At 46.3% G+C, this 57,671-nt stretch carries 56 protein-coding genes, 5 tRNA genes, 1 riboswitch and 1 other annotated feature (2 of these 63 cut by a window edge); of the genes, 22 read left to right on the top strand and 39 right to left on the bottom strand.

The annotated features are described in order from the left end of the window. The 13 genes from lon to radA all read left to right on the top strand — a co-directional run. Positions 1-180, top strand: partial view of an endopeptidase La gene (gene lon, locus C1A02_RS08910; RefSeq protein ID WP_101697851.1) — the final stretch only. The gene continues 2,265 nt to the left of window position 1, outside the view; 180 of the gene's 2,445 nt are visible here — the last part of the coding sequence; its start codon lies beyond the left edge, outside the window; it ends in the stop codon at positions 178-180. Between the two features lie 10 nt (positions 181-190). Continuing rightward, the gene (gene yihA / locus C1A02_RS08905) at positions 191-781 is read left to right on the top strand and encodes a ribosome biogenesis GTP-binding protein YihA/YsxC (RefSeq protein ID WP_101697850.1); all 591 of its coding nucleotides are present in this window, start codon (positions 191-193) and stop codon (positions 779-781) included. A 29-nt stretch (positions 782-810) separates the two neighbouring features. After that, positions 811-2,109, top strand: coding sequence for a diaminopimelate decarboxylase (gene lysA / locus C1A02_RS08900; RefSeq protein WP_101697849.1), 1,299 nt, complete (start codon positions 811-813; stop codon positions 2,107-2,109). Positions 2,110-2,262: 153 nt separating this feature from the next. Continuing rightward, the gene (locus C1A02_RS08895; protein ID WP_101697848.1) at positions 2,263-2,565 is read left to right on the top strand and encodes a YerC/YecD family TrpR-related protein; all 303 of its coding nucleotides are present in this window, start codon (positions 2,263-2,265) and stop codon (positions 2,563-2,565) included. Next, a complete protein-coding gene (locus C1A02_RS08890) occupies positions 2,562-3,311 on the top strand; it encodes a class I SAM-dependent methyltransferase (RefSeq protein WP_101697847.1) in 750 nt (249 codons plus the stop codon). Before C1A02_RS08895 ends, C1A02_RS08890 begins: the two co-directional genes overlap by 4 nt. Before the next feature lie 18 nt (positions 3,312-3,329). Further along, positions 3,330-4,220 carry an Hsp33 family molecular chaperone HslO gene (gene hslO, locus C1A02_RS08885; RefSeq protein ID WP_101697846.1) on the top strand — a complete coding sequence of 297 codons (891 nt, stop codon included), beginning with the start codon at positions 3,330-3,332 and terminating at the stop codon, positions 4,218-4,220. 114 nt (positions 4,221-4,334) lie between these two features. Further along, positions 4,335-4,411, top strand: a tRNA-Val gene (locus C1A02_RS08880). 4 nt (positions 4,412-4,415) lie between these two features. Next, positions 4,416-4,492, top strand: a tRNA-Asp gene (locus tag C1A02_RS08875). Between the two features lie 6 nt (positions 4,493-4,498). Beyond that, a tRNA-Phe gene (locus C1A02_RS08870) sits at positions 4,499-4,574 on the top strand. Between the two features lie 6 nt (positions 4,575-4,580). After that, positions 4,581-4,656: transfer RNA gene (locus C1A02_RS08865), tRNA-Gly, on the top strand. Positions 4,657-4,717: 61 nt separating this feature from the next. Next, positions 4,718-4,792 (top strand) — tRNA-Cys (locus C1A02_RS08860). Positions 4,793-4,895: 103 nt separating this feature from the next. Further along, entirely contained in the window at positions 4,896-5,627 is a 732-nt protein-coding gene (locus C1A02_RS08855; protein WP_243577972.1) for an N-acetylmuramoyl-L-alanine amidase, read from the top strand. A 275-nt stretch (positions 5,628-5,902) separates the two neighbouring features. Next, positions 5,903-7,273, top strand: a complete 1,371-nt coding sequence (radA, locus tag C1A02_RS08850) for a DNA repair protein RadA (protein WP_101697844.1) — start codon at positions 5,903-5,905, stop codon at positions 7,271-7,273. Here the strand turns inward: radA and C1A02_RS13330 are convergent. Next, positions 7,242-7,439, bottom strand: a complete 198-nt coding sequence (locus C1A02_RS13330) for a hypothetical protein (RefSeq protein WP_129588155.1) — start codon at positions 7,437-7,439, stop codon at positions 7,242-7,244. The two genes, radA and C1A02_RS13330, sit on opposite strands and share 32 nt — an antisense overlap. A gap of 119 nt (positions 7,440-7,558) precedes the next feature. Here C1A02_RS13330 and C1A02_RS08845 point away from each other — a divergent pair, with 119 nt between their 5' ends. From C1A02_RS08845 to C1A02_RS08830, 4 genes are all read left to right on the top strand, one after another. Beyond that, positions 7,559-8,632 (top strand): efflux RND transporter periplasmic adaptor subunit, encoded by a 1,074-nt coding sequence (locus C1A02_RS08845; protein WP_101697843.1) that lies wholly within the window; start codon positions 7,559-7,561, stop codon positions 8,630-8,632. Then, positions 8,625-9,812, top strand: coding sequence for an ABC transporter permease (locus C1A02_RS08840; RefSeq protein WP_101697842.1), 1,188 nt, complete (start codon positions 8,625-8,627; stop codon positions 9,810-9,812). The genes C1A02_RS08845 and C1A02_RS08840 overlap by 8 nt, the downstream gene beginning before the upstream one ends. 68 nt (positions 9,813-9,880) lie before the next feature. Further along, positions 9,881-10,675 carry a DUF6873 family GME fold protein gene (locus tag C1A02_RS08835; protein ID WP_243577971.1) on the top strand — a complete coding sequence of 265 codons (795 nt, stop codon included), beginning with the start codon at positions 9,881-9,883 and terminating at the stop codon, positions 10,673-10,675. A 189-nt stretch (positions 10,676-10,864) separates the two neighbouring features. After that, on the top strand, positions 10,865-11,926 hold the full coding sequence (locus tag C1A02_RS08830) for a tyrosine recombinase XerC (protein WP_101697841.1): 1,062 nt from the start codon (positions 10,865-10,867) through the stop codon (positions 11,924-11,926). 52 nt (positions 11,927-11,978) lie between these two features. On the opposite strand, the gene C1A02_RS08825 is transcribed toward C1A02_RS08830, so the two are convergent. The 10 genes from C1A02_RS08825 to queA all read right to left on the bottom strand — a co-directional run bounded on the left by C1A02_RS08825 (position 11,979) and on the right by queA (position 20,889). Next, positions 11,979-12,929, bottom strand: a complete 951-nt coding sequence (locus tag C1A02_RS08825) for a hypothetical protein (RefSeq protein ID WP_101697840.1) — start codon at positions 12,927-12,929, stop codon at positions 11,979-11,981. A gap of 47 nt (positions 12,930-12,976) precedes the next feature. Next, positions 12,977-13,879 (bottom strand): tyrosine recombinase, encoded by a 903-nt coding sequence (locus C1A02_RS08820; protein WP_101697839.1) that lies wholly within the window; start codon positions 13,877-13,879, stop codon positions 12,977-12,979. Between the two features lie 24 nt (positions 13,880-13,903). Next, positions 13,904-14,587 carry a stage II sporulation protein M gene (locus C1A02_RS08815; protein WP_243577970.1) on the bottom strand — a complete coding sequence of 228 codons (684 nt, stop codon included), beginning with the start codon at positions 14,585-14,587 and terminating at the stop codon, positions 13,904-13,906. A gap of 144 nt (positions 14,588-14,731) precedes the next feature. Continuing rightward, a complete protein-coding gene (gene proC, locus C1A02_RS08810; protein WP_243577969.1) occupies positions 14,732-15,586 on the bottom strand; it encodes a pyrroline-5-carboxylate reductase in 855 nt (284 codons plus the stop codon). Between the two features lie 260 nt (positions 15,587-15,846). Next, a complete protein-coding gene (gene scfB / locus C1A02_RS08805) occupies positions 15,847-17,208 on the bottom strand; it encodes a thioether cross-link-forming SCIFF peptide maturase (protein WP_101697837.1) in 1,362 nt (453 codons plus the stop codon). An 86-nt stretch (positions 17,209-17,294) separates the two neighbouring features. Continuing rightward, entirely contained in the window at positions 17,295-17,444 is a 150-nt protein-coding gene (gene scfA / locus C1A02_RS08800) for a six-cysteine ranthipeptide SCIFF (protein ID WP_009063491.1), read from the bottom strand. Between the two features lie 194 nt (positions 17,445-17,638). Further along, on the bottom strand, positions 17,639-18,067 hold the full coding sequence (locus C1A02_RS08795; RefSeq protein WP_101697836.1) for a TIGR04086 family membrane protein: 429 nt from the start codon (positions 18,065-18,067) through the stop codon (positions 17,639-17,641). Between the two features lie 83 nt (positions 18,068-18,150). Continuing rightward, positions 18,151-18,483 carry a preprotein translocase subunit YajC gene (yajC, locus tag C1A02_RS08790; RefSeq protein ID WP_101697835.1) on the bottom strand — a complete coding sequence of 111 codons (333 nt, stop codon included), beginning with the start codon at positions 18,481-18,483 and terminating at the stop codon, positions 18,151-18,153. A 66-nt stretch (positions 18,484-18,549) separates the two neighbouring features. Further along, a complete protein-coding gene (gene tgt, locus C1A02_RS08785; protein WP_101697834.1) occupies positions 18,550-19,680 on the bottom strand; it encodes a tRNA guanosine(34) transglycosylase Tgt in 1,131 nt (376 codons plus the stop codon). 171 nt (positions 19,681-19,851) lie between these two features. Then, complete coding sequence (gene queA, locus C1A02_RS08780; protein WP_101697833.1) at positions 19,852-20,889, bottom strand: tRNA preQ1(34) S-adenosylmethionine ribosyltransferase-isomerase QueA; 1,038 nt, start codon at positions 20,887-20,889, stop codon at positions 19,852-19,854. Positions 20,890-20,991: 102 nt separating this feature from the next. After that, positions 20,992-21,166, top strand: a riboswitch (Lysine riboswitch). Positions 21,167-21,283: 117 nt separating this feature from the next. Between queA and asd the strand changes: the two genes are divergently transcribed. The 4 genes from asd to C1A02_RS08755 are packed head-to-tail and all read left to right on the top strand — an operon-like array spanning position 21,284 to position 24,595. Then, a complete protein-coding gene (gene asd / locus C1A02_RS08770) occupies positions 21,284-22,363 on the top strand; it encodes an aspartate-semialdehyde dehydrogenase (RefSeq protein ID WP_101697831.1) in 1,080 nt (359 codons plus the stop codon). Positions 22,364-22,421: 58 nt separating this feature from the next. Then, positions 22,422-23,309 (top strand): 4-hydroxy-tetrahydrodipicolinate synthase, encoded by an 888-nt coding sequence (gene dapA, locus C1A02_RS08765; protein ID WP_101697830.1) that lies wholly within the window; start codon positions 22,422-22,424, stop codon positions 23,307-23,309. A gap of 48 nt (positions 23,310-23,357) precedes the next feature. After that, positions 23,358-24,128: a 4-hydroxy-tetrahydrodipicolinate reductase gene (gene dapB, locus C1A02_RS08760; protein ID WP_101697829.1), complete on the top strand. Its 771-nt coding sequence runs from the start codon at positions 23,358-23,360 to the stop codon at positions 24,126-24,128. Continuing rightward, positions 24,128-24,595, top strand: a complete 468-nt coding sequence (locus C1A02_RS08755) for an ACT domain-containing protein (RefSeq protein ID WP_101697828.1) — start codon at positions 24,128-24,130, stop codon at positions 24,593-24,595. The genes dapB and C1A02_RS08755 overlap by 1 nt, the downstream gene beginning before the upstream one ends. A gap of 125 nt (positions 24,596-24,720) precedes the next feature. Here the strand turns inward: C1A02_RS08755 and C1A02_RS08750 are convergent, their stop codons facing one another. From C1A02_RS08750 to C1A02_RS08680, 15 genes are all read right to left on the bottom strand, one after another. Then, the gene (locus C1A02_RS08750; RefSeq protein WP_101697827.1) at positions 24,721-27,384 is read right to left on the bottom strand and encodes a YfhO family protein; all 2,664 of its coding nucleotides are present in this window, start codon (positions 27,382-27,384) and stop codon (positions 24,721-24,723) included. 34 nt (positions 27,385-27,418) lie between these two features. Continuing rightward, positions 27,419-28,648, bottom strand: a complete 1,230-nt coding sequence (tyrS, locus tag C1A02_RS08745) for a tyrosine--tRNA ligase (RefSeq protein ID WP_101697826.1) — start codon at positions 28,646-28,648, stop codon at positions 27,419-27,421. 59 nt (positions 28,649-28,707) lie between these two features. Then, positions 28,708-28,953, bottom strand: a binding site (T-box leader). 30 nt (positions 28,954-28,983) lie between these two features. Further along, positions 28,984-30,672: a DNA repair protein RecN gene (gene recN / locus C1A02_RS08740; RefSeq protein ID WP_101697825.1), complete on the bottom strand. Its 1,689-nt coding sequence runs from the start codon at positions 30,670-30,672 to the stop codon at positions 28,984-28,986. Positions 30,673-30,678: 6 nt separating this feature from the next. After that, on the bottom strand, positions 30,679-31,134 hold the full coding sequence (argR, locus tag C1A02_RS08735; RefSeq protein WP_101697824.1) for an arginine repressor: 456 nt from the start codon (positions 31,132-31,134) through the stop codon (positions 30,679-30,681). A 1-nt stretch (position 31,135) separates the two neighbouring features. After that, on the bottom strand, positions 31,136-31,993 hold the full coding sequence (locus C1A02_RS08730; protein WP_101697823.1) for an NAD(+)/NADH kinase: 858 nt from the start codon (positions 31,991-31,993) through the stop codon (positions 31,136-31,138). Continuing rightward, positions 31,990-32,811: a TlyA family RNA methyltransferase gene (locus C1A02_RS08725; protein ID WP_101697822.1), complete on the bottom strand. Its 822-nt coding sequence runs from the start codon at positions 32,809-32,811 to the stop codon at positions 31,990-31,992. Before C1A02_RS08725 ends, C1A02_RS08730 begins: the two co-directional genes overlap by 4 nt. After that, a complete protein-coding gene (gene dxs / locus C1A02_RS08720; RefSeq protein ID WP_101697821.1) occupies positions 32,808-34,667 on the bottom strand; it encodes a 1-deoxy-D-xylulose-5-phosphate synthase in 1,860 nt (619 codons plus the stop codon). Before dxs ends, C1A02_RS08725 begins: the two co-directional genes overlap by 4 nt. 48 nt (positions 34,668-34,715) lie before the next feature. Continuing rightward, positions 34,716-35,570, bottom strand: coding sequence for a bifunctional methylenetetrahydrofolate dehydrogenase/methenyltetrahydrofolate cyclohydrolase FolD (gene folD / locus C1A02_RS08715; RefSeq protein ID WP_101697820.1), 855 nt, complete (start codon positions 35,568-35,570; stop codon positions 34,716-34,718). Between the two features lie 52 nt (positions 35,571-35,622). After that, positions 35,623-36,699 carry a prolipoprotein diacylglyceryl transferase gene (lgt, locus tag C1A02_RS08710; protein WP_101697819.1) on the bottom strand — a complete coding sequence of 359 codons (1,077 nt, stop codon included), beginning with the start codon at positions 36,697-36,699 and terminating at the stop codon, positions 35,623-35,625. A gap of 15 nt (positions 36,700-36,714) precedes the next feature. Continuing rightward, complete coding sequence (gene yfmH / locus C1A02_RS08705; RefSeq protein WP_101697818.1) at positions 36,715-37,989, bottom strand: EF-P 5-aminopentanol modification-associated protein YfmH; 1,275 nt, start codon at positions 37,987-37,989, stop codon at positions 36,715-36,717. After that, complete coding sequence (yfmF, locus tag C1A02_RS08700) at positions 37,986-39,269, bottom strand: EF-P 5-aminopentanol modification-associated protein YfmF (RefSeq protein WP_101697817.1); 1,284 nt, start codon at positions 39,267-39,269, stop codon at positions 37,986-37,988. Before yfmF ends, yfmH begins: the two co-directional genes overlap by 4 nt. 236 nt (positions 39,270-39,505) lie before the next feature. Next, entirely contained in the window at positions 39,506-40,069 is a 564-nt protein-coding gene (locus C1A02_RS08695) for a zinc metalloprotease (RefSeq protein WP_101697816.1), read from the bottom strand. 47 nt (positions 40,070-40,116) lie between these two features. After that, the gene (locus C1A02_RS08690; protein ID WP_101697815.1) at positions 40,117-40,992 is read right to left on the bottom strand and encodes a M23 family metallopeptidase; all 876 of its coding nucleotides are present in this window, start codon (positions 40,990-40,992) and stop codon (positions 40,117-40,119) included. A 143-nt stretch (positions 40,993-41,135) separates the two neighbouring features. Beyond that, complete coding sequence (gene gltA, locus C1A02_RS08685) at positions 41,136-42,533, bottom strand: NADPH-dependent glutamate synthase (protein WP_243577968.1); 1,398 nt, start codon at positions 42,531-42,533, stop codon at positions 41,136-41,138. After that, complete coding sequence (locus C1A02_RS08680) at positions 42,526-43,374, bottom strand: sulfide/dihydroorotate dehydrogenase-like FAD/NAD-binding protein (RefSeq protein WP_101697814.1); 849 nt, start codon at positions 43,372-43,374, stop codon at positions 42,526-42,528. The genes gltA and C1A02_RS08680 overlap by 8 nt, the downstream gene beginning before the upstream one ends. Positions 43,375-43,859: 485 nt before the next feature. On the opposite strand from C1A02_RS08680, the gene C1A02_RS08675 reads away from it, so the two are divergent. Beyond that, the gene (locus C1A02_RS08675; RefSeq protein WP_101697813.1) at positions 43,860-44,384 is read left to right on the top strand and encodes a nitroreductase family protein; all 525 of its coding nucleotides are present in this window, start codon (positions 43,860-43,862) and stop codon (positions 44,382-44,384) included. A 129-nt stretch (positions 44,385-44,513) separates the two neighbouring features. On the opposite strand, the gene spoIVA is transcribed toward C1A02_RS08675, so the two are convergent. The 13 genes from spoIVA to priA form a co-directional block, all read right to left on the bottom strand. Further along, entirely contained in the window at positions 44,514-45,992 is a 1,479-nt protein-coding gene (spoIVA, locus tag C1A02_RS08670; protein WP_101697812.1) for a stage IV sporulation protein A, read from the bottom strand. Positions 45,993-46,035: 43 nt separating this feature from the next. Next, positions 46,036-47,574, bottom strand: coding sequence for a DUF3794 and LysM peptidoglycan-binding domain-containing protein (locus C1A02_RS08665; protein ID WP_101697811.1), 1,539 nt, complete (start codon positions 47,572-47,574; stop codon positions 46,036-46,038). A 248-nt stretch (positions 47,575-47,822) separates the two neighbouring features. After that, positions 47,823-47,978: a hypothetical protein gene (locus tag C1A02_RS13510; RefSeq protein WP_164997178.1), complete on the bottom strand. Its 156-nt coding sequence runs from the start codon at positions 47,976-47,978 to the stop codon at positions 47,823-47,825. Between the two features lie 67 nt (positions 47,979-48,045). Further along, positions 48,046-48,678 carry a thiamine diphosphokinase gene (locus C1A02_RS08660; RefSeq protein WP_101697810.1) on the bottom strand — a complete coding sequence of 211 codons (633 nt, stop codon included), beginning with the start codon at positions 48,676-48,678 and terminating at the stop codon, positions 48,046-48,048. Beyond that, on the bottom strand, positions 48,675-49,562 hold the full coding sequence (gene rsgA / locus C1A02_RS08655) for a ribosome small subunit-dependent GTPase A (protein WP_101697809.1): 888 nt from the start codon (positions 49,560-49,562) through the stop codon (positions 48,675-48,677). The genes C1A02_RS08660 and rsgA overlap by 4 nt, the downstream gene beginning before the upstream one ends. Beyond that, on the bottom strand, positions 49,562-51,568 hold the full coding sequence (pknB, locus tag C1A02_RS08650; protein WP_101697808.1) for a Stk1 family PASTA domain-containing Ser/Thr kinase: 2,007 nt from the start codon (positions 51,566-51,568) through the stop codon (positions 49,562-49,564). The genes rsgA and pknB overlap by 1 nt, the downstream gene beginning before the upstream one ends. A gap of 23 nt (positions 51,569-51,591) precedes the next feature. After that, positions 51,592-52,326: a Stp1/IreP family PP2C-type Ser/Thr phosphatase gene (locus C1A02_RS08645; RefSeq protein WP_101697807.1), complete on the bottom strand. Its 735-nt coding sequence runs from the start codon at positions 52,324-52,326 to the stop codon at positions 51,592-51,594. Continuing rightward, on the bottom strand, positions 52,323-53,366 hold the full coding sequence (gene rlmN / locus C1A02_RS08640; RefSeq protein WP_101697806.1) for a dual-specificity RNA methyltransferase RlmN: 1,044 nt from the start codon (positions 53,364-53,366) through the stop codon (positions 52,323-52,325). Before rlmN ends, C1A02_RS08645 begins: the two co-directional genes overlap by 4 nt. 4 nt (positions 53,367-53,370) lie before the next feature. After that, entirely contained in the window at positions 53,371-54,714 is a 1,344-nt protein-coding gene (rsmB, locus tag C1A02_RS08635; protein ID WP_101697805.1) for a 16S rRNA (cytosine(967)-C(5))-methyltransferase RsmB, read from the bottom strand. Positions 54,715-54,720: 6 nt separating this feature from the next. Further along, the gene (locus tag C1A02_RS08630; protein WP_101697804.1) at positions 54,721-55,419 is read right to left on the bottom strand and encodes a zinc metallopeptidase; all 699 of its coding nucleotides are present in this window, start codon (positions 55,417-55,419) and stop codon (positions 54,721-54,723) included. A gap of 12 nt (positions 55,420-55,431) precedes the next feature. Continuing rightward, positions 55,432-56,358, bottom strand: a complete 927-nt coding sequence (fmt, locus tag C1A02_RS08625; RefSeq protein WP_101697803.1) for a methionyl-tRNA formyltransferase — start codon at positions 56,356-56,358, stop codon at positions 55,432-55,434. Between the two features lie 18 nt (positions 56,359-56,376). After that, positions 56,377-56,850 (bottom strand): peptide deformylase, encoded by a 474-nt coding sequence (gene def / locus C1A02_RS08620; protein WP_101697802.1) that lies wholly within the window; start codon positions 56,848-56,850, stop codon positions 56,377-56,379. A gap of 25 nt (positions 56,851-56,875) precedes the next feature. After that, positions 56,876-57,671, bottom strand: the 3' portion of a protein-coding gene (priA, locus tag C1A02_RS08615; protein WP_101697801.1) for a replication restart helicase PriA. 1,643 nt of this gene lie beyond the right edge of the window; 796 of the gene's 2,439 nt are visible here — the last part of the coding sequence; the start codon falls outside the window, past its right edge — the gene reads right to left on this strand; it ends in the stop codon at positions 56,876-56,878.

Below are 57,671 nucleotides of genomic sequence, written 5' to 3'. Positions count from 1 at the left end.
AAAGAAAACATTCAGTTTATTCCGGTTAAAAAAATCGACGAGGTTCTGGGTCTGGCATTAACACGTAAGCCCCAGCCCGTTCTGGCTCCCAAAGCCGCTTCGGCTCCCATTCCCGCACAAGGGGATCCTATGGGAACACAGCCGCCGCAGCCCGTGGTGTTGGAACAGCCTCAGTGCTAGAGGTGACAAATTGAGATTTGATAATGCTGCTTTTGAATTTGCCGCAGGGCGGGTGGATCAGCTTCCGCCGGACACGCTGCCTGAAATTGTATTTTCTGGCAGATCCAATGTGGGCAAATCCTCTTTGATCAATAAACTGGTCAACCGCAAGGCGTTGGCGCGGGTAAGCGCCACGCCCGGAAAGACCGGTACAATTAATTTTTATCAGCTGGAAAAATGCCGTTTGGTTGACTTGCCGGGTTATGGCTATGCCAAGGTATCCCAGTCAGAGAAACTGCGCTGGGCACATTTGGTGGAAGGATATTTTGCCGCTGGACGAGCCATTCATCTGGTGGTGCAGATTGTGGATATGCGCCATAAACCCACAGCGGATGATATGCATATGATTGAGTTTTTAAGTGAAAGCGGTGTGCCTTTTATTGTTGTCATGACAAAATGTGACAAGCTGAACAAAGGGGAACGGGCCGCTCAGGAACAGCTGTACCAGGAACTGTTTCAAGGGAAGGAACAGATTCGTCGACTTCCGTTTTCTTCGGTGACTGGGGAGGGGCTGGACACGTTGAAGGAATGGATTGCGGCAGCTTGTGCCGCAGAGGGATGACACAGTTATTGGAGGGAGATTTCTAATTTATGTATGTTTCGGACAGCCTGAAGATCAATGAAAAGGGACATTTGACTATTTGCGGATGCGATACGGTGGAGCTTGCAGAGCAGTTTGGTACCCCGCTGTATGTCATGGATGAAAACCAGATTCGCAGCAATTGCCGCAGATATCAAAGTTCTTTTGACAAACATTACAAAGGGCGCGGCATGACCGTTTATGCCAGCAAAGCCTTTAATTGCAAAGAAATCTGCCGTATCATAAACGAAGAAGGTTTGGGGCTGGATGTGGCTTCCGGCGGCGAATTGTACACGGCTGTTCAGGCCGGATTCCCGGCAAACAGAATCCATTTTCATGGCAACAATAAAACGGAGCAGGAAATCCGTTTGGCGCTGGAATATGAGATCGGTCATTTTATCGCAGATAATTTGACGGAACTTCAAACCATTGACCGTCTGGCCAAGGAAGCCGGGAAAAATGCCCATGTCACTTTGCGGATTAAGCCTGGAATTGACGCGCATACTCACAGCTTTATCCAAACCGGACAAATTGACTCCAAATTTGGATTTGCGCTGGAAACCGGAGAAGCCATGAAGGCTATTAAAGCAGCGCTGGAATATCAGAATATCGATTTAAAGGGACTGCACTGCCATATCGGCTCTCAGATTTTTGAAAGTTCCCCCTTTGTGCTTGCTGCGGAGGTGATGCTTCAGCTGATTGCCGATGTAAAGCGGGAAACAGGCGTTGAAATAGAAGAACTGAACCTTGGCGGCGGTTTTGGCATCCACTACACCTCGGAAGATGCTCCTTTGCCTTATGATCAATACATGGAGCTGGTTTCTGCCGCAGTATTTCAAAAATGCGAAGAGCTGGAATTGAAGGTTCCCTTTATTTTTATTGAGCCTGGGCGTTCCATTGTGGGCGAAACCGGCATTACCTTATATGAAATCGGTGCAATTAAGCAGATTCCCAATATCCGTACTTATGTGTCTGTAAACGGCGGTATGGCGGACAACCCCCGTTATATTCTGTATCAGTCCGAATACACCGCACTGATTGCCAACAAAGCCAATCAGCCTGCTGATACCCAGGTGACCATAGCGGGAAAATGCTGCGAAAGCGGCGATTTGATTCAGGAAAACACAATGATTCAGAACCCCCAGATTGGGGATGTTTTGGCGGTGCTTTCCACTGGCGCCTACAATTATTCTATGGCGTCTAATTACAACCGCAATCCCCGCCCGGCCGTTGTGATGGTTAAAGATGGAACTCCCCGGGTCGTGGTGCGGCGCGAGTCCTATGAGGATTTAATTCGAAACGATCTGTAAAGCCGCCCGGCCAATGCGGTTTTGGGCTTTGGCGAACGCGTGGGCGGGAAAGCTTTTCTTGTCCGGGCCGGCCCGATCCATTGGAAAAGGGCGTGCGGTGGCTTTCAGATTACGCAAACCGGTTTTAGTATTATGAAAAAGGATGGAAGACTTATGAATTCTAAAATCAAAGACGACAGCGTAGATCTGCTCTTTCAAGCCGTATTATCCTTAAGGACCCTTGAAGAATGCTACGATTTTTTTGAAGATCTTTGCACTGTACCGGAAATCAAAGCGATGTCACAGCGCCTGACAGTGGCGATGATGCTGCGCAACAAATGCGTTTACAGCGATATCGTTGCCAAAACAGGTGCTTCAACCGCAACCATTAGCCGCGTGAATCGGTCGCTGAATTATGGCTGTGACGGGTATGAAATCGTATTTAAACGCCTGAAGGATGGAGATACTGAAAAATGAGTGGTTACTCCGTTTTTGCGCAATATTATGATGATTTAACCCAGAACGTCAATTACGCGCAGCGTGCCGGTTATTTTTGCGATCTGCTGTCTTATTTAAAGCATCCGGCTGGCCTGGTGCTGGATTTGGCTTGCGGCACCGGCAGCCTGACCATCGAACTGATGAAAAGAGGGCTGGATGTTTATGGGGCAGATGGCTCTTGTGCCATGCTTTCTGCCGCACAGCAAAAGGCCGCCGAAGAGGATCTGAGCATTTTATTTTTGTGCCAATCCATGCAGAAGCTGGATTTGTATGGAACTGTGGATACGGTAATCTGCGCTTTGGACAGCATCAACCACTTAACCTCTGAACAAGAGGTTTTGGCAGCGTTTCGCCGGGTTTCTCTTTTTTTGAATCCCGGCGGATATTTTATCTTTGATATGAACACCTTATATAAACACCGTCATGTCTTGGCAAACCAAACCTTTGTTTATGATACGGAATCGGTGTATTGTGTTTGGCAGAATCATTATGAAGAAAAAACGGATCGCGTAGGGATTTCTTTGGACTTTTTCGGCAAAGAAGGTTCTTTGTATCGAAGAAGTTCCGAGCATTTTTATGAAAGAGCATATTCAACTGAAAAAATTCAGGAACTTCTGTGCACCGCCGGTTTAAAGCCTGTGGCATGCTATGAAGATCTTAGCTTTTTGCCGCCGGGGCCAGACAGTGAACGTGTGGTTATCGTGGCAAAAAAAGAAATCATATAAGAAAAAGGATTTTAATCTATGGACAGAATTATTCGCTGCATTACTTCTGACGGAAGCATTATGGCTTCTGCTGTAGACACAACCGATATTGTATATACCGCTCAAAGCATTCATCACACCAGCGCTGTTACAACGGCGGCTCTGGGGCGTTTGCTGACAGCATCTTCTTTAATGGGCAACATGCTCAAGAAGAAGGATGCGGTGCTGACTTTAAAAGTGAAAGGAAACGGGCCTGCGGGCGCTGTGGTAGCTCTTTCTGACAGTCAGGGCAACTGCCGGGGATATGTGGAGCATCCGGAAGTGGAACTGCCCAAAAAGGCCAACGGAAAGCTGGATGTAGGAACTGCAGTGGGATCCGACGGCCTTTTATGCGTCATGCGTGATTTGGGTGAAGGAGAACCTTATATCGGACAGGTAGAGCTGGCAAGCGGAGAAATTGGGGATGATATCTCTCAATATTATGCTGTCAGCGAACAGATTCCCACGGTGTGCGCAGTGGGTGTGTTATTAGATAAAGAAAACCATCAGGTGCTGCTTTCCGGCGGTATGCTGATTCAGGTGCTGCCCGGCGCAGATGACGCAGCAATTTCCAAATTGGAACAGAATGCTTCTCTGCTTGAGCCGGTGACCACGATGCTGGCAAAGGGAATGAGTATTGAGCAGATGTGCCAGCAGGCCCTTGCCGGGTTTGAGATGGAGATTCTGGATGAATCCCCGGTGAAGTACGTTTGCACCTGCAGCGCTGACCGTGTGGTTCGTGCACTTTCTACTTTGCCCCCGGATGATATTCGCAGCTTAGCTGACGAAACCGGCAAGATGGAAGCGAAGTGCCAATACTGCGCAAAGACCTATACATTCGACCGCCAGCAGCTGGAAGAACTGGCAATTTCTCAGGAAAATAGGGGCTAAAAAAAGAATATCCAAATTTTGAAAAAAAATTGCAAATACCTGTTGACAACTGACACAATATATAGTATTATATAACACGTCGCTGATGCACACCGCACGGCGGCAAGCCGAAATGGGAGTATAGCTCAGCTGGTTAGAGCACCTGCCTTACAAGCAGGGGGTCATAGGTTCGAGTCCTATTACTCCCACCATTACGGCTCGGTAGTTCAGTTGGTTAGAACGCTAGCCTGTCACGCTAGAGGTCGACGGTTCGAACCCGTTCCGAGTCGCCATAATTTGCCTCTGTAGCTCAGTTGGTAGAGCAGGGGACTGAAAATCCCCGTGTCGATGGTTCGATTCCGTCCGGAGGCACCAACAATTGCGGATGTAGCTCATCTGGTAGAGCGCCACCTTGCCAAGGTGGAGGTAGCGAGTTCGAGCCTCGTCATCCGCTCCATATTTTGACTGGGGTAACGCTTATCACTTTAAGCGTTATCTTTGTCAAAAGAATTAAATACGGCGTCATAGCCAAGTGGTAAGGCAAGGGTCTGCAAAACCCTGATTCCCCAGTTCAAATCTGGGTGACGCCTCCAGGAAACCGCAAGCTGTTTAGAGCAGCTGCGGTTTTTTTGTTTTTTCCTATTTTTTTCATTCGTTGTTTTTTTCGAAATGCCTGCATATACTTCTTCAGAGGTGATGACTTTGAAAAAGTATAGACTGCCCATATTGCTGCTTATTTTTTGCTGCATGATGTTTATTCGTCTTACTTATGTGTCCTTAGAAAAAATTGATCAAATGGTTTCTGCTTTGGGCGGCGAATATATGCCCACAATTGTTCTGGATGCCGGTCATGGCGGTGAAGATGGGGGAGCTGTCAGTAAATCCGGAATTATCGAAAAAGATATCAATTTGGCCATTGCACTGAATCTTCGGCAAATGCTGGAACTTTCGGGATTTAACGTGGTAATGATTCGGGATGCTGATGTTTCTGTGGGCGACAATACGTTAGACACCATAAAAGCCCGCAAAACCTCTGATATCCATAATCGGTTGAAGACCATAGAAGAAAACGGAGATTGTGTGTTCCTTAGTATTCACCAAAATCATTTTACCAGCAGCAAGTATTCGGGTGCCCAGATTTTTTATGGAACAGAAAATTCTCATAGTCAGGCACTAGCCGATGTTACCCAAAAAGCTATTTCTGAAATTTTGCAGCCCGATAATCACAGGGAAACCAAACCGGCCCCCGATTCCATTTATCTTTTGAGCCATGCAAAGGTTCCTGCGGTCATCGTGGAATGCGGGTTCTTATCTAATTCCGGTGAGTCCAAAAAGTTAAACCAGCCGGAATATCAACGGCAAATGGCTTTTGCCATTTATCAGGGCTATCTAAATTATTGGAATTCTATGTTAAAAACAGAGGTTTAAAAGTTGTCGGAAAAAGCTTTTCATGCCTAAAAGAACACTGAATCATAGCCGGTGCTTTTGCATCAGCATAGCTTTGCCGCAAAATCACTTTTCGTGCATTATTTATGATATAATAACCTCACGGCATAAACGAAAGCAAAGCTTTCGATGTCTGAGAGAACATTGAATCATAGCTTGCGCTTTCGCACAAGAGCGGCTGCACCGCAAGAACAGTTTTGCTGTTCTATTTATGATATAATAGAAGTATCTAAAACAAAAAGAGCGGGGAAAATAAAATGGCATCAAAAAGCAAATCGGTATTCGTGTGTTCTGACTGCGGCTTTGAATCACCAAAATGGTACGGAAAATGCCCCGGCTGCGGTGAATGGAATACCATGAATGAAGAAATCAAAGAAGCTGCCAAAGCTTCTCAAAAAACGATAACAGCGCACCATTCTATGTCCCGTCCGCTGTCTATTAATGAAATTAATACAGCGGACGAAGAGCGCTATTTTACCGGCCTTTCAGAGCTGGACAGAGTTTTGGGCGGCGGCATTGTGCGCGGTTCTTTAATTTTAATCAGCGGAGATCCCGGCATTGGAAAATCGACGATTCTTCTGCAAATCTGTGAGCATCTGGGAAAAACGCTTCGGATTCTTTATGTATCCGGAGAGGAGTCCAGCCGTCAGATTAAACTGCGGGCCTGTCGTTTGGGTGTGGGCAGCGAAAATTTATTGATTCTGACAGAAACAGACATTCAGCTGGTTACCGAACAAATTCAAGAAATAAAGCCCGATTTGGTGATGATTGATTCCATACAGACCATGAATCATACGGATTTAAGCTCTTCGCCGGGCAGTGTCACACAGGTTCGGGAATGCACCAATCTGGTGATGCGCACAGCAAAATCTTTGGATATTCCCATTATTGTGGTGGGCCATGTAAACAAAGACGGCGCCATTGCCGGCCCCAAGGTGCTGGAACATATTGTGGATGCCGTGCTGTATTTTGAAGGGGACCGCCAGATGTCTTACCGAATTCTGCGGGCTGCCAAAAACCGGTATGGTTCCACCAACGAAATCGGTGTGTTCGATATGGGAGAAAAAGGGCTGTCTCAGGTGGACAACCCTTCCATGGCGTTATTATCCGGACGCCCAAAAAATGTATCCGGTACTTGCGTCACTTGCGTCATGGAGGGAACCCGGCCTATCTTGGCAGAGGTTCAGGGGCTGGCCACAACAACAGGGTTTGGAAACCCCAGGCGAACGGCTACGGGGTTTGATTATAACCGGATGTCTTTGCTGCTGGCTGTTCTGGAAAAGAAGGCTGGATACTATTTTTCTAATTTAGACGCATATGTGAATATTGTGGGCGGGTTGCGGCTGGATGAACCGGCTGCCGATTTGGCCGTTGCCATGGCTTTGATTTCCAGCCTGAAAGATGTGCAAATTGGTGAAAATGTTTTAGTGTTCGGCGAAATTGGTCTGACCGGCGAACTGCGGGCGGTGTCCCATGTGAATGCCAGAATCGCCGAAGCGGAGCATCTGGGGTTTGAAACATGTATTCTGCCTTATCACTGCCTCAAGCAAATCAATACAGAACATCGCAGCATACGGCTCATCGGTGTAAAAAATATCAGAGAAGCATTTGAGGCGGCGGTGGGCTGATTGTTCGGGTTGCGATACGGACAGAATCTGGTTTTCTTTTTCCGGAAGCCTGAATGCGGTGTACACATCCTTGCCCGGTGTCATTGGTCACCATAGTCGGTATTTCCAGGGAACAATAACCTTCTCGTTGATAAATGCAGTCTTCATCACATTGAATGATATTCATGCGTTTCACCTCACAAGTATTTTTTGAATTCCCTGCGTAATTATTCATTGAAAAACTGTTGTTTTCAATTCATAAATTGAGCTTCCCATCACACAATAAGAGCTGATGGGGGGATATGTATGAAGAAATACGCAACATTATTTGGATTGACACTTGTTTTATCTTTGGTTATTGTTCAAGCGGGGAACACCTATAAAAACTCTTTTGTTCCCGTTTCTATTGTAAAGGTGAATCCCATTACAGCAGAAAGTTCGATTTATTGTAACAACGGGACGGTGGAACGGGCGGATTCACAAAATATTTATGTGGCAGCCGGTTCCGTTGCAGAAAAAGTTTATGTTAAAAAAGGGGATAAGGTGAAAGCCGGGCAGCCGCTTCTCTCTATCCTTCCCATATCTAAGACAGTGTTGCAGGATGCTGAAAAAAAGATGGATGACCAAACATATCAGGCATTGCTGAACACTTATTTTAGCCAAATTACCGGTGACAGTGTCCCGGCCTCCATTCCCGGCCTTCCTTCAGCAGCTGCACCCAGCGCCCGGGATAAAGGGGAAGCAGATACTGCGGCAGATTCGGGTGATTTAGAAAGTCAGGAAGTAACTGCTCCTGTGGATGGGGAAGTCATTGCCGTATCGATTATGGAACAGGGCACAGCGGAAGGAAACAAGCCGGTTGTTACCATTGCGGCCTCGCCGGATTTGCAGGTCCGCCTGTCAGTAAACGAATCTCAAATTTCTGATATCAAAATCGGGCAAAAGGCCGTTGTTACCGGTGCAGGTTTTAAAACGGCGTATGAAGGTACGGTAACTTTCATATCCCCTGATGCCAAACAGCAGTATACCACAACCGGAGCATCAGAAACGGTGGTGGAAGTGCTGGTTCGGATCAAAAATCCCAAAAGTGATATCAAACCCGGATTTTCGGCCAAGACAAAAATCATTACAGCAGAGAGCAAGAATGTGTTAATTGCTCCTTATGAGGCTGTGCGTGCCGATGATGACGGAAATGAATACGTTTATCTTTTCAATGGTCGAAAAGCGGTCAAAAAAGCTGTGACTACCCAAAAGGAATTTGAATCCGGTTTTGAAGTTCTATCCGGGTTAGAAGAGCAGGATGCAATTATTTTAAATCCGGATGCTGTCACCGATGGGGCGGCCGTTATTCTTCGCGAGGCGGTGGACCCCGATGATTGATATCTTACGCTCTGCTTTTCAGAATTTGGGGCGCAAAAGACTTCGCACAGCGTTGACTATGATGGGGGTTTCCATTGGGGTGGCCTCTGTCATTTTGATCGGCAATATCAGTCAGTGCGGCACCAATGTATTAAATCAGGAGTTGGACAGTCTGGGGCTAAACGGATTGTCAATCAGCACAATCGGGCAGGCAAAAAACATTTATTTATCCGATTCTGATTTGGATACAGTTCGCCAGTCTGAAAATGTGGATCAGGCTATGCCAGTGATGATGCAGGCCACCGATGTTCAAACTTCTCGAATTATCAGTAAAGCGTTGTTGTGGGGAATTGATTCGGATGCTAATAAAATCATTTCTTTAAACGTGATTTACGGGCGTTCTATTACTACAAAAGATGTAAAGTCGAATTCCAAGGTTTGTATGGTAGACGAAAATTTTTCTCAGAACTCTTATAAAAGAAATAATATTGTCGGAAAAAAAGTATCGATTTTATGCGGCGGAACTTTAGAGGAATTTGAAGTGGTGGGAATTGTGAAAACAGGCAGCGGTCTGCTTCAAAATTTTATCGGTGATTATATTCCCAATTTTGTTTACGTTCCTTATTCCACAATGCAAGAGTTAATGGGCAAGGATACCTTTGACCAAATTGCAGTAAAAGTGAAAGAGGGAACCGATGTGGATCAAACGGGAGAACTGCTGGTACAAGCCTTAAACCGGCGTAACGGAAGCAGCGGTTCCTTCATTTCGAATAATCTGGTCAAGCAAAAGGATAGCCTTGCCAACATTCTGGACATTATCACTTTGATTTTGTCGGCAGTGGGGGCTATTTCACTTTTGGTAGCCAGCCTGAGCATTATGACGGTTATGCTGGTTTCGGTTAATGAAAGGACACGGGAAATTGGAATCAAAAAATCCATTGGGGCAAGCCGCAAAGATATTTTATTGGAGTTTTTATTTGAGGCAATTCTGATTACTTTTATTGGATCTGTGCTGGGGGTAATTGCGGGATATGCCGTGTCGTTTTTAGGTGCTTCTTATTTTGGAATAACGTTAGGAATTCGCTTTGACATTATGGTTTTGGCTGTGGGATTTTCTTTTATAACCGGCGTAATCTTCGGGGTATATCCCGCTCTTAAAGCTGCCAGTTTGCGCCCTGTGGATGCATTAAGAATGGAATAAGAGATTCCGTCTGATTTGTATTTTTGATAGATTTTATTTATAGTAAGAATGAGGAAGGAGGGAACGGTTTGGAAAAAAGCATGGCGGTTCAGGAACGCTTTGTCGAAAAGCCAAACCTTCCTTCCGCTTCGGTTACTTTAGTGATGGTATCGGATGCAGAACCGAAAGTAATCGACAATTTGCAGCGGTTAGGGATACGGACTATCGTTTCTAAATTAAATGATAATTTGCCGGGACCGATTGCCGGGCACGCAGATTTGCAGTGCCTGCACTTGGGGAAAGAAAATTGGCTGGTTGCCCGCCCGAATCCATCGCTGCAAGAAAAGCTGGAGCAGGAGGGGGCAACGGTATGTCTTACACAGAACTTATTGGGCAATACATATCCAAAAGATGTTTTATTGAACGTCTTCTTTCTAAAAGAACTGATGTTCGGAAAATCCGAAATTTGGGATCCACAGGTTCAGGAATTTTGTAAAAACCACAAGATAAAAACCATTCCGGTCAATCAAGGATATACCAATTGTTCGGTTGCGGTGGTATCCGAAAGAGCGATTATTACAGCCGATGCAGGAATTGCTCAGGCAGCCAGAAAAAATGGAATTCAAGTGCTGGAAATTCAATCGGGAAATATCCGATTGGATGGATATGACTATGGGTTTATCGGAGGCTGTTGCGGTTTATTGTCCAACGAAATCATTGCTTTTACCGGAAATCTAAACTCACATCCAAATGGCTTTGAAATTCGTGAATTTATTCAGCAGCAGCAAAAACAGATTGTTGAATTATCAAAAGGGGAACTGGTGGATATCGGTGGAATTCTTCCGGTAAAAGAAACCGATCGCTTATCAACAAAAGACTTCTAAATACCAGATAATTGACAACTGAAAAAAAATAATATATAATTAGTCAAAATGAACATTTTGTATAATTCGGGGGACTGAATTCTCAGTTTGGGAAATCGGGGGACTGAATTCTCAGTTTGGGAAAATGGTAAGCATAACATACCCAAAGGATTCTGAATGCATCCCATACAAATGAACGGAGTGATTATCATGGATCCGGTGTTACTAAAAGAATGTCCGCTAGTGATTAGAGAGTTTTTAGGTTACATAGGAACTGTAAAAGGAAAATCAGACCACACTGTGGAGGAATACTTTCGAGACTTGCGAACCTTCTTCCGTTACATAAAAAAGCAGCGCGGCTTGGTACCCGATGACACACCTATGTCTGAAATAGAAATTTCAGATGTGGATTTGGATTTAATTAAAAGCATTAGTCTAACAGATGTCTTTGAATACATGAATTATTTGGCTTCTGAGCGCAAAAACAAAACGGCAACCCGGGCCAGAAAAGCATCTAGCTTACGGGCATTTTACAGTTATTTGACCAATAAGGCCCACAAGCTTTCGGTAAATCCCATGCTGGAACTGGAAACGCCTAAAATTAAAAAATCTTTGCCGAAATACCTGACGTTAGAACAAAGCATGGAACTTTTAAATGTGGTAGACGGCCCGGATAAACAAAGGGATTACTGCATTCTAACCTTATTTCTTAATTGCGGAATGCGGCTTTCTGAATTGGTAGGAATTAATTTAAATGACGTTCGATACCATTCCTCTTCTTTGCGAATTTTAGGAAAGGGAAATAAAGAGCGGGTCGTTTATTTAAATGATGCGTGTATGGATGCAATCCAGCAGTATTTGGAAGTGCGCCCTCACAATAATCTAATTGATAAGGATGCCTTGTTTATCAGCAGGCAAAGGAAACGGCTCAGTCCTAAAACAGTACAGCATCTGGTCAAAAAATATCTGGCCAAAATCGAGTTTGCCGGGCCGGGCTATTCCGTACACAAACTGCGGCATACTGCTGCTACGCTGATGTATCAGCATGGAAACGTGGATATTCGTGTGCTGAAGGATGTTTTGGGGCATGAAAATTTGGGTACCACTGAAATCTATACCCATCTTTCCAGTCAGCAAATGCGGCAGGCAGCGGATGCCAACCCGCTTTCCACAGTGAAGGCAAGGGGAAACCAAAGAATTTCAAAACAGGCGGTAGAGGCAGTCACGAAAACAGAGCCGGATGATGACAATAGTGAAGAAGAGGAAAGCTAAGAAAAGAAACAATAAAAAAAGAGTATCCGATTGTTCGGATACTCTTTTTTTATTACTCGGAATCTTCAAAAATAGATTCATTGTTTAGAAGGCTTTTTTTTACCAGTTTTCCATGATAAAAGACATATTCCGATTGCTGTTCCTCTGCGGGTGTATCCGCACTGCTTTTATCCGGCAGAATTTCTGCCCTCTCCCCTTTGTCGGAACTTTCTCCTGAGTGCTCCAGCACGGGCTTTATCATCAGCTTTTCAATTAAAGGATACACCGTGAAATTAATCAAAAAGGACGTTACGGAAAAAGCCAAAAGCGCCAACCAGATTCCGTTTATCAAAAGAAGCGGCAAAGGCCACATATAATATAGAAAATGGTTCAGGAAAAAAACACCACCGAAAATAACTGTTAGCAAAATGTTGCGCCATAAACCCACAATCGCAAAAATAAAACCATTTTTATAAATCTGCTTTAAATTGAGATCAAAGGTAACAATCATGACCGGAACATAGTACTGAATAAATAAGAAAATAAAAAGAATTGCCACGCTGATTCCAAAAGGAATCATATAGAAAAAGCTCTGTGATGCTGCAAGCGTGTAATAAAACTGAATGCAAAACACAATGATGTTGCCCAGCACATAACATACCATACCGTTTATTGCAAATTGCTTCCAGTTGGCCATAAGAGCATCTTTAAAATCTGACATAAGGAACGCATGTTCTTCTCTGGCATAATTACGGGTAATAAAAGTTAAACCAGCGCAGAAGGGAGTCAATAACACCACAGGCAGATTAATGAAAAAAGCCTGACTGGTAAAACGACTGATGAGATAAATAAAAGCACTCACTGCGATTACCGGAATCAAAAACAAAAGATTTAACTTAACCAGTTCAAAAAATTTTCGGAACAGAAGTTCAAAAAAATGGGACACCGGCGTTTTTTGAGGCGCGTTTTTGCTTACTCCGGGCCCCGGCTTTTGGTAGCCACCAAACAGTGAAAAACCTGCCAAAAATAGTCACTCCTTTGTGTTGCTGCTGTGGCCGGCATTGCCCTTCCCTACCCTGCCCCCAGCTTTGCTTTGGGGTGGCAATGATTATATACCTCTTTAAAATGGTCGTTCATCAGCTGAACATAAACCTGAGTAGAGGAAATGTCGGCATGACCCAACATCATTTGAATATCTTTCAGGCTTGCACCGTTTTCTAACAGGTGCAGCGCAAAAGAATGCCGTAACGTATGGGGAGTGATTTCTTTTGTAATCTTAGCTTGCTCGGCATAGCCTTTGATGATTTTCCAAAAGCCCTGGCGTGTCAGGCGTCTGCCATTTAAATTGGTAAACAGTGCCTGTCCGCCTTCCGGCCCGATCATCATGCCGCGCACCCGGAACAAATAATCCGATACCGCCGCGATGGCCGTGGAATAAATCGGAATCATGCGTTCTGTTTTTCCGTTTCGGTTGCAGCAAAGCATGGCCGTGTGTAAATTGATATCCGTAACATTCAGTTCCACCAGTTCCGATACTCGGATTCCAGTGGCATATAAAAGCTCCAGCATCGCTTTGTCGCGGCAGCCCTTAGCTTCTGAAATATTGGGCTGCGCAAACAAGAGCTCAATTTCTTCTCCGCTTAGGATTTGAGGCAGCTTTTTCTGCGCCTTTTCCAAACGGATAGCTTTCGCCGGATTCTGAAGAGTTTTTCCGTTTAAAATCAGGAACTGATAAAATCCCCGGATGGATGCCATGTTGCGTGTAATGGTTGAAATAGAGCATTGCCGATCCGTTAGGGACTGCACATATTCTTCCATAATGGAAGCAGTTACCTGCTCTGGGCCTTTTAATTTTTTTATGATTACAAAGTCAAGAAAATGATCGATATCCCGTGTATAGGAATCCAAGGTGTTTTGAGATACTGCTTTCTGAAAACGTAAATAGTTCCGATATTCAGAACAATACTCTTTCATATTTATTTCTACCCCCTATTGGCTTTAAAAGGAAAACGCACCGGTAAAACAGACGGTTGTAATCAAATCAATTGCCGCCGCCGCTGCCGAAAGAATTAGGATGGAGCCAAATTGAACCGCATAGGTCTTCACAGAAATCGTTTTTCCATGCTCTCGTCTTAACACTTCAAAAAGGGTCTTTTTTGAGAAAATCATACCTTCCTTCGCCGCAAGAAGGATTGCAATCATAGACAAAAAGGCGCCCGGCAGAACCACCACCGCATTAAATAAAACCCCTTGAAACCCATAAGCCGCATATAAATATCCAGAAGCCAGGCCGAAGCCGAAACCTCTAAACAGAGGAATGAAAGGAAGAACAAACATTCCCCATAAAGACATTCCCAATAAAAAACAGACTGCCACAAAGAAAAAGGCCGAACTCAGCGAAGCAACAAAAACAGAGCCGGAAGACTGCACCGCCCGCGCTTTTACATCGCTGATAAACAAAAGATCCAGCTTCTGCATCACGGAATAGTCTGCACCCCGGGCGAACAATGCGCCAAAGATGGTTCCCACCAGCAAAAGAAGAGCTAAAAATGCCAACACCGGATTTTCTGCTATTGTCCGCGCCATACTTTTAAAATCCAAAAACCGAAGCCGCCCTTCCCTCTCTGGTTTGGCGGGATTTTTGAATCGATGATAAATCGGTATTACTCTTGTCCTTTTCATTTTCATACAATCCTCCCAAGGCGAGATGAGCCTATAGAATTGTATGAATGAAAGAACAGTAATATGATTCGAAATGCAATTCCACTTAATTTGATTATGGTCCAAATACAGTGTTTTGAATCATATTTCTGATAAAAATTTGAATTATTTTCCTAATTCTTCTGCCCGATGAGTGCAAGCCAGCATTGCTTCATCAATAATGCCTTCAAATCCGCGGTTATAAAAAACCTCTAAGGCCTTTAATGTGGTTCCGCCTGGTGAAGATACCATTTTAATCAGTTCTTCCGGCGTGTGGCCGGAATGAAGCAGCATTTCTGCGCTGCCGGATAATGTTTGGCAAAACAAACGCAAGGCCGCATCTTGCGCAATTCCCTGCCGCTCAGCACTTTCTGCCACTGCTTTGGCAAACAGATACACATAGGCCGGGCCGCTGCCATTGACAGAAGTTGCTGTGTTGATTTGACTTTCCTCTAAAATCTCGACCGTGCCGCAGGCCTGAAAAATAGAGTGAACAAAGTCAAAATCCGAATCCGTTACCTTTTGGGAACGGCAAAGGGCGGTGGCTCCCTTCCCCACCAACAGCGGGGTGTTGGGCATCGCACGAATTACCGGGCAATCACAATCCAGCGTACTGGTAATGTAATGGATGGAAATGCCTGCCGCAATGGTAACGAACAGTTTGTCCTGCGTTACCGACTGTTTGGCCGATTCCAAAACCTCTGCGAAATTCTGCGGTTTTACCGCCAAAAAAACGATGTCGGAACCCGACACCAATTCAGAAACGGAGGAGGCTGTCTGCAATCCTTTTGCTTGAAATGTGCTGCGCTTTTCCTCGCTGATATCAAATACTGTCATATCCTGTGCCGGGTGAATCCCCGCCCGAAGAATTCCGTTGATAATAGCACCGGCCATATTACCGGCACCGATAAATCCAACAACCATTTCATTCATTCCTTTTTCATTGAAGTCCAAATCAGGCTTTACAGAGCCATTCCTCATAAACGGCTTTCTTTTCCCAAAAATACAGGTGAAAAAGCCTTTTAGAAATATAATATACTATAATACTTTTTCGCCGCCAAAGCAAGGAAAAAACAGTCAAAATGTAAAATTTATACAGTATGCAGAAAAAACGCTGTTTGCGTTATGTAAACTAACAAAAATTATGTAAACCAACGCAAAATGCACAAGTGAATAAATATGCACACACTTGCATGCCCTCCGCAAGCGTGTGCATATTGTGTTTCTTCCTATGGGGAATGTTATGCGTCCGCTAAAGCTGCTTTCATCATAATTGCGCATTCCAGACGCTTTTTTTCTAAAGCGCAGGAAATAGCGTGGGGTTTTAAAATATCCCCTTCATACTGCCAGCTGTTGGCATTGCAGCCACCGCTGCAATAGAATTTGGCCCAGCAGTTTCGACAGTCTTGCTTGCTGTAAATATTATATTGAGCAAAATCTTCTTTGATAGTTCGATTAAAAGTGCCTTCCATAATATTGCCCATCTTCCATCGGTCGTCACCCACAAACTGATGACAGGGGAAAATGTCCCCTTCCGGGGTAACCGCAATGTATTCGTTTCCGCAGCCGCAGCCGCGCAGGCGCTTAATCGCGCAAGGCCCCTGATCTAAGTCTAGCATAAAGTGGAAGAAGTTAAAGCCTCTCCCCTCTTTTCTGCGCTGAATCAGAATGTTGGCCAGCCGCTCGTATTCCTCAAAGGCCTGGGGCAAATCCTTTTCTTTCAGGGAATAGTCCAAAAGTGGATCTGACACCACCGGTTCGATGGAAAGCTGATCAAAGCCCAGTTCGGCCATATGCAGAACATCCGTTGAGAAGTCAAGATTATGCGTGGTAAAGGTACCTCTCAAATAATAATCTTTATCCCCCCGGGTAGAAACCAATTTTTGATAATGGGGCACAATGCGGTCGTAGCTTCCGCCACCGTTGGTTCTTACCCGCAGCAGGTCGTTAATTTCTTTTCTTCCATCCAAAGAAAGCACCACATTAGACATTTCCCGGTTGATGTATTCTATCTTGTCGTCAGTCAGCAAAAGCCCATTGGTGGTAATGGTAAAACGAAAGTTTTTATTGTGCTGTTTTTCAATGCTGCGGGCATACTCCACCACTTGCTTGACCACGGTAAAATTCATCAGCGGTTCGCCGCCAAAGAAATCCAGTTCCAGATTGTGGCGGCCCTCTGACTGCTCAATCAAAAAATCAATGGCTCTTTTGCCTACTTCAAAAGGCATCAGCATCCGTCCGCGGCCAAAATCACCCTTGGCCGCAAAACAGTATTCGCAGCGCAGGTTACAGTCATGTGCCACATTCAGGCACATAGACTTTACCGGGGCATCTTTCAGCATTCCGCAGAATTGTTCGTATTCGTCCGAGGAATAGAGCAGGCCTGAATGGTATAGCTCCAAAAGCTCCTCATACGCTTCGTCAATCTCTGCTTCTCCAAAGCGGCCGGCCAAATCTTTTTTGATTTGTTCCGGCTGCTGTTCCGGGACACTGTTTTCTAAATAATCCAACATGAAATAAGGCAGTTCGTCAAACACATGCACCGCTCCGCTGTTGGTATCCAGAACAATGTAATACCCGTTCAGATAATATTTGTGTATCATTGCTTTTCTCCATCCACACAAAATTTAAGGGACAGAATTCTGTCCCTTAAATCATTCATTCATATCCTTCGCTGCTTGGTCAGAAATTACGCTCTCTGTGCATTTTCACATTTCTGATTTGCAACAGTGCAGGAGGTTTTGCAAGCAGACTGACAGGAAGCCTGGCACTCGCCGCAGCCGCCCTTGACAGCGCTCTCCTTCAAATTGGCTTTATTCAAAGTTTTAATCTGTTTCATTTTTAAACAATCCTCATTTCTGTATTTTTAAATTGTTATTATTACATCATAAGAAAGCGGCGAACCGTTTTCGCGGCAAAGCCGCTCCGGCGCAAAAGCGACGGTTATGATTCAATGCTCTTTCAGGCGTGCAAAGCTTGGCTTTCGCTGACACCGTGAGGTTATTATATCACATGATTTTGCAATTGAAAAGTCTATTTTCGTTTTGATTTTTTGTTTACCGACAAAATTCCGGCAATTGTGCCTGTCAGAACCATAATAAGCCCTTTCGTCAGCATATAGGCCGAAACACTTTCTTTGGTGACTGCAAGGCCAGCCAAAAACACAAGCAAAAACAACAGCAGCGAAGCACCGGCCCCATACACCATCCCCCGCTCTTTCGAAATTCGGGCGGCAATGTATCCGGCAAAAAACGCACTGACGGCTGCAATCAGTACAGTGATCGGCTGCAGCACACTTTGGGGTATCTGCTTTGCGGCCACCAAAATTAGGGACAAAATCAGAAGTAAAATCATGCAGATAGCCGCTCCGGCTACAGCGCCGAATACAACTGGGCGCAGCGTTGCCCAGACAGGATTTTGAGTGCGTTCTCTGGAACTTTTCGGTCTTTTTGGATTTTTCATAATAAAATACCCCTCCTGCGCTTTCTCTACATTCCATAGATATTCGCAGAAGGGGTAAAATATACTATTTTTGAACAAGTTGTTTATTGATCATCTGCATGAACTGTATTAATTTTACCCAGCGCCCAGCGTTTCACAATAATTTTTGTGCGGTCGATTCCGCTTTCCAGAACAAAGCTGTCGCTTTCTTCTTTAATTGCGACAATGCGGCCAACAATTCCGCCAATCGTAATAATTTCATCGCCAATCTGGACACTTTTACGCATCTCATCTTCCGCTTTTTTCTTTTTCTTTTGCGGACGAATAAAGAAGAAATACAGCGCACCGAACAACAATGCATAAATGGCCACGACGCCCCACATGGAACCGCCGGCTGCTGCAGTTGCCGAAGCTGCCAAAGGTAATAATTGATTCATAAAAAAACAGCACCTCCATATTATTATTTTGATTATATCAATAAAAAGGACATGATGCAAGCAAATTTATATTCTTTGTCCCAAAATTTGAGCATATTGGGAATAAAAGGAATCGAAAGTTCCGTCTTCCAAAGAGTAGCGAATTTTCTCCATCAGCGTATTGTAAAAATAGATGTTGTGCATTACTGCAAGACGCATGCCCAGCATCTCGCCGCTCTTAAACAAATGGTGCAGATAAGCGCGGCTGAAGTTTTTGCAAGTGTGGCAACCGCACTCCTCATCCAGCGGGGTATCATCCAGCGCGTATTTGGCATTTAACAGATTTCTTCTTCCCTGCCAGGTGAAAAGGTGGGCGTGGCGGGCATTTCGGGTGGGCATCACACAGTCAAAAAAGTCCACGCCGCGCCGCACTGCCTCCAGAATATTCACCGGCGTTCCCACTCCCATCAGATATCGGGGCTTGTCTGCGGGCATTTCAGGTTCCACCGCTTCAATCACCCGGTACATCTCATCTGCACTTTCCCCCACCGCAAGGCCGCCGATGGCATAGCCGGGCAAATCCAGTTCGCGAATTTGCTTCATATGCTCCAGGCGAAGATCCTCATAGGTGCTGCCCTGGTTAATTCCCCACAGCATCTGGTGTGGATTTATGGTGTCCGGCAAAGTGTTCAGCCGCTCCATTTCCGCCTTACAGCGGTATAGCCAGCGAGTGGTACGCTCACAGGAATGCCTGGCATAGGAATACTCGGCGGGATTTTCTACACATTCGTCAAAGGCCATGGCAATGGTAGAAGCCAAATTTGACTGGATACGCATGCTCTCTTCCGGGCCCATAAAGATTTTATGTCCGTCAATATGGGAGGAAAAAGTGACCCCCTCTTCCCGGATATTCCGCAGCTTTGCCAGCGAAAATACCTGAAATCCGCCGCTGTCAGTCAAGATAGGGCCGTCCCAGCGAGTAAACCGATGAACGCCTCCCAGTTTTTTGACGGTTTCATCCCCCGGGCGCAAATGCAGATGATAGGTGTTGCAAAGCTGAACCTGGCACTTGAGTTCTTTTAAATCCAGCGCAGAAACCGCACCTTTAATAGCGCCGGCGGTGGCCACATTCATGAAAGCAGGAGTCTGCACCGTGCCGTGTACTGTGTCAAAGGAAGCCCGGCGGGCTTTTCCCTGGGTTATTTGTATTGTTAGCATAAAGTTAATTTCCTTTTCCTTGTTCTCAAATAATTTCGATCGTTTTCCGTTCGTTTTGGGAGTTTAACCATTTACATTGACAGATATTTCTCTTTTGCCACACTGAGCCCAGCCAATTTAGCTTTGCTCAGAACGATTTTGCAAGGCGTTTATCCTTAATTATATCGCCATTTACAAAATCAGCATTGCATCCCCAAAACTGAAAAAACGGTATTTTTCCTGTACCGCAATCCGATACGCGTTCAGGACATTTTCCCGTCCGGCCAAAGCGGATATCAACATGATAAGCGTACTTTCCGGCAAATGGAAATTGGTAATCAGGCCGTCCAACACCTGAAATGAAAAGCCGGGATAAATAAAGATATCCGTAAACCCGCCGCTTTCTTTGATACAGCCTTCCTTTTTCGCAACGGATTCGAGTGTGCGGCAGCTTGTGGTTCCCACCGCAATGACTCGTCCCCCGTTTTTCTTGGTGGTATTGATTAAATCCGCCGTTTCCTGGGGCAGCCAGTAATGCTCTGCATGCATTTTATGATCCGTAATTTTTTCGGCACTGACCGGCCGAAACGTGCCCAGCCCCACATGCAATGTCACATAGCCAATTGAAATTCCCTTTTCCCGAACCTGTTTTAGCAGTTCTTTTGTAAAATGCAGCCCTGCGGTGGGCGCTGCCGCAGAACCAACCTCTTTGGAATAAACGGTCTGATAACGCTCTTTGTCTTCCAGCTTATGAGTGATATAAGGCGGAAGCGGCATCTGTCCGATTTGATCCAATACGGCATAGAAATTCCCCTGGTAAGAAAATTGCACCAACCGGTTTCCTTCTTCTACTATCTCCAATACTTCGGCAGTCATAAGCCCGTCCCCGAAAGAAAAACGTGCACCTGGTTTTGCGCGTTTTCCCGGGCCGGCTAACACTTCCCAAATATCGTTTCCCTTGGGTGATAACAGCAAAAATTCCACCCGGGCTCCGGTTTCTTCTTTCACCCCATAAATACGAGCGGGAAGCACCCGGGAGTCATTCAGAATCAAACAGTCCCCCGGCTTTAGATATTCCAAAACATCATGAAAATGCCGGTGGCTAACTGCGCCGCTGTTTTTATCCAAAATCAAAAGCCGGGAAGCATCACGCGGCTCAACGGGTGTTTGCGCAATTAACTCCTCGGGCAGGTCGTAGTAAAAATCTTTTGTGTTTAGGCTTGTTTCCATTCTTAATAAATCTCCTGAAAAAATTTCTTGATTTCTCTATTTTCCATTATAAATAAATTGACAACGGATGGCAACCCGTGATATGATAGATTCAGATAAAAATAAGAAGATAGAGGCGCGTCTTTCAATAGTAACGGGATGAAGGTTGCCAAAACCGATGAGAGCCTGCGAAAGGGGAAGTCGCCGAAGGAAATGCTTGGCAGGCATTTGCCTGGTCATAGCTGCGAACAGCAGTATGACTGTCATCATGAATTTATGATGGAGGGCTATCAGATATTATGCAGAACAATCATTTCTGTATCTGGAATGCTTTTTATTATATTGGATTGATGACCGGTTTTCAACCGGTTTTTTTGTTTCTTATTTCATTTTCTTACATTAGGAGGAACATCCCATGAAACAGTATAAGGTTGGTATTATTGGAGCAACAGGAATGGTGGGACAGCGGTTTGCGACTTTGCTGGAAAATCATCCGTGGTTCCAGGTAACCGCTTTGGCCGCCAGTGCCCGGTCTGCCGGAAAAACGTACCGTGAGGCAGTGGGAAAACGGTGGCTGATGTCTTCTCCGATTCCTGAGAAGATGGCGGATCTGACTGTGTATGATGCTGCTGCAGATATTGAAAAGATTGCCTCTTTGGTCGATTTTGTATTCTGCGCTGTCGATATGAAAAAAGAAGAAATTAAAGCATTGGAAGAGGCTTACGCCAAAGCGGAATGCCCTGTGGTTTCGAACAACAGCGCTCATCGGGGAACCCCTGATGTTCCTATGGTGGTGCCCGAGATCAATCCGGAGCATACAGAGATCATCAAAGCTCAGAGAAACCGTTTGGGAACAAAGCGCGGCTTTATTGCGGTAAAGTCTAATTGCTCTTTGCAAAGCTATGTTCCTGCACTGCATCCTTTGAAGGAATTTGGTTTGACTAAGGTTTTGGCCTGTACCTATCAGGCAATTTCAGGAGCAGGCAAAAATTTTGAGACCTGGCCTGAAATGATGGATAACGTAATCCCTTATATTGGTGGAGAAGAAGAAAAATCTGAGCAGGAGCCCATGAAGATGTGGGGACATATTGAAGGCGATTGCATTGTTAATGCCACCTCCCCTTCTATTACGGCTCAGTGCCTGCGTGTCCCTGTTTCTGACGGCCACATGGCGGCGGTATTTGCTTCTTTTGAGAAAAAACCCACCATGGAAGAGATTATCTCGATTTGGAAGAATTTTTCCGGCGAAGCACAGCGGCTTCAGCTGCCCAGTGCACCAAAACAGTTCTTGCACTATTTTGAAGAAAACGATCGTCCCCAGACAAAGCTGGATCGGGATATGGAAGGCGGCATGGCTGTTTCGATTGGCCGTTTGCGCCCCGACACCCAATATGACATTAAATTTGTGTGCCTTTCCCACAATACCTTGCGCGGAGCCGCCGGCGGCGCTGTTCTGTTGGGTGAGCTTCTGTGCGCACAAGGATACATGGATTAATTGAATTTTCAACTTATTTTTCTTTATTATTTATTTTAATTAATTGGAGGCTGTTAACATGAAAAAGGCACCTTTTCTTGGCTCTGGTGTTGCCATTGTTACTCCTATGAATACAGACGGTTCCGTTAACTTTGACATGCTGGGGCAATTGATTGAATTCCAGCTGGAAAACGGTACAGATGCAATCGTTGCCTGCGGAACCACCGGTGAATCTGCTACGTTAAGTCATGAAGAGCATTGTCAGGTTCTGGAATATGTAATCAAAAAGGTAAATCATCGGGTTCCCGTTATTGCCGGAACCGGAAGCAACGACACCGCTTATGCAGTGGAACTGGCCATTGAGGCCAAGCGCTATGGCGCAGATGCTCAGCTGAGCGTTACCCCCTATTATAACAAATCTTCTCAGGCGGGGCTCATCCGCCACTTTACTCATATTGCAGATCAGACCGACCTGCCCATGATTCTGTACAATGTACCTTCTCGCACCGGCTGCAATATTCTGCCCGCCACTTATTTAGAGCTTTCGAAGCATCCGAACATTGTGGCAACCAAAGAAGCCAACGGCGACATTTCTTCTGTGGCGCAGACTGCGGCTTTGTGCGGTGACAACCTGCACATCTATTCCGGCAACGATGACCAGACTTTGCCGATGCTGTCTTTGGGCGGAAAAGGAATTATTTCGGTTATGGCAAACATTTGCCCTAATGTGATGCACGAAATCTGCAAGACTTTCTTTGAGGGAAAAATGGAAGAGAGCCGTGCTTTGTCCCTTAAATATTTGGATTTGATGAACACTTTATTTGTGGATGTCAATCCGATTCCGGTGAAAGAAGCCGTTTGTTTGCTGGGGTATGAAAGCGGCAAGTGCCGCATGCCTTTGATAGACATGAATGAAACCAATCGGGAAAAGTTGATTTCCGTCATGAAAAAGCACGGATTAATCTAAAAATAGGGTTGATGGACTGATAGTAAAAAGTAAGGATGGAATGGTGAAATGACAAGATTTATCATAAGCGGATGCAATGGAAAAATGGGAAATCAAATCTCTGCGGGTGTAAAGGCTCGTCCCGAGTGCATTACAGTGGCGGGGATTGATGCTTTTGCCGGTGAAGAAAAAGAATATCCTGTTTTCTCTTCACCTTCTGAAATTAGCTGCGAGGCGGATGTGCTGATTGACTTTTCTAATCCATCGCTCCTTTCCCCTTTGCTGGAATGGGGTCTTTCCCGCAAAATGCCCATGGTCATCTGCACCACGGGATATTCCAAAGATCAGGTTACGCAAATTAAAAAAGCAGCAGAGAGCATTCCGATTTTTTACTCCGGCAACATGTCTTTGGGGGTAAACCTGCTCATCGAGCTTTCAAAAAAGGCGACATCGATTCTTTGGGGTCAATTTGACGTGGAAATTATTGAAAAACATCATAATCAAAAGGTGGATGCCCCCAGCGGAACAGCGCTGATGATAGCGGATGCGATCTCTTCTGTGGTGGAAGACGACCCCCACTATGTTTATGATAGGCATTCCCAGCGCAAAAAGAGGGGGAAAACTGAAATCGGGATGCATTCCGTCCGGGGTGGTACCATTGTTGGGGAACATGAAGTGGTATTTGCCGGGCCTGACGAAATCATCAGCATTTCTCATTCTGCTCAGTCCAAAGAGATTTTTGCCACAGGTTCGATCAATGCCGCTTTGTTCTTATTAGATAAGCCCGCAGGCCTTTATAATATGGGCGATCTGTTGGCGGATCATAAGGAGGAATCATAATGCCAGGCGCAATCGTTACTTCGTCTAGTGAGATTACTTTAATCACTTTACAGAATTGTTCGGCCAACGTTTCTTTTTTATCTGAAATTTTTGAGAAGATTGCAAATTTGGACGTAAATGTGGATATGATTTCTCTGGCACCCACACAAGGCGCTTTCACCTCCCTATCCTTTACCATTGAAGATGAGGATTTGGGAAGAATGCTGGAGTTTACCTCTGAATTACAAGCGCGCCATGAAATCAAAATGATTGTCAGCAGTGGAAACTGCAAAATAACAGTCAGCGATCCGCGCATGAAGCATACCCCGGGCATTGCCGCAGTTGTGTTTGCCGCAGCGGCCAGAGTTTCCACTGATGTGCGGATTATCACCACATCAGAAGATGAAGTATCTCTGCTGGTTACCTTTGCAGATTTTAATGAAACTCTGTCTGCCATTGAACAGGCGATGAAAGAACCGGAAGAATAAATAGTACAGTGAATCGAAATCACTGAATGTTTTTGAAATGACAAACACCTGAAGCTTCTTTTTAAAAGAAAGCTTCAGGTGTTTTCTTTTTTATCTCAAATGTCTGATGATGTTTCTGGCCTTTTCTAACCGATGGCAAACACGATGATTGGGAATAAATAAATCCCCAAGAAAACGGCCAGGAAAAGAATTCGGTATACCCAGAAAGCGGGCAATTCCAATGGTTTGATCCAATGGTATTGGTTCTTCTTCATCAACAGCCAAAAGCCAACTAAAACCATAAGTCCAAAAGCAGACAGAAGAATTCCCATTTTTAGTCCCTGGGGAACAAAAGTCAACTGAATTTGATTCTCCCCTTCGTTTAAGGGAATTGCCATCAAATCACCAAACACTCGATAAAGCGCAGTGTCTTTTCCATTGATCTGAACCGAATATCCTTTTTGGTAAGGCAGCGGCAACATTAAATATGAATCACTTTCGGATGATTGCACCGTTCCGGAAATGGTATTTCCCTGTTGAACCAAGTGCAATTTCGTGGCCTGTTCCGCGGCAGTTTGCAGCTTTTCCAGATCCAGCCCGAAAACCCCAAAAGATTTGGCATGCAAATCACGCTGAACCAACAGGCGAATATCCACTGCTTCATCCGTAAAGGTTCCCAGATTAATCAATCCATTTTCATGTTGAGTGGGATATTGGAATTCAATGGTGCGATCATTTACCGACACATGCAAGCTGTTATAAACATGCTCCGTCAAAGAATTGCTGATTTGGTCAAAACAATCCAAATATAACGTTTGGGTTCCTTCCACCAAAATATGATATTCCAGTTCGCCGTCTTTTTCCGGATTTTGCCGAACCAGCTCTGTTTGTCCCCCGTCATAAAAATAATAAAGATTGGTTGCAGAAGAGGTTTCGTATTCTTCTACCAAAGATTCCGTGGTTCCAAACAGTTTAGAAAACACATATTGCTGAATCCCCATCCGAGAAACATCCGGAAGAGTTTCCAACTCTGCAATATTTTCGGATTGTATCACGGTTCCAAAAGACAAAAGTTCAGGATTTTTTAAAAGTGCATACCGGTTGTTTTGATACACTATATTTTTTTTGCCCTCGGCCTCATAATCCCGAACAATAGTATACCGATTCCCCAAAAGCGCGTCGGAAAGTTCGGTTCCCCCATGTGAGCTGACTTCCATCCAATAAGAGGAATATCCCAGCCTTTTCATCGTGAACATATAATCTTCATCTGTCAATGAAGTGTAATGATTCAAAGTTGGGTAATTTAAGCCCCCCAACAGGTTCACATCAAAGTACTTGTGATTGTTTTTGACCCGGTACAGATCGGTATCCTCTATCTTCTCTCTCAAATCAAAAACAGGGCGATAAAATGTTTCGGGATTTGCTGCCGAACCGATAAAAACACTGCCGGAAAACAAAGACTCACAACAAACGATAAGAAGAAGAAAGATGGAAAAAAACTTCTTTGTCAGGTATTGATAGCGGTACAGATAAAGCAAAAGATAATAGCTTAACCCAGCTAATATGGCAAACAGTGCAAAATAGAATGTGGAAGTCTGATCTGCCCATAAGGTGCGGGTGTATATGGTCATGTCTCGATATCGGTAATAAAGAAGTAAAACAGCAACCACTGCCATGGCAAAAAGCAAAAAGAGGCCGATTCCGATTCCCGGCCAATCTTGACGACAGAAGCGGCTGTTTTCCCCATTTAAATCTGAAATTGCTTTTGCTAAGAACAATAGTCCGATAAAAGCAGTCATATAACCATAGCGAGCCGGGAACGCTTGATAGCTTCCCGTATGCCACATTTTGTTGATTGGTTCGATGAAGATCGGAAGCACCAGCAAAAACCAGAGAATCACTGCTCCACGCATTTGTGGCTGATGCCACAGTTCTCTTTTTTTCAAAAAGAAAAGAGAAGAAAAAACTCCTGCACTGCAAAGAAGAATGGGAAGCGTGGTATAAAAACTGGTGAACAGGCTGCCGGTAGAAAGGCTTTCAAACAGTCCCACTGTGCGGGCAGAAGATAAATATTGAAATAAAGCCGGTAGCCATACTGCCCCGGTGATTAGTAACGTACACAAAGTTGAGAGCCCCAGAAGCAAAATAGACTGTTTGCGATCGCTTTGCGAAGTTTGTGTCAAACGAATGAAAATTCCGAAGGCCAGTATCAGAAAGACGACCACCATATAGGTCAAATAAAAATTCAGCACCATAATAGCAGCAAGGCTCAAGGTAAAACAAAGAACTTTGCGTTCTCGTATCAGTAAATCCAGTCCAATGAGCAAAATCGGGAACATTCCCATCACATCCAGCCAGACCATGTTCTGATAATACAGCATGGTATAGCCGCCGAAAGCGTACATCATAGAAAGTGCCGAAAGCTGCAATGTGCCGAGGCTGGAAAACTGCCGGCGGAAGAAAAGTGCCGCCGTATAGGAACAGAAAGCCATTTTCAGAAGCACCAGAATATTTGCAAACAGATACATTTCTTCTGGTGGGACAAATGCAATCAGAAAAGTAAACGGGCTGGAAACAAAAAAGAAGAAAACACCCAAAAAACTCATTCCACCCGCATTCTGGGTGTTCAGAAGAAAATCGGCGTTTCCTTTTAAAATATTTTGAAAGTCCAGCAAAAAAGGAATGACCTGCTGTTTCATATCACACCAGGCCAAAGTTTGCTGTGCAAAAGGGTACAACTGAAAGAGGAAGAACAACAAAAGCGTCAGGCCGGCTGTCATGACCGGTGCGGGCCAGCATCGTCTTTTCATCGCACTTCCTCCTTTCGATTGCTTTTTTTCGGTGTTATTTCTGAAGGATGATCTTATGGAACACCTTTTTGCCCTTTTTAATAATGACAAAACCCTTTTCAAAATCTGCTGCCGTTAAAGCATGAGTAATGGACTCTACCTTTTGATCGTCCACTGACACACCGCCTTGTTCCACCAACCGGCGTCCTTCGCCCTTGGAAGGAATCAGGCTTGCTTTGAGCATTAAATCTAAAATACCAATGGAACCATCAGTCAAATCAGATGCAGAAATCTCTGTGCTGGGCATGTTGTCGCTGTTTTTTCCGCCGCCAAACAAAGCGCGGGCAGCTTCTTGGGCTTTCATGGCCTCTTCCTCACCGTGAATCAGCTTGGTTACCTCAAATGCCAAAACCTCTTTGGCCTGGTTCAGTCCGCTTCCGGTGAAAGCTTCGTATTCCGCAATTTTAGAAAGCGGCAGGAAGGTCAGAATCTTCATGCAGCGGATCACATCGGCATCATCCACATTGCGCCAGTACTGATAAAACTCGAAGGGAGAGGTTTTTTCCGGATCCAGCCAGACAGCACCTTTTTCTGTCTTGCCCATCTTCTTTCCTTCGCTGGTGGTCAGAAGAGTAAAGGTGATGCCATATACCTCTTTTGCTTTGGTGCGGCGAACCAATTCCACGCCGCCGATAATATTGCTCCACTGGTCGTCACCGCCCATCTGCAATACGCAGTTGTGGCGCTCGTTGAGTTCCAGGAAGTCATAGCTTTGCATAATCATATAGTTCAGCTCAAAAAAGGACAACCCTTTTTCCAGACGCTGTTTATAGCATTCCGCAGCCAGCATGCGATTAACCGAAAAATGTACGCCTACCTTGCGCAAGAATTCTACATAATTTAAATCCAGCAGCCAATCTTTGTTGTTGGCCATAATGGCTTTTCCCTCGGAAAAATCAATCAGCCGGGACATCTGCTTTTGGAAACATGCGATATTATGATCGATATCCTCTTTTGTCAGCATTTTGCGCATGTCGCTTTTGCCAGAGGGATCGCCGATCATTCCTGTGCCGCCGCCAAACAAAGCAATCGGCGTATGCCCCGCTTTTTGCATGTGGGCCATCACCATAATCTGCACAAAATGACCTACATGCAGACTGTCTGCGGTCGGATCGAATCCAATGTAAAAGGTAATCTTGTCCTCATTTAAAAGTTTCTTTACCTTTTCCTCATTGGTAATTTGGGCAACCATGCCCCTTGCTTCCAATTCATCAAATACTCCCATTTTTATTTCCTCCAATCCAGTGTTAGGGGGAATAAAAAAGCCCCCTGCTTCAATATCCTGCAGAGGGCGGAAATTCCGCGGTACCACCTCAGTTTACCGCAGCCTCACGGCGGCGGCCTTATGGGTAAAAAATTTACCCGGCGCGGTAACGAGCGCAACCCGGCCGAGCCTAATTCGGCAGATGCCGATTTTTCAGCCCGGCGGCTCCGGAACGTATTTCCAGAAAACTTCCGCCCCCGCTTACACCAACCGCGGTTTCTCTTTGCCGGTCGTTCTTCTGTACTTCTTTCCTTCTTCGCCATTGCTTTGCATTATATCCAAAGATTTTATCTTTGTCAACCCCCGAAATCAGAAGGGGTTTCCTCTGCCAGCTTCAACATTTCTCTGGCGTTTTCCAGCATCAGGCTGGTTACGGGCAGTCCACCCATAATCCGGGCCAACTCTTTTGCTCTTCCTTCGGAATCCAATGGGGTAATTTCCGTAAAGGTTCGATTTTTCTGCTGATGCTTTTGAATCAGCAAATGATTTTGAGCCAAAGCGGCAATCTGGGCCAAATGGGTGACGCAAATCACCTGACTGCCCTTTGCGGCCTGACGCAGCTTTAGCCCCACCTTTTGAGCCGCACTGCCACTGATTCCCGTATCGACCTCGTCGAAAATTAAAGTATCTACTTCATCTTTCCCCGCCAGAACGGTTTTAATCGCCAGCATAATGCGAGAAAGTTCTCCGCCCGAAGCAATTTTTGCCAAAGGCTTTGCCGGTTCCCCCGGGTTGGTGGAAAGCAAAAACTGAATTTTATCGCAGCCGGAATGATTCAGGGGGCAGCGCTCTTGCTCCACCTGAAATTCTACGCCGGGCATATTTAAAAAACCAAGCTCTTGCTTTACGTTCTCCATAAATCCTGTGCTGGTCTTTTTTCGCTGAGCAGAAAGAAGCTTTGCCAGCCGGATTGCTTCGGCTTTGGCATCTTCATAGGCCTCGTTCAGCTGTTCCAAGCGCTCTTCAGAAAGCTCAATGTTTTCCAGTTCCTCACGGCAACTTTCCAGATACTTCAGCATATCCTCAGTGGTTTGGCCATATTTTAGGCTCAAACGGTAAATGCTGTCCAGCCGGGTCTCAATTTCTTCCAGTTCCACAGGGTCATAATCTAATAAATCGGCAGATTGACTTAGTTCTTCACTGCAATCCTGCAAATCATACTCGATGCTTTGAAAACGTTCCGTCAGCTGCCCCAAAGAAGGCAAATAACGCTGTGCCTCTGCCAATGCTGCGCTGATTTCTCCCAAAGCAGACAACACACCGCCGTCCTCTTCGCCGTCCAGCAAAGCGCGCACTCGTTGAAACTGCCCAGCCAATTTTTCGCTGTTGCGGTACAGGGTGCGTTTTTCTGTCAATTGCTCCTGCTCGCCAAGGCGCAGTTCTGCCTCTTCCAGCTCCTGAATCTGATATTTCAGCAGATCAATCCGTCGTGCTTTTTGTTCCTCATCCAAATCAAAATCCCGCAGTTCGTCCCGAATCCGGCACATCTTTCGATATGCTTCCTGATACTGGATTACTAAAGGAGAAAGCTCGCCCATGCGATCTATGTACCGAATGTGCAAATCCGGGGATAGCAGCTGATAACTTTCATGCTGGCCATGAACATTGACTAGAAAAGGACTGATTTCTTTGAGCACAGAAACGGTAGCCGGCCGCCCATTAATGCGGCAGGCATTTCTTCCGGTCAGATTAATTTCCCGCTGAATCAGCACATTGCCCTCTTCGTCCGCAGTGTAACCAAGATCGCGAAGCTTTTCCATGGCTTGTTGCCCGGGGTTTGAAAATACCGCGCTGACAAAAGCGGAAGAAGCGCCGGTTCGGATCAGTTCGCGAGAGGTTCTCTCCCCCAAAATGGCACCGATAGAATCGATTAAAATGGACTTTCCCGCGCCGGTTTCACCGGTCAGCACGTTAAAGCCGGAATTAAAATCCAGCCCGCACTTTTCAATGATCGCTACATTTTCAATATACAGCTGAGAAAGCATTGTATATCACCTGCCAACAATCAGTTTTCTCAAATCCTCTGCCAACAGGGATGCAATTTCCGGAGTTTTGCAAAGAATTAGAAAAGTATCATCGCCCGAAATGGTGCCCACCACTTTTTCCCAGCGCAGGCTATCCATGGCTGCGCAAACGGCGTTGGCCATTCCAGTTAGGCATTTAACAACCACGATATTCATGGCGCAGTCCACTTCTATTGCCGAATCTGCAAAAAGGGAATAGAATTTTCCTGAAATATCCCTGGCTGGTTCCTGGCTGTTTGCATAACGGTATTTCCCGTCAGCGGACAGGATTTTCACAAGGCGAAGCTCTTTGATGTCCCTTGATACGGTGGCCTGGGTCACGTCAAAGCCGGCTTCTTTTAAGCGCCGCAGCAATTCTTCCTGCGTATCAATCTGGTGGTCGCCGATCAATTCCAGAATTTTGGTATGCCGTCTTGTCTTCATGTCACGCTCTCCGTTCTGAAAGTTTTTCATTGACAACTTCATAAAATGTTTGATGCTTTAAATCAATCAGGCTGACCGATCGACTGGATGCTTGAAACCGAATACATTCTTCTTCGGTTACCGGAATTGCTAGTTCCCCATCCAGCGTTAAAAAAATCTCACTTTGTCCGTTGGAAGCCGCCTGAATATGCAAAGTGGAATCTTCCCCGAATACCACAGGGCGCGTAAACAGGGAATGCGGGCAAATGGGGGTCAGCAAAAGGCAGCGCATGGCAGGCTCCACCACCGGCCCGCCCGCAGACAGGGAATATGCTGTGGAGCCTGTGGGTGTGGCGACGATAAGGCCGTCTGCTCGGTACTGACACAGGTTATTTCCGTTATAAGACACCTCAAAGTCCAAAATATGCGTTTTTGAACCCCGGGATACCACCGCCTCATTTAAGGCGTAATAGGGTTTTGAATATCCTTCGCTTTTTAGATAAATTTCCAGCATCATGCGTTGCTCCACCTTATAGTCACCATCCAGTAGGTGACGCAGACGGTGCAGCTGATTTAATTCCAAACCGGCAACAAAGCCCAAGCGTCCCGCATTTACCCCCAAGATTGGCTTTGAGGCAAAAGCGGCATGCTTTGCCGCGTGAATGATAGTCCCGTCGCCCCCCACCGCGATTACCACATCGCAAGTGGCGATCATGTCAAAAAAATCTTCACAGAATTCCGCATCTAAATTGGGCAGACTTTGATGAATAGAACTTTCTACCCGCACCGTAACGCCAAGGCAGCGCAGCACCTGGACAATGGCTTGGGTTGCTTGATCTGCGTTGGTTTTTGTCAGGTTCGGAACAATTGCAGCAATCAATGTGATTCACCACCGTTAAGTTCAGCGTGAGAGCGTTCCACCAGTTCAGAAACCGCCTGCTCACTAAGGTTGACCGGATTTTCTGACTTTTGCAGATAAATCAGGTATTCGATATTTCCCTCAGGGCCTTTTACCGGGGAAAAAGTAAGCCCCAAAACAGAAAAACCATGTTCCAAAACAAAAGACTGAATTTTTGAAATTACCTGCTCGTGAACCGATTTGTCACGCACCACACCTTTTTTGCCCACGTTTTCCCGCCCGGCTTCAAACTGAGGTTTAATCAGGCAGACTGCACGGGCATTTTCAGATAAAAAGGTTCTGGCCACCGGCAGCACCAGCGTCAGCGAAATGAAAGATACATCCACACTGAAAAAATCAATGGAATCCGGTACTTGCTCCGGAGTTAGATAGCGAACGTTGGTGCGCTCCAGATTCACCACCCGGGGATCGGTACGAAGCTTCCAGGCTAACTGCCCATAGCCCACATCCACAGAGTATACTTTTTTCGCTCCGTTTTGCAGCATGCAGTCGGTAAAACCACCGGTAGAAGCGCCAATATCCATACAGGTCATTCCGGTTAAATCCAAAGAATACAGATCCACTGCCTTTTCCAGCTTTAAACCACCCCGGCTGACATAGCGCAGCCCTTGTCCGCGAACTTCTATTTTTAAATTGGCCGGAAGCATCGTGCCCGGCTTGTCGGATTTTTGATTGTCTACATAAACATTCCCCAGCATAACTAAGGTTTTGGCTTTTTCTCTGCTTTCGGCAAAACCCAATTCATACACAAGGGTGTCCAGTCTTTTTTTCTCTATCACTTCTGATACTCCGTTTTTATGATCTTTCTCATGCTGTCACTGTCCAGTTCCAGCTCAATGAGCGACTGCCGCACGGCAGCCTGTTTTACAAAGTGGTTTTCCACTGCACGCAAAGTTGTTTTTCCTTGATACCCCTGCTGATACAGCAGATAAAAAAAGTGTTCCCCTATTCCGCCCTGACGAACTCCCTCTTCAAAGAAAAAGACATGCTGGGCATTGCGGCAAATTTCAATTGCCTGGGGATCCAACGGATGAATTCGGTTCAGTTTCAGAATCCGAACTGGAATTTTGTCTTCCCGAAGTTTTTTTGCAGCTAAGCAGGCCATAGAAAACAGCCTGCCATAGGTAACCAAGAGCACTGGTGCATCCGTTTCTCCATACACATCATAGGTGTTCCCCGTCACAGTAAAGTCTTCCGGCTGGAATAACTGCCCGCCGCGGGGATAGCGCACTGCGGCAACACCGGGACACTCGTAAACTGCCTGATGCAGAAACATCTGTAACTCTGAGAAATAGCAAGGAGAAAAAATGGTCAGGTTGGGAATAGAACTGAGCAAAGATACATCAAAAAGTCCCTGATGAGTTTCCCCATCTTCCCCGACTACCCCGGCGCGGTCAATGGCTAAGGTCACTTTCAGGTTTTGTAAAGCAGCGTCATGAATCACCTGATCAATGCTGCGCTGTAAAAAGCTGGAATACACAGCAAACACAGGCAGCATTCCCCCGGCGGCCAAACCGCCCGAAAAAGTCACTGCATGTTCTTCAGCAATCCCAACGTCAAAAAAGCGATCCGGAAAGGCTTTGTGAAAATCCGTCAGGCCGGTGCCGCTTTCCATGGCGGCAGTGATGGCGCAAATCCGGTCATCTTCTTTGGCCATATCCGTCAGGCATCGGCCGAATACTTTGGAAAAATTATCGCCGGATGCTTGGGATTCCCCGGTTTTAATATCAAAACAGGAAACGCCGTGAAAAGCACCGGGATTCTTTTCGGCAAAGGGATATCCCTTTCCCTTAGACGTAATCACATGCAATAGCACCGGACGATTGATATTTTTCGCATTTTGAAGAACAGAAATCAACTGTTCCAGGTCATGACCATCATAAGGCCCGTAATAGGCAAATCCCATATCTTCAAACAGAGTGTTATTGTACAGAGCCTGTTTCAGCAGGGATTTGGATTTTTGCAGAAGGGAACTAACCGGAGCCCCCAGCACAGGAGTATTATCCAAAATGTTTTCCACTGTGCTTTTTACTTTTAAATAACCGGGCTCTGTACGGATATGTGCCAGATACCGGGCAATGGAACCCACATTTTTAGAAATGGACATTTTATTGTCATTTAATATTACAATAAAATTTTTCGGGAAGCGCCCGGCATTGTTGAGCCCTTCATAGGCTAAACCGCCGGTCAGCGCACCGTCCCCAATAACAGCCACCACGTGGCCGGGATCATGATTTATTCTCTTTGCGTTCGCCAGCCCCAGCGCAACCGAAATTGAGGTGCTGCTGTGGCCGGAGTGAAAGGGATCACAATCGCTTTCTTTGGGGTTCGGGTAACCGGAAAGCCCGCCTTGCGTGCGAATTGTATGAATTCTGTCACGCCTTCCGGTTAATATTTTATGGGTATAGCACTGATGCCCCACATCCCAAACAATATCATCCCAAGGAACATCAAACGTGTAATGAAGCGCAACGGTCAGCTCCACTACCCCCAAATTAGACGCCAAATGCCCGCCGTTTTTTGCAACGGTACGAATAATTTCCTGGCGGATTTCTCCGCACAGTCCACCCAGCTGTTTGACGGTTAGGGATCGCAAGTCCCCGGGGGAATCAATCTGATCTAATAGTTTTCTCATCCAGGAAACCTCTGTCTATATAATTGGTGCGGCAGACCGGTTTGTTTTTTATAACCCACTGTGCAGTCTGGCCGCCGCCAACGTATTTTTCAGCAGCATCGAAATGGTCATGGGCCCCACACCGCCGGGAACAGGAGTGATGTACGACGCTTTTGGTTCCACCGATTTAAAATCAACGTCGCCGCACAGTTTTCCTTTCGCATCACGGTTAATTCCCACATCAATCACCACTGCGCCGGGTTTTACCATATCGCCTGTAATCAGGCCGGTTTTTCCCACGGCGGTAATTAAAATGTCTGCCTCCTGGCAAACTTCTGCCAGGTTCTGGGTTTTGCTGTGGCAAATGGTTACCGTGGCATTCTGATGCAGAAGCAGCATGGCCATGGGCTTGCCAACAATATCACTGCGGCCGACGATAACGGCACGTTTACCCTGCGGATTCACATCAGAAGCACGCAGCAATTCCATTACGCCCGCAGGAGTACAGGGAAGAAAGTGAAAATCCCCCTGCATGATATGTCCAACATTCTCCGGATGGAATGCATCCACATCCTTGTCCGGACGAATCAAATTGACCAGCGCTTTTTCATCCAAACCCTTCGGCAAAGGTTTTTGGACTAAGATGCCGTCAATATCTTCTTTTTCATTGAGCGTATGAATTAAATCTTCCAGCTCTTGCTGGGTAACAGAAGTCGGCAGCGTATACATTTCTGAATAAAAACCGACTTCTTCACACGCCTTTTCTTTATTTTTTACATAGATGGCAGAAGCAGGGTCTTCCCCGACTAAAACAACAGCCAAGCCCGGTGTAATTCCCTGTTCTTCTTGCATAGAACTCACCTGCTGTGCGATTTGTTCTTTTACTGCCCCTGAAATTGCTTTTCCATCAATCAATTGCGCCATAAATTACCCCCCGATTTTTCCTGATCTTTTTCTCCACTTTAGTAAAGTGTTTTTATTCCTGAGATCCTTCTGTGGATTCTTCTGGTGGATCACTCACAATCTCTTCCGAAGGCTGTTCCTCCGCAGAATTGTTTTCTTCTATGATTTCGATTTGCTTTTCCAAATCGGTTTCTGATGCGACATCCTCTCTGTCTGCAACATCGGCTTTGGGAGTAATGTCACTGGAAATGGTGCTGCCTTCATTGCCCGCCTCAATAGCCGAAGTGATTTCCAGCTGAATTCCGTTTTGCGCCATCACAGCAGCAGAGCCAATTCCGGTTAAACTGGTTTTATTGCGGAACACAAGCAGCAAAGACAAAGCAATAATCACAGTGACAGCCGCCACCACCTGAGATACTCTCAAATTGAAAATAGGAGTAATCAGACTGTCTGTCCGAAGCCCTTCAATTAAGAAGCGGCCAATGCCATACCAAGTTAGATACAGCAAAAAGACCTGTCCATCATATCTGCGAAGCTGTGTGGCAAACAAATGCAAAAGACCAAAGCCCACCAAGCACCACAAAGATTCATACAAAAAGCAAGGATGAACCGGGCCGGGAACCAAAAGCTGAGTCCGTTCGCTTATCATTCCCCAAGGCAGATCAGTTGCAGTGCCAAAGGCTTCTTGATTCACATAGTTGCCCCATCTGCCCACAGTTTGTCCAATTAAAAAGCCCAAAGCGGCCATATCCAAAACTGCGGCAACTTTCAGTCCGCGCAGCTTGGCCATAAGAGCCCCACACAAAAGGCCGCCCACAATTCCCCCGTAAATAGCCAGACCGCCGTTCCAAATATAAAGAATACTCATGGGATCTTTAATGTACTGATCCCCGGGATAAAAAACGACATAATACAGTCTGGCTCCCACAATTCCGCCAATCATGCCCACAATCACGGCGTCAATGAGCTTATCCGGATCCACGTTGAATTTTTTGCATCCAAACATGATATACAAAAAAGCCAGCAGAAAACCCATTGCTATAATAACACCATACCATTGGATGGTAAACCCGCCTATGGAAAAGGCTGTCGGGTTTATGTTAAAGTCGAGTCCCAGTTTTGGGAACTCGACGGTATGAACCTGATACATGAAGGTTGCCTCCAATTATTTGATAGGGGAAATCACCGACAAAGCGGAATATTGCGACAAAATCTGCTCTTCTAAACGTTTTTGCACATCTTCCAGTTTGATAGAAGCCAGAGCGTCGATATAAGAAAACAGTTCCCGTTCCGCAAATGTCAGGGAAATCATGGCGTTGGCAATCGCTTCCGCACTGTTCAGCGCGGCAACATTGCGACCATATACGGCCTTCTTTGCCCGTTCAAAAGCATCCTGAGGAATTCCTTCCCGGCGCAGGCGATCGGCTTCTTCGCGAATTTCTTTTGCCACGGCTTCCGGATCCTTAGACTCGCCGGCAAAAATAACTGCGGCATAACCGGGGCCTTCAAAATATTCGCTGCTAAAGGAAGACGTATTGACTAAATTGGCATCCAACAGACGGCGGAATAACGGAGAAGAATCTGATGCCATCAATTCCAGAAGAACATCGGTCTGAGCCAGCTCCTGTACCGTACGGTGGCGGGCAGACTCTTTAAACCCAAGCTGGAACAGCGGAACGGCCACCGAAAGGCTCTGCTCCACTTTTTCCTGCACCACTTCGTTGAGCTCTTCCTCAAAAACCCGGTCAACCTCTACCGGTTCGCAGGATTTGAGCATTTTATCGCACATTTCCAGAACCTTTTCCGGATCAATATTTCCAGCCACACAAAGGGCCATATTATTCAAATTATAAAAGGTGTTATAGCAGCGGTACAGATAATCGGGTGTAATCTGTGCAATGCTTTCCACCGTACCGGCAACATCAATTTTGACCGGATGTTTGTGATACAGCGCTCCCAACAGGTTAAAGAGAACCCGCCACTGGGGATCGTCATCGTACATGCGGATTTCCTGACCAATAATGCCCTGTTCCTTTTGAACCGTGTGCTCCGTAAAATACGGGGACTGCACAAAGTCCAGTAAAATCTCTAGGGATTCATAGACTTGATCGGTGCAGGAAAACAGATAGCAAGTCATATCAAAAGAGGTATAAGCATTGGCGGATGCACCGGTTTTGGCATAGCGGGCAAACGCATCGCCGTCTTCGCTTTCAAAGAGCTTATGCTCCAGAAAATGCGCAATACCCTCCGGTACCGTGCAGCTTTCCTGTTCATCAGAACGGCGGAAGCTGGTATCGATGGAGCCATAGCGGGTGCCGAATATGGCATAAGTGGAGTTGCTGCCCTCTTTGGGATAGACAAAAATACGCAGACCGCTGGGATGCTTTATCTGGTAATAGCTGTCCTGCACTCTTTCATTTGTAATTTTTTCGAGCCTCATGCTTTCTCCCCCTCTTCCCCTACCAATTGATACACAGTATCCAGCGTCACGTCTTTTGCCGCCTGCACCACCTGCTCCACTGTCACAGAGTTGATTTCTTCTGCGGCCTCTTCCGGCGATTGAACTTTTTCACAAAAAGCCTGTGTGATATACCAATTTTCTAAACCGCCCAAATAGTCGCCCACCGTGCGGTAGCTGTTGCTCATGCTTAATTTGGCCGCCTGAAGCTCTTCTTCTGTAATATTGCCCACACGAATTTCTTCTAACTGAGCCAAAATCTCTTTTCTTGCTTTTTCAATATTTTCGGTTTCTACGCCGCTTTCTACCATCATAACCCCCTTGTTCCAGTCATAACGGGACACACAATAGTAGCAAAGGCTGAGTTTTTCTCTTACATTTAAAAACAGTTTGGCACTGGGGGTTCCGCCAAATACGGCAGTCATCAGCTTTGTGGAAGCCACTGCGTCCGTGGGAACGGCCGCACCGGCACGAAAGCCCATCACCAATTTGGATTGAGCTACCGACATGGTATCGGTAAATTCCCGCACCTCGGGCACGGTCTTAATGATTTCGGTACGAAAGGCAGGAACAGGATTGCGGTCAATCTTTTGGAACGCCTCTAAAAATCTTTCATAAACCGGCACAGGATCACAATCCCCAAGAGCCATAATTTCAACCCTTGCGGTTTTTAAAACCTTTTCCCATACCTTGGTCATTTCTGAACGCTCCAGCGCCACCACATCTTCTCGGCTGCCATAGCGATTCAGCCCAAACGCCTCTTTCTCACACATCAGCTGTTCACAACGCAGTCTGGCATAGGTGCGCTTATCGTTAAAATCAGAGTCAATCATTTCAACGGTCTGTCTTTTTTCCTGTTCAAATCCTTCTTCCGGGAACAAACCATTCTCCAGCGGCGGATCAAACAACAGGCTGCAAAGCAGCTTTGAAATTTCCTGCGATATGCTTTCTCCATTTAGGGTATAGCGGTCTGCCAAACTGGCTGCCGCAACGGACAGCACCTGAACTTCGCCCAGTTTGCGCACATCCGCGTGAACCGCAGCGCCATACAATTCCTGCAAACGTTCATTGAGCCGGGTAAAATCCGGATATTCCCGGCTGGCCCGGCTTAATAAAAAAGGAAGCAGCGCATTGGCTGCCGCCGTTTCTTGTTCCAAAGGTAACATGAAATTTACTGCGATACGCAAAGTTTTGAAACGAGTATCCCGAATGCTGCGAAATTGAACGCCTTCCATTACAGGATATTGATCCAGTTTTATCATTTTTCTGTCATCTCCTAATTCGGCCGGATCAGAATCTTTTATAATAATACAAAAATTCCGTATGGCCGTTTTTCCATATCATCGCCCAGCCCAACGGCAGCCGCCGAAAAAAGCCGGTCAAAAAATCGAAATGCAACTATTTAATGATTATTATATCACAATGACTGCCTAGATAAAAGCAACAATATTCTAAATATTTTGTGAACCGGATAAAAATGGGAATTCGGTTCATTCATTCAGAAATAGCGGCCTTTTTTTAAAACCAGCATTAGAATTAAATAACCACTCACGATTAAAAGAGAAAAATTATACCGGGAACGCAACAGCACTAAAAATCCCACCAGTGCAATTGGCAGGATAACAAAAAAGGAAACCACCTCTACAATTTTTTCGCAGGTTTCTGCGGGATACCGGCTGCATAGTAACGAATATAATGCCTGCCCTCCATCCAAAGGCCCCACCGGCAATCCATTTAAAAGGGCTAATAGAAGATTGGCGGCCCCTAAATTGGCAAGATACAGCGATGATGTGGCATAGTACCCCAGCCAAGAAATCAAAAAAAACAAAATATTGGCCGCCGGCCCGGCCACGGCAATCCAGGCATCCTGACGGTACGTTCGGCAGCTGCTGGCCTTTTGCTGAATTTCCAGCCCAAATAAGCTCATAGAGATTCTTTCCGGCGGCATTCCCAAAAGCGTCATCATTATTAGATGCCCGCTTTCATGAAGAATAACCGCTAGAATTCCGATTCCGGCCATTCCAGTTCGATCCATAAATAAAGATAACGTCACAAGTGCCATAAACCAAAATTGCACCCTGACATGACACCCCAATACTGTAAACCGCATTAAATCGACCTATTTTTGAAAAGAGGCTGCGGATCGTAGCAAATGTCTGATAAAATCAGCTCAAAATGCAGGTGAGGCCCGGTGGATTCCCCGGTGCTGCCCACCAAAGCAATGGGCTGACCATAAACCACCGCTTCCCCTTCTTTCACCAAAAGTTTTTCGCAATGAGCATAGCGGGTTTTGATATTCGAGCCGTGATCCACCAGCAGATATTTTCCGTAAGAGGAATTCTCCCCGCTGAATTCCACTTTCCCCGGCATGGCCGGAACAATAGGACTGCCGGACGGCGCACCAAGATCGATGCCCAAATGTTTTCCCTCTTCCCGCGGGCCAAAGCCGGAAGTAACGATTCCCCCTTTAACCGGATAATCCAGAAAGACAGAAACAAAAACCGGAATTTCAGAATCGATGCTGGTCGTATAGGCCACACTGGAAACAGCAGAAGACAAATCCGGCGCAGAAGACGCAGGAATTCCCGAAGAAGCGGGATCCGGCGTGGAAGCATTGCCCTGTTCTGCCGGAGAAGTAGAAAAGAAGTTCACCCACGCTTCCGTAAATCGATTAATCGATTCCTGAGCAATAATAGAATCACCGGCATGGCTGACATACCATTGCTTTACGGCTAAATAGGCGGGCCCGCCCACCACCTTTAACATCATAACAGTCATCAAAATGGTAGCGCAAATTGCCAGCTGAACAACCACCAAAAGCTTTTTGGGCCGTTTTCTTTGGCGCGGCCGGTAAAAATCCTCTTCGCCCAGTTCTTCTTCATAACCATATTCGTTTTCATCCGGACCCACATAGTGATAATCGTAATTGTACTCGAAACCGTCATCATCATCCATTCTGTCCATCCTGTTCTCATTGTAGTCCATTTGATATCCCTCCCTGTCAATTTATTTATATGAGAGCCAGTACCAAAAGAGAACGCAGGACAAGCTGCTGCCGATTTCTGAAAAGAAACAAAAAAATAATCCGCCGTAAAAAATACGACGGATTTTTAAAAATATTACAAAATTTATTTTTTAACTTTAATGTATTCGTCAATGGACTTGGCTGCTTTTTTGCCCTCACCCATTGCCAGAATGACAGTTGCGGCCCCGGTTACTGCGTCACCACCGGCAAAAACGCCCTCACGGGTGGTTTCCAGTGTTTCTTCGTTGACTACCAGGCATCCGTGGCGGTTGGTTTCCAGTCCTTCGGTACTTTTCGTCAGCAGCGGGTTCGGGGAGTTTCCGATGGCCATAACCACGCAGTCCACGGGAATTTTGAAATTGGAGTCTTTGACCTCTACCGGTCTTTGGCGTCCACTGGCATCAGGCTCACCCAATTCCATTTTGACGCACTCAATATCAGTAACACGGCCGTTTTCATTGCCATGAATAGCAACCGGATTGGTCAGCAATTGTAAGATAACCTCTTCTTCCTTGGCGTGATGGATTTCTTCCAAACGAGCCGGCATCTGCTCTTCTGCACGGCGATAAACGATATACACCTGTTCTGCACCCAAACGCTTGGCGCTGCGGGCCGCATCCATGGCTACGTTTCCACCGCCGCATACGGCAACGCTCTTGGGCCGGATAATCGGGGTATCGTATCCTTCTTTATAAGCCTTCATCAGGTTAATCCGGGTTAAGAATTCGTTGGCAGAAAATACTCCAACCAGTCCTTCTCCGGGAATATTCATAAAACTGGGCAGTCCAGCGCCAGAACCAATAAAGATTGCCTCATAGCCCATTTCAAATAACTCGTCCACAGAAAGAACCTTACCGATTACCATATCGGTCTGAATTTCCACTCCATTGGCTTTCAGAACATTGATTTCTTTTTCCACAATCTCTTTGGGCAGACGAAACTGGGGAATTCCATACATCAGCACACCGCCGGCGGTGTGCAGTGCTTCAAATACCGTGACGGAATAACCCAAGGCATTCAAATCGCCCGCACAGGTCAGGCCCGCAGGTCCTGCGCCAACCACAGCTACCTTATGTCCGTTTGGTTCGGTTTTCACCGGCTCACGTTCTTTGTTTTTCATGTACCAATCTGCCACATAGCGCTCCAGCCGTCCAATGCCAACGGGTTCGTTCTTAATTCCCCGAACACATTTGGCTTCGCACTGGGATTCCTGCGGACATACGCGGCCGCAAACAGCGGGCAAAGAGTTGGTTCCGGTAATGATATGGTATGCCTGCTCGATATCCCCTTCGATTATCTTTTGAATAAATTCGGGGATTCGCACATTTACCGGACAGCCGCTGACACAGGGTTTATGTTTGCACTGCAGGCAGCGCTGCGCTTCTTCTAAAGCCATTTCGTCCGTATACCCCAAAGTGACTTCTTCAAAATTGCGGTTGCGAACCAAAGGCTCCTGTTCCGGCATTGGTGTTTTTTTCGGATTCATATTTGGTTTAGCCATTTTTTGCGCCCTCCATCAACCGACAGTTGTATTCCCGGGTAGCTTCTCCCTCGTCTTCACGATAGGTTCTGGTGCGAAGAATTGCCTCGTCAAAATCCACCAGATGGCCGTCAAAATCCGGGCCGTCTACACAGGCAAATTTGGTTTCTCCACCCACTGTTACCCGGCATCCGCCACACATTCCGGTTCCGTCAATCATAATGGGATTCATACTGATAATCGTCTTAATTGCATAAGGGCGGGTTAATTCACAAACCGCACGCATCATGGGAAGCGGACCAATGGCGATGACCAAATCGTAATTTACGCCTGCTTCAATCTGCTTTTTTAATGCATCGGTCACAAAGCCTTTATTTCCATTGGAACCATCATCGGTCATCACAAATAAATTTTCGCTGGCTGCGCGCATTTCCTCTTCCAGAATGACAATATCCTGATTCCGGAAACCGGCAATCATGTCAACCTTGGCGCCCATTTCATGCAGTGCCTTCGCCTGGGGATACGCAATGGCGCATCCGGCTCCGCCGCCAATAACCGCAGCCTTGTGATATCCTTCCAGGTGGGAAGCGGTTCCTAACGGGCCGATGAAGTCCAAAATCTTTTCTCCCTCTTCCAGCTGATCCAGCAAAAGAGTTGTTTTGCCAACCTTTTGAAAAATGATGGTAATGGTACCCTTTTCTCTATCATAGTCAGCAATCGTTAATGGAATTCTTTCTCCAAATTCATTTACCCGCAGAATAATGAACTGGCCCGCCTGCGCCTTTTTTGCAATAAACGGGGCATCCACTACCATTAAAGTCATGGAATCATTTAACCTTCGTTTTTCCAAAACCGTAAACATTCCGCCACTTCCTTTACATAAAATATAATTTCACGCGATTTGCCTAATAGCCTTTTGTCTGCATTGCTAAAATCGCGCAGGATCACTTATTGAGGAACATACTGCCTAAACGGCAGAATAAGTACGGGAATCATCAGATGATTCCCTATTTTCACGAACAGTAAAGCCTTTGCTTTCTTGACACTGTGAAGTGATTTAAATCACCGCTTTGGTGCAATTCCAAAATAAACATTAAAACGGTAACAAAAGCAAAAAATAATAATTTATTGTTCCCAAACAGCAAAAACACTGCTTTCACTGATACCGTTATGCTATTATACCTTGATTAATTATGAAATTCAAGTTCACAAAGGTTAATTGATAAAAAAATAACAACTTCTTTGAGATTCCTTGCATCTTGACGAAAAAGGAGTTATAATTTGGTAGAAGAATGAAATTCGTCTATACTAGAGATGAATTGATTGATAGGAGATAGGAGACTGGACATGAGTTTTTTAGAATTGGCAAAAGACAGATATTCCGTTCGAAAATTCAGCGACAAAAAAGTGGAACAAGAAACGCTGGATTTGATTTTAGAAGCCGGCCGCGTTGCGCCGACCGCCCATAATAATCAGTCCCAGCGCATTTTAGTGCTGCGGGAAGCCGAAGAAATGGCCAAGTTAGAAGAATGCAGCCCCTTCCGCTTTCACCCGACACTTGCTTTGCTGGTATGCTATGATAAAAATGTCAGCTGGAAACGGGAATTTGACAATGCGGATATGGGAGAAGTGGATGCTTCTATCGTTGCCACACATATGATGTTGGAAGGCCATCAGCTTGGAATCGGCTCCACTTGGGTTGCTCATTTTGACCCCAAAGCAGTGCGGGAACACTTTAATTTGCCGCCCCACATTGTTCCGGTATCCATTTTAATGATGGGGTATCCCCGTGAGGATGCAAAGCCCAGCAGACTTCACGCAGATCGACTGGAAATTGAAAAAACAGTCTTTTATCAAAAAATAGAAGGCTGACCCAAAGTACCGAAAACGTATTCTTATTTTAATTCATACAAAAACGCGCCTTGTCGTGGCTGATACAGCCATTTCAAAGCGCGTTTTTTGTGAAATAAGCTTTTAGAAAAAATCCTTTTTCGGCAAAGCCTATAAGATAATGCAAATCAGGCCGTTGCAGCCATCATTGATGATTCGCTCGATGGTTTCTTTCATCTTATCGCGGGCATCAGAAGGCATGCGGTATAATTTATTGTGCATTCCTTCATTGACCAGCTCATGCAGTGATTTGCCAAAGATATTGGATTCCCAGATTTTGCCCGGACTTTCCTCAAATTCTTTCATCATATACATAACCAGCTCTTCGGATTGCTGTTCCGACCCAACAATGGGTGTAAGCTCCGTACTGATTCTGGTGCGCATCATATGAATCGAAGGTGCGGCTGCTTTCAGGCGAATTCCGTATTTTCCGCCCTGCTTGATGATCTCTGGTTCTTCCAAAGTCAGTTCATCCAAAGTGGGCATTACGATGCCGTATCCGGTATCCATCACATCCTGATAGGCATCACGGATTTTATCATATTCCTTCTTGATTTCGGCCAGTTCCAGAACAGAGGACAGCAGCTCCCCTTCGTTGTGCAGTTCCAGTCCGGTTTTTTCTCCCAAAATCTGATAGAACAAGTCGTTTTTCAGTTGAATTTCCACTCTGGCACAACCGGTGCCCAAATCGACAGACAATGTTTGGGCGCCGCCCACCTGCTCGCATTTGGAAACGTCGTCCACCAGATTCCCAACCTCACGAATACGGGAAATCTTTGCGGCTGATTGCTGAATGACGTTAAAGATAACCGAGCGCAGCCAATGGTTTTTCTCCAAAGAAGAAAGCCAATGGGGCATATCAATTTTAATTTCTTTTACCGGGAATTCAAACAGCACTTTTGACAAGATGTCACGGATCTGTTTTTCTTCCAGTTCCAGGCAGTTAACCGGCATAACGGGAACCTTGTATTTCTTTTGCATCTCTTCTGCCAATGCCTGGGTTTGCGGCTCTGCCGGAGCCGTGCTGTTCAAAAGAATAATAAATGGTTTTTTGATTTCTTTTAGTTCCGAAATGACTCTTTCTTCGGCTTCTTCATATTCATCCCTGGGGATTTCGCTGATACTGCCATCAGTAGTAATCACCAAACCGATGGTAGAATGTTCGGTAATGACCTTTTGGGTACCGATTTCTGCCGCCATGTTAAAGGGAATGGGCTCATCGTACCAGGGGGTACGAATCATGCGGGGCAGATCGTTTTCAATATACCCAAGGGCGCTGGGCACAATGTATCCCACACAGTCGATCATGCGTACGTTGAACGTTGCTTTGTCGTCAATATGTACGGTAACCGCCTGTTCCGGAATAAACTTGGGCTCTGTGGTCATGATAGTCCGCCCGGCTGCAGATTGGGGCATTTCGTCAATGGCCCTGTCACGCCGGTAGTTTTCATCCATATTGGGAATGACTACGGAATCCATAAACTTTTTGATAAAAGTCGACTTGCCGGTACGCACCGGGCCAACCACACCAATATAAATATCACCATTGGTGCGTTCAGAAATATCTTGATAAATATTACGCTCTTCCATTTTACCTCCCCCTCAGGCAGAGAATTTTATTTTTTGGGAACACTTACATTGGAATTAACAGCATCCCCCTATTCTCAGCAAAGTCTTCCTCCAGCTCGTTTTCTTTTTTAATTGCATCGATTGAAGTGCAGTAGCGCCGGGCGATTTCCCAAAGGCTCTCCCCTGCGTCGGCAAAATAAATGGTAAGCGCCGCCGAGGAATCTTTAGACCGCACGCGTGTTTCATCTGCGTTGGCATCGGCAATCATTTTATAACTGCTGGACTGGAACACGGCAGCGGTCAGTCTTAACTCTGTTTTGACCTCGATTCCTGTGCTGCCTGTGATACGGAAGCTAATATTGCTGACATCTACCCGGGGAGCGCAAAATACTCCTTTCGGTTTTTGACGCCATTCGTGACTGCCGGAAAAATCCACAACCCGTTCAAAATAGAAGGGTTTTTCCTGTGCGTTAAGAGCTAAAATACACAGATTCAGCTTGCCGGTAAAGTGTAATTGATCTTCGTCTTCTTCAGCGGATACGCTGCTGATTTCGTTCCAGATGTCAATGACTTTTGTAATACCGCCTTCCCCTAATTCAAAGCTGTTCTTTTGGGTGACGGTGTCATTAATCATTTCTACCAAACGGAACACTGCTTTGGACTGAGTTTGAGTTTCCAATTCAAACTCGGTAGAGTAAGCGTCTGTGACAATGGATATTTCGGTGTCCTCATAGGCTATCAGGTTGGCTGCCATTCGAATATCAGATTCGAAGAGCGTATTTTCGCCAGAGGAATCGCTTTTGATTTGAACGTCAAAGCCCAGAACATCCACATTCACATCACAAAGATGATCTTCTTCCAAACCATCGCAATCTACCATTTGGCTGTATGGAATCACATATTCCATTGCTTCCGGCAGCATATCATCCGATTCGGGGGCATAAAGCAGTTTTACACTGACTTCCCCCTTTAAAATCAGTTTTCCCGTCACCACTTTGTAGTCATGAACACAAGCGGTTGCCCCGGTACGAATCATGGTGTTGGCCGGCGGCTTGCTGTCGCTGATTTCCAAAACCTCTGACACAGAAAACTGCTGCTGAGAAATGGCCGTTACCTGGCTTGTTGGAATTTGCTGACTTTTTTGCTGAATGTCTTCCCCTTGAATTTCTTTTACAAATTCCTGATAAGACTTTTCCGCCACCTTGGCGCAAATGGAAAATGCCCCATGAATATCCAAACGGCGGGGACTGGTTGCCCGGCAATTAATATATTCCACCCGGGTGCTGGTAAAGATCACGGCGTCCTCCGCCTGTTTTTTCAGCTGGATGGACGCGGAAAATGGTTTGACATTTTCACAGCACCGGATACAACCTCCACCGGAATCCAGATAAATCACCTTAATTGCCGCAGAGCCTTCTATTTCCAGATGATCCCCCATGATAGTTCTGCTGGTAATACGGGGGCAAACCTGGCATTTTAAGATGCGCTGTATATCCGGACAATAATCAGGAAGGCTGAAATCCAGGTCGATCGGCTGTTCCTGGCAGCCGTCAAATATGATCTCGCTGGCGCAGATGGACTGCCGGTTGAGTGTATACTCCATAGAGATTCTCTCCTTTTCCTGTTTCTACCTAATTTCTATTCGCATCCTGTCCCGGATATGCTAAAAATAAAATAGAAAAAGAAGAGCCGGCACAAGGCCGGCTCTTCTTTTTATGTGCTGTAATTTTGACTGCGGTTCCTTACTCTTCATGATTTTTGGGAATCCCGAACATTTTCCTCAAAATAAAGCCAAAAAACCCGGAGCTTCTTACTACTACAACTTTCATTGTACAGACCTCCTAATTATGTTCAGCAGCGCAGCAGCGCAATTCCCAGCGCCACCACTAGTACCGCCATGATGAACATGGTAAGCCCTATCGGAAGAAAACACGAAAGAACCAATCCTAAACCAAATGCCACCGCATAAGCCGCCAGACCGCCCCCGCGTTTGCACCCCTTCCGCATAAAACTCACCGCCCATATCCAGTATAAGGCTTATTTCTGTTTTCGCCTTATTACAGTATATACGCAATTAGAAATTTGGTTCCTGTACAATTATTAAAGCGATGCCAGAATGCAAAATAATTTCTGCACTGGAATCTAAAATTTGATTACTGACCCCCAAAGGATCCTGAGAATACAGCGTATGGCGATTTAAAGGGTATTCCAAGCCCTGATAAGTGACCATGCAGCTGGGAACGCCAAAGGGGAATACCGAAACCCCCTGCCCTGCCATATCCCGAAGGCGCAAACGCCCGCTGGACAAAACAAACACTTGGCAGCCATCGCCAACCGCCACGCCCCGGCCGCTTTGCATCGCAATAAATTGCAAAACGCAAAGTGCCGCATAGGAATGGTCAAACCGTTCGCCGCCCAAAACCCCCATAAGAATAAATTCCTGATAGCCCCGGCGCATTGCTTCGCGCACGGCAAACATCGTATCTGATTCATCCTTATGAACCGGAAGACGAATGACTTCTACCCCTGCCGGCGGTTCTGATTTTGCGGAATCAAAATCCCCAACCAGCAAATCGGGAATGATTCCATGCTGCTGCGCCACATCAAGCCCGCCGTCGGCACAAACGACAAAGGATTCCGTACAATATTCCTTTAACAGGTTCGAGTTTTTCACCGGAACCGAACCAATAATTACGCAAGTTTTCATTTGTGTTCCCATTCCTTAATATTTTTGATTTCTTCATACATGGCCAAATAACTTTGATGGCGAGAAGGCGCAACCTTTCCTTCTTCCAGGGCGGCTAACACCGCACAGCCCTTTTCTTTTGTGTGGGAACAGGAAGGGAACCGACACTGATGCAGATAAGGGGCGAACTCCCGGAAATTATAAGGAAGGTTTTCCTTATGAATCAAATCTGTCTGAATCATATCAACCGATGAAAAACCCGGGGTATCTGCCACATAAGTATCTGGCCCCAGTTTTAAAAGCTCGACTTGCCGGGTGGTATGCCGGCCGCGCCCCAGCTTTTGGCTAATTTCTGCCGTGGGCAGGCTCAGGCGCTCATCCAGCCTGTTTAATAAGGAGGATTTCCCCACACCGGAATTGCCCGAAAAAGCCGAAATCTTTCCCGAAAGCATTTCTCGAACCCGATCCACACCCTCGCCGCTAACAGAAGAAACCGCCACAAAAGGGATTCCTGCTGTTTCATAAATTTGACGGTATTCCTCACAAGATTGCAAATCCGTTTTTGAAAAAACCACAATCGGCTCAATGTTTTTTTCTTCCGCAGCCGCTATCATTTTATCAATCACCAGAAGATTTGGTATCGGGCTGAGAATTGACACCACCACAAACAATTGATCCAGGTTGGCAATTGGGGGGCGAATCAAAAAATTCTTTCTCTCCCCTATGGTTTCAATGGTGCAGGTATCATCGTCACCAACGCTAAACTCTACCAAATCCCCTGCTAAGGGGGTAATTCCTTTTTTGCGAAAAATCCCCCTGGCCTTGGCTTCATACACCGTATCGGCGGCTTCTATATAATAGAAGCCGCCGATACCTTTCAGCAATAATCCTTGTTCCATTCTCATCAGGGTGACCTCGTTATCTGTCCGTTATCCGGAGACTGGCTGTTGTCTTGATACTCATAGCTTTCCGTTTGCCGCGGATTTCCGGTATCAAAGTCCAACAAAAAGGTATTATACTTCTGGCCGTCCAGCTGAATGATTAATGTTTTTTGTCCCGAAGTTCCTTTAAAACTCATTTGATATACCCCATTATAAGAGGGATTTACAGTTTTTTCGGAATACAAAGTGCCATCTAAATAAGCTTTCAGCGAAATATCATGGGTTACATGCGTGGGAAGCTGCACATAAATATCAATGTTTTTTTCGCTCTTTTTCCCAGAACTGACACTGATTTTTACCGGTGTGCCCTTAGCTACCTTCACCCCCGGCAGCGGAGATGTTTCAATTACCACGCCTTCTGCCTTATCGCTGTCATCCACATAAATAATTTCAGAATCCACTGTCAGCTCTACCGCCAGAATATCGGTCTTGGCTGCATCCAGGTTTTTGCCGATGACCGCCGGCACACTGACCTCAACCGAAGAGGGGCCTTTGCTGACATAAAGTTTTATCAAAGTTCCGATTTCGGCGACCTCGGTGCCTTCTGCCGGATCCGAGTCCTTAACATAACCGGCAGCCGTTTGGTCATCTTCCACTTGATACACCTTATACTGCAGTTTCAGCGCCGTCAGCTTAGCTTGTGCTTCCTCTTGGGTCAAACCTTTCAGCGGCGGAATGGTCACCTTTTGGCTGTCGCCATTAACTGTCAGCGTAATTTCCGCATTGGCCTTTACCTTTTTGGTGCCCTTGGGGTTTTGTTCCAGCACAATTCCGGCTTCTTGCTCCGGATCTTCTCCATACTCAATTTTAAGTTGAAACTCTTTGTATGCATCGTTGGCCTGAATATCAGAGATTTTCTGTCCGATAAAATTAGGCAAATCCACATCTTGAACTTCCTGCACACTGCAGCTGCGGGTCAGCGCCATAATGCCGAACACCAGCGCCGCCAACAAGAATGCCGATAAAATACCGCTCATGACCAAAGTGGCTGTGGATTTTTTCTTTTTACCCCGGGAGAAATCCTCCTCATATGCATAATTGTCATTGTAAGCTGCCGTTTCCGTCCCACGCACCGTATTGATGGCATCCACATATTTCGTGGGCTTCTCATCAATAAAATACTTATATTGAAAGCTGATGCTTGGGTTTCGGCGAAACTGTTCAATATCCCGCAGCATTTCCGCTGCAGACTGGTACCTCTGTGTGGCGTTTTTTTGCATTGCCTTCAGGGTGATTTCCTCTAGGCCGTCGGGAATGGCCGGGTTGATATCCCGCGGCGGACGAGGATCGGCCTGTAGCTGCATGATGGCCACAGACACCGCATTATCTGCTTCAAAGGGAAGCTGCCCGGTAATCATTTCATACAGCATGACACCCACCGAATAGATGTCTGCTTTTTCGTCTGTCAAATCGCCCCGCGCCTGTTCCGGCGCGATATAATGTACAGAACCGATGGCTTTATCTGTCATGGTGCGCGTTTCATTTCGAGAGAAACGGGCAATGCCAAAATCGGTTACCTTAATGGTGCCATCTTGCAGCAGCATGATGTTTTGGGGTTTAATATCCCTATGAATAATTCCTTTTTCATGGGCATGCTGCAGTGCGCGAAGAATCTGCACGCTAAAATGAATGGCTTCTTTCCATTTCATTTCTTTCTGTTGATCCAGATATTCCCTCAGGGTAATTCCATCAATATATTCCATGACAATATACTGAATTCTATCCCCAAAACTTACGTCGTATACCTTGACGATGTTGGGATGTGACAATACGGCAATTGCCTTGGATTCATTTTTAAAGCGACGGATAAAATCTTCGTTGCCCAAAAATTCATCTTTTAAAATCTTAATGGCCACCGTGCGGTCATCTATCTGATCATAAGCGCGGTAGACAACCGCCATTCCACCAACACCGATCAATTCATGGATTTCATAACGGCCGTCCAGCCTTTTTCCGGTATACTTATCCAACAAGTATCACTCCAATCACATGGTCAGTTTTCGATCACGACAACTGTAATATTGTCACCGCCGCCCGCATGGTTTGCAGATTCGATCAGCTGCTCGCAAAAGCTTTCTGCATCCAGCTCTAGCGACAGCTGAGAAATCTGTTCGGTTCCAACATAATTCGACAAGCCGTCCGTACAGATCAAAAGCCTTGCCCGCTCAGGGAACGGCTCCTGAATATAATCCACTTCCACCGCCGGCTGAACCCCCAGCGCTCTTGTGATGATATTCTTCTGCGGATGGGTTTGTGCCTCCTGTTCTGTCAGATCCCCTTTATCTACCAACTCCTGCACCATAGAATGATCTACTGTGATCTGGCGGATATCACCGTCCGGCAACAGCAGATAAGCGCGGCTGTCACCGGCGTGAACCACCGAAACAAACTGCTGACAAACCACCGCCAAAACAACTGTGGTTCCCATCCCCCGAAGCTCTTCTTTTTCCCTGGCAAGGCGATATACTGCCTGATTTGCCTCTTGAACTGCCTGAGCCATCCATTCCTTGCGCTCAGTATCATCGCCGACCGAATCCAAAAGATCCGCTGTCATTTTGGCGGCTATCGTCTGCACCGCAAGGCTGCTGGCGATATTTCCCCCAGCTGCACCGCCCATTCCATCACAGACTACCGCCCACGCCCGGTCCTGAGCAAAAAGTTCCCCGGCACAAGCATCCTGATTTGATTGTCTTACCTGCCCAATGTCGGTTTTACTAAATAGTTTCAAAGACCGGTCACCTCCTCTTGCTGCCTGCGGCGAAGCTGCCCACAGGAAGCATTGATATCTGAACCAAGCGTTCTTCTCACCGTGGCCGTCAGACCATTTTTCTCTAGAATTCGAATAAATGCCTGCTGCCTTTCCACGGATGCACTGTGATATCCTGTTCCCGTCACCTGATTAACAGGAATTAAATTGATATGAGAAAGTGTGCCCCGCAGCTTTCTGCCCAATTCTCTGGCACAGGCATCGCTGTCGTTAACCCCGGATATCATGGCATATTCAAACGATATGCGCCGGTGCGTTACCTCAGAATAGTACCGGCAAGCTTTTAACAGCTCATCCACGCCCCATTTGTGGTTCACCGGCATGGTTTGCGATCGAATTTGGTCGTTTGGCGCATGCAGCGAAACCGATAAGGTCAGCTGCAGCTTGCGGTCGGCCAAATCATAAATTTTGTCTACCACACCGCAGGTGGAAAGGGAAATGTGCCGCATACCAATATTAAGACCGCGCTCTGAAGAAACCAGTTCTAAAAAGCGCAGGACATTTTCATAGTTATCCAGCGGTTCGCCCATGCCCATCAGCACAATATTAGAAATGCGAACCCCTGCATCCTGCTGCGCCGCCTGAACCTGAGCCAACATTTCTGCCGGCGTCAAGTTACGAGAAAACCCGCCTTGCCCGGTGGCACAGAAAGTACACCCCATTTTACACCCTACCTGAGTTGAAATACAAATCGTATATCCATGGCGGTATTGCATCAAAACGCTTTCCACCATTTCGCCGTCTGCAAAACGGAACAGGTATTTAATGGTATTATCATAATTAGAAATAAGTTTTTTTTCAATAGTTGCTACAGAGATGTAATACTTTTCGGCTAGCAAACCCCGGGTTTGTTTGGATTGATCCGTCATTTGCTCAAAGCTGTGAACCCCGCGGTGCAGCCACTGATAGACCTGCCGTGCCCGAAAAGCCGGCATTCCCTGTTCTTTAAAATCTCGAAGAATTTCTTCTTCCGTCATTGAATTCATTTCTTTTTGTGCCATATCCTTACTCCCGTCGGCGGCGGAAGGCCGCGATAAAAAAGCCATCCGTGCCGTGAACCGGCGGCAATAGTGTCATTTGATATTCCGGTTCCGGCACCACCCGCCGAATGTTATTCGGCAAGTGAAGCGGCTCCGGAACAAACTCCGGATGCTCTTTTAAAAACCGTGCCGCTACCTCTCCGTTTTCCCTCGGATTCAGCGTACAGGTTGAATAAACCAACAGCCCGTCCGGCTCTGTCAGAGCAGAGGATCTACAGAGTATAAGGTACTGCAAATCCGGGAGGCTGTCAAGAGAAGCCTGAGGCTTATAGCGGATTTCAGGCTTTCTGCGAATGATCCCCAAACCGGAACAAGGGGCGTCGCAAAGGACTTTTTGCCCCGGTGCCAAAGCGTCTTTTGGGGCAGCGGCATCACGAACAGCCGCCTGGATAATGGAAAGGCCCAGGCGTTCCGCCCCCTGGCGAATCAGTCCGGCTTTTCCCTTATATTTGTCAAAGGCCAAAAGCTCGCCCTTGTTTTCCATTCGCTGAGCCATGGTAAAAGATTTTCCCCCGGGAGCTGCACACACATCCAGCACCCGTTCGCCGGGCTGAGGATTCACCAAGGCACAGCAAAGCTGCGACGAAAGATCTTGAATGTGAAACAGCCCCTGTTGAAAGCTTTCTAAAGAGGCAACGGCTCCGGTATCTTCCAGTTCCAAAGAATCAGAAACCAATGTAACGGCTTTAGCCTTTACACCTTCCTGCTCCAATACCGGAATCAAATCTTCTAAAGAGATTTTAGCCGTATTTACCCTTGCGTATACCGGCGGCTTCGAGAATAAGCTTTCTAAAAGAGAGAAACAAAGTTCTTCTCCATAAGAGTCCGACCAAAGCTGAATCAGCCATTCCGGGCAGGAATAGCGCACAGAAAGGGCTTTTCGCGGGTGTTTTGCCGCATCGGGAAGAATCAAAGGATTTTCCGCGCGCAAAATAGAGCGAAGAACGCCGTTAATAAAGCCCGAAGCCTTTACAGCACCATTTTCTTTTGCCGCGTTTACTGCTTCGTTCACTGCCGCCGATGTTGGTATTTTTTCCATATAAAGAATTTGGTATACCGCAATTCGCAAAATCTCTCGTACCACAGGCTGAAGGGGTTGGCCGGAATTTCGGCAAAAGCTTTGAATGATATAATCCAAAGTAATGCGGCGTTCCAGCACCCCATAAAAAAGCGCTGTGGCCAAAGCGGCGTCACGGCTTTCCAGCTGGAATCGCCGTAATGTTTTGTCAATGACTATATTCGAATATCCTTCGTTTTCATCCACATGAAGCAGCGCCTGCAAGGCTGCTGTTCTGGCGTTTGGTGTCATTCGCGTTTATCTCCTTCGGTTTCCCATAATCGCCAGCAGACGCAACAGGGATAGAATCGCGGCAAATGCAGCGGCAACATAAGTCAGCGCGGCAGCCCTGAGGACTTTGGATGCTCCCCGAAGTTCCTCTTCTGTCAGCATTCCGGAACGATCCAGCGCACTGATTGCCCTGGCACTGGCGTTAAGCTCCACCGGCAGAGTTAAAATAGAAAACACAACTGCCATAGAGTACATCGCAATGCCGGCGTAAATGATAAATTCATACTGCACCGGCATAAACATCCCAACAACAACCAGCGGGATTCCCATGCGGGAAGAAAAATTCACGACCGGGACCATGAATGTCCGCACTTTTACCGGAAAATATCCCCGGTCATATTGAACGGCGTGTCCTGCTTCGTGTGCTGCCACCCCCACCGCGGCAATGCTGGCATTGTCATAAACCGGCTCGCTCAGGCTGATGCTGTTGTTTCTGGGGTCATAATGGTCTGTCAATTGCCCGCCGATGGGCTGAATGGGAACATCTGTAATGTCATGAAAGCGCAAAACCTGGCGGGCTGCCTCTGCTCCCGTCAGGTTTCGCCGATTTGGAATTTTAGAATATTTGCGAAATGCAGACTGAACCCGAAGCTGAGCCACCATCGAAATGATCAGCGCCGGCACAATATAAATAAAATAAGTGTGATCATAGAAAAAATATTCCATGGTATCCCTCCGTTATTCTCCCAATTTGGTATCCGGTAACGCCGGATGGCCTCTTAGAAAATCGGAACCGTTCATTCTTTTTCCGCCCTCATATTGAACCGTAACCAGCCGAAGCACTGTATTGCCGCTGCAGGAAACCAGAAAATCTTTTCCCCCGAGCACTTGCCCGGGTGCGCCCGGTGCATCCGGCAGAACCTCTGTCTGATGAATTTTAAGCCGTTTTCCCAAGTATTGGGAAGAAGCTGTTGGCCAGGGAGAAAGCCCCCGAACCAAATTATGAATTTCTTGGGCAGAGCAGTTCCAATCAATTTGTGACAATTCCCGGCTGAGCATGGATGCATAGCTTGATTTGCTTTCTTCCTGCGGGATACGAGTCAAAGTCCCCGCCGAAAGTCCCTGAATCGTGTCTACCAATACTTGCGCACCCAAAATGCAAAGGCGGTCAAATAGTTCGCCAGAAGTTTCATTTTCGCCAATTGCTGTTTCTGCCGTCAGCAGAATATCACCAGTGTCCAGTCCTTCATCCATATACATGGTGGTAACCCCGGTAACGGGTTCTCCGTTAATCACCGCCCACTGAATGGGGGCCGCACCCCGATACTTGGGGAGCAAAGAGCCGTGAACATTGATACAGCCATAAGGCGGAAGTGTCAGAACAGCTTTGGGGAGCAGCTTGCCGTAAGCCACCACCACAATAGCCTCTGGCTGTAAAGAAGCAACCAATTCCTGTGCTTCCGGTGTGCGAAGGGTATCCGGCTGATAAACGGGAAGTCCCCGTTTTAACGCCAGTTCTTTTACCGGAGGAGGAGTCAGGGTGTATCCCCGGCCCTTTGGCTTATCGGGCTGAGTGAAAACGCCGCAAATCTGATGCCCCGCATCCAGCAAAGCCTGAAGACACGGAACGGCAAAATCCGGTGTTCCCATAAAAACAATCCGCATATGATTTTCCTCCCGTAATCAGTCCTCTAATTCATCCTCAGACAGCATGCGGCTGACACGCTGTTTGAATACCACCCCGTTCAGGTGATCGATCTCGTGGCAAAACGCTCGGGCTAAAAATTCCTCTCCCTCAAGCTCAAAGAACTTACCCTGGCGATCCTGAGCACGAACCTTTACCCGCATGGGGCGCTTTACCAATCCATACTGGCCGGGAAACGACAGGCAACCTTCTGCACCGTCTTGTTCCCCATCACTCTCAAGGATTTCCGGGTTCACCAGTTCCAAAATACTTTCGTCCTCTATATTCACCACCACAACTATACGCCGCAGGATTCCCACCTGAGGCGCCGCTAAACCGGCTCCGTTTGCAGCGGTGACGGTTTCTCTCATATCATCTAATAGCATTGCCAGCTTCTCATCAAATTTTTCCACAGGACGGGATACTTTTAATAGAACCGGGTCGCCATCCTTCACAATATTGCGAATCGCCATTGCTCATTCCTCCATTCATAAGTATTCATAAAGTGGACGCCGGATTGCTGTCCACAAAAGCCGTTATCTGCGTATAACGCCGATCGGCAGAGAATTCCGTCAAAAGCCGTGAAAGCATCGTTCGGAACCGTCTGTCGTTCCTGCACTTTATCATCAGCTTATAGCGGTATTTATTGCTTACCTTAGTGACAAGCGCCGGGGAAGGATCCAGCACCCGAAGGGGCAGATCCGGATATTCCCGGCTGGCCAGTTTGCGAAGCAAATCCATAAAGAACAGGCTGGCCTGACACACCCTATCTTCATTCTGCCCAACAAAACCCACCATAACAAAATCCGCGAAAGGCGGATACAGCATTGCACGCCGAAAAGCAATTTCTTCTTTATAGAAGGTGCCGTAATCCTGAGCCGCAGCCAACTGGATCACCCGGTTTTCCGGCGTAAAGGTTTGAATGACAGCCTGCCCGGCAAACGAACCGCGCCCCGAACGGCCAACCACTTGGGTTAACAGGTCAAAAGAGCGTTCCGAACACCGAAAGTCATCCCCATAAAGAGACTGATCTGCCGACAGAACCCCCACCAAAGTAACATTGGCAAAATCAAGGCCTTTGGCTACCATTTGGGTTCCTATGATCATATCATATTCGCCTTTTTCAAACCGTTCAAGCTTTTTTTCATAAGAAAAACGGCCCATGGTGGTGTCCGTATCCAAACGAAGAATTCGTGCCTCAGCGAATAACTGTGCCAGCTGCTCTTCTGCCCGCTGGGTTCCCGCCCCGGAAAAATGCACCGCGTCTTCTTTACAGGAAGGGCAGCACTTGGAA

The sequence above is a fragment of the Clostridium minihomine genome (assembly GCF_900240385.1).
Classification (GTDB): Bacteria; Bacillota; Clostridia; order Oscillospirales; family Acutalibacteraceae; genus Faecalispora; species Faecalispora minihomine.
Note: the sequence above shows the minus strand (reverse complement) of the source record. Positions and strands in the feature narration are given on the sequence as shown.

Excerpts from the sequence above, each read along its gene's own strand:
- C1A02_RS08840 (WP_101697842.1), top strand. The coding sequence starts at position 8,625 with ATGATTGATATCTTACGCTCTGCTTTTCAGAATTTGGGGCGCAAAAGA.
- radA (WP_101697844.1), top strand. The coding sequence starts at position 5,903 with ATGGCATCAAAAAGCAAATCGGTATTCGTGTGTTCTGACTGCGGCTTT.
- dxs (WP_101697821.1), bottom strand. The coding sequence starts at position 34,667 with ATGAGAAAACTATTAGATCAGATTGATTCCCCCGGGGACTTGCGATCC.
- lgt (WP_101697819.1), bottom strand. The coding sequence starts at position 36,699 with ATGTATCAGGTTCATACCGTCGAGTTCCCAAAACTGGGACTCGACTTT.
- C1A02_RS13330 (WP_129588155.1), bottom strand. The coding sequence starts at position 7,439 with ATGAATATCATTCAATGTGATGAAGACTGCATTTATCAACGAGAAGGT.
- recN (WP_101697825.1), bottom strand. The coding sequence starts at position 30,672 with ATGCTTTCTCAGCTGTATATTGAAAATGTAGCGATCATTGAAAAGTGC.
- folD (WP_101697820.1), bottom strand. The coding sequence starts at position 35,570 with ATGGCGCAATTGATTGATGGAAAAGCAATTTCAGGGGCAGTAAAAGAA.
- C1A02_RS08830 (WP_101697841.1), top strand. The coding sequence starts at position 10,865 with ATGGATCCGGTGTTACTAAAAGAATGTCCGCTAGTGATTAGAGAGTTT.
- C1A02_RS08680 (WP_101697814.1), bottom strand. The coding sequence starts at position 43,374 with ATGTTTACGGTTTTGGAAAAACGAAGGTTAAATGATTCCATGACTTTA.
- argR (WP_101697824.1), bottom strand. The coding sequence starts at position 31,134 with ATGAAGACAAGACGGCATACCAAAATTCTGGAATTGATCGGCGACCAC.
- C1A02_RS08665 (WP_101697811.1), bottom strand. The coding sequence starts at position 47,574 with ATGGAGTATACACTCAACCGGCAGTCCATCTGCGCCAGCGAGATCATA.
- gltA (WP_243577968.1), bottom strand. The coding sequence starts at position 42,533 with ATGGCTAAACCAAATATGAATCCGAAAAAAACACCAATGCCGGAACAG.
- C1A02_RS08820 (WP_101697839.1), bottom strand. The coding sequence starts at position 13,879 with ATGAAAGAGTATTGTTCTGAATATCGGAACTATTTACGTTTTCAGAAA.
- C1A02_RS08690 (WP_101697815.1), bottom strand. The coding sequence starts at position 40,992 with ATGGACTACAATGAGAACAGGATGGACAGAATGGATGATGATGACGGT.
- C1A02_RS08750 (WP_101697827.1), bottom strand. The coding sequence starts at position 27,384 with ATGAAAAGACGATGCTGGCCCGCACCGGTCATGACAGCCGGCCTGACG.
- dapB (WP_101697829.1), top strand. The coding sequence starts at position 23,358 with ATGACAAGATTTATCATAAGCGGATGCAATGGAAAAATGGGAAATCAA.
- C1A02_RS08890 (WP_101697847.1), top strand. The coding sequence starts at position 2,562 with ATGAGTGGTTACTCCGTTTTTGCGCAATATTATGATGATTTAACCCAG.
- scfA (WP_009063491.1), bottom strand. The coding sequence starts at position 17,444 with ATGAAACAGATTAAAACTTTGAATAAAGCCAATTTGAAGGAGAGCGCT.
- rsgA (WP_101697809.1), bottom strand. The coding sequence starts at position 49,562 with ATGAGAATGGAACAAGGATTATTGCTGAAAGGTATCGGCGGCTTCTAT.
- rsmB (WP_101697805.1), bottom strand. The coding sequence starts at position 54,714 with ATGACACCAAACGCCAGAACAGCAGCCTTGCAGGCGCTGCTTCATGTG.
- C1A02_RS08815 (WP_243577970.1), bottom strand. The coding sequence starts at position 14,587 with ATGAAAAGGACAAGAGTAATACCGATTTATCATCGATTCAAAAATCCC.
- C1A02_RS08630 (WP_101697804.1), bottom strand. The coding sequence starts at position 55,419 with ATGGAATATTTTTTCTATGATCACACTTATTTTATTTATATTGTGCCG.
- asd (WP_101697831.1), top strand. The coding sequence starts at position 21,284 with ATGAAACAGTATAAGGTTGGTATTATTGGAGCAACAGGAATGGTGGGA.
- C1A02_RS08660 (WP_101697810.1), bottom strand. The coding sequence starts at position 48,678 with ATGAAAACTTGCGTAATTATTGGTTCGGTTCCGGTGAAAAACTCGAAC.
- C1A02_RS08855 (WP_243577972.1), top strand. The coding sequence starts at position 4,896 with ATGACTTTGAAAAAGTATAGACTGCCCATATTGCTGCTTATTTTTTGC.
- C1A02_RS08755 (WP_101697828.1), top strand. The coding sequence starts at position 24,128 with ATGCCAGGCGCAATCGTTACTTCGTCTAGTGAGATTACTTTAATCACT.
- yfmF (WP_101697817.1), bottom strand. The coding sequence starts at position 39,269 with ATGATAAAACTGGATCAATATCCTGTAATGGAAGGCGTTCAATTTCGC.
- hslO (WP_101697846.1), top strand. The coding sequence starts at position 3,330 with ATGGACAGAATTATTCGCTGCATTACTTCTGACGGAAGCATTATGGCT.
- queA (WP_101697833.1), bottom strand. The coding sequence starts at position 20,889 with ATGGAAACAAGCCTAAACACAAAAGATTTTTACTACGACCTGCCCGAG.
- C1A02_RS08795 (WP_101697836.1), bottom strand. The coding sequence starts at position 18,067 with ATGAAAAATCCAAAAAGACCGAAAAGTTCCAGAGAACGCACTCAAAAT.
- C1A02_RS08695 (WP_101697816.1), bottom strand. The coding sequence starts at position 40,069 with ATGGCACTTGTGACGTTATCTTTATTTATGGATCGAACTGGAATGGCC.
- C1A02_RS08895 (WP_101697848.1), top strand. The coding sequence starts at position 2,263 with ATGAATTCTAAAATCAAAGACGACAGCGTAGATCTGCTCTTTCAAGCC.
- C1A02_RS08675 (WP_101697813.1), top strand. The coding sequence starts at position 43,860 with ATGAGTTTTTTAGAATTGGCAAAAGACAGATATTCCGTTCGAAAATTC.
- def (WP_101697802.1), bottom strand. The coding sequence starts at position 56,850 with ATGGCGATTCGCAATATTGTGAAGGATGGCGACCCGGTTCTATTAAAA.
- dapA (WP_101697830.1), top strand. The coding sequence starts at position 22,422 with ATGAAAAAGGCACCTTTTCTTGGCTCTGGTGTTGCCATTGTTACTCCT.
- yfmH (WP_101697818.1), bottom strand. The coding sequence starts at position 37,989 with ATGAGGCTCGAAAAAATTACAAATGAAAGAGTGCAGGACAGCTATTAC.
- spoIVA (WP_101697812.1), bottom strand. The coding sequence starts at position 45,992 with ATGGAAGAGCGTAATATTTATCAAGATATTTCTGAACGCACCAATGGT.
- scfB (WP_101697837.1), bottom strand. The coding sequence starts at position 17,208 with ATGATACACAAATATTATCTGAACGGGTATTACATTGTTCTGGATACC.
- yajC (WP_101697835.1), bottom strand. The coding sequence starts at position 18,483 with ATGAATCAATTATTACCTTTGGCAGCTTCGGCAACTGCAGCAGCCGGC.
- proC (WP_243577969.1), bottom strand. The coding sequence starts at position 15,586 with ATGAGGAATGGCTCTGTAAAGCCTGATTTGGACTTCAATGAAAAAGGA.
- C1A02_RS13510 (WP_164997178.1), bottom strand. The coding sequence starts at position 47,978 with ATGCGGAAGGGGTGCAAACGCGGGGGCGGTCTGGCGGCTTATGCGGTG.
- tyrS (WP_101697826.1), bottom strand. The coding sequence starts at position 28,648 with ATGGGAGTATTTGATGAATTGGAAGCAAGGGGCATGGTTGCCCAAATT.
- tgt (WP_101697834.1), bottom strand. The coding sequence starts at position 19,680 with ATGCTAACAATACAAATAACCCAGGGAAAAGCCCGCCGGGCTTCCTTT.
- fmt (WP_101697803.1), bottom strand. The coding sequence starts at position 56,358 with ATGCGGATTGTTTTTATGGGAACACCGGATTTTGCCGTTCCGTGTCTT.
- lysA (WP_101697849.1), top strand. The coding sequence starts at position 811 with ATGTATGTTTCGGACAGCCTGAAGATCAATGAAAAGGGACATTTGACT.
- rlmN (WP_101697806.1), bottom strand. The coding sequence starts at position 53,366 with ATGGCACAAAAAGAAATGAATTCAATGACGGAAGAAGAAATTCTTCGA.
- C1A02_RS08845 (WP_101697843.1), top strand. The coding sequence starts at position 7,559 with ATGAAGAAATACGCAACATTATTTGGATTGACACTTGTTTTATCTTTG.